Raw genomic sequence first — 52,132 nt, forward strand, 5'->3', positions numbered from 1 at the left:
GATGAGACTGCGTGCACCTCGGAGCGGCTGGGGGTCCGGGGGTTATCCCCCGGGAAGGCACAGCAACGTGCGGCGGCTGAGGCGGGAGGTGCGGCGATGAGACTGCGTGCACCTCGGAGTGGCTGGGGGTCCGGGGGTTATCCCCCGGGAAGGCACAGCAACGTGCGGCGGCTGAGGCGGGAGGTGCGGCGATGAGACTGCGTGCACCTCGGAGCGGCTGGGGGTCCGGGGGTTATCCCCCGGGAAGGCACAGCAACGTGCGGCGGCTGAGGCGGGAGGTGCGGCGGTGAGCGCGAAGATCGTCGAGCGGCTGGGCGGCGGGCTGGTCCGGGTGTTCCTGATCCTGGTCGGCCTGTTCTGGCTGGTGCCGACCATCGGTCTGCTGATCTCCTCGCTGCGCGCACCGGAGGACATGAGCGCGAGCGGCTGGTGGACGGTGTTCTCCAAGCCGTCCCAGCTGACCTTCGACAGCTACCGGAAGCTGCTGGAGAACGGCGACATCACGCACTCCCTGCTGAACACGGTGCTGATCACGGTCCCGGCGACGCTGCTGGTCGTGGTGATCGGCTCGCTGGCCGGGTACGCGTTCGCGTGGATGGAGTTCCCGGGCCGCGACTGGTGGTTCCTCGGTGTGGTGAGCCTGCTGGTGGTGCCGGTGCAGGTGGCGCTGATCCCGATCGCCGAACTCTTCGGGAAGATCGGCCTGTTCGGCACGATCCTCGGTGTGGTGCTGTTCCACACCGGCTTCGGTCTGCCGTTCGCGGTGTTCCTGCTGCGGAACTTCTTCGCGGAGATCCCGCGCGAACTGCTGGAGGCGGCCCGTCTCGACGGCGCCGGTGAACTGCGGCTGTTCACCCGGGTGGTGATGCCGCTCGGCGGGCCGGCGATCGCGAGCCTCGCCATCTTCCAGTTCCTGTGGGTGTGGAACGACATGCTGGTGGCGCTGGTGTTCACCAAGTCGGGCACCCAGCCGATCACGGTGGCACTCCAGACGCAGGTACGGCAGTTCGGCAACAACATCGACGTGCTGGCACCCGGCGCGTTCATCTCCATGGTGATCCCGCTGGCCGTTTTCTTCGCGTTCCAGCGGCAGTTCGTGTCGGGGGTGATGGCGGGCGCCGTCAAGTAGGCGGGGCGGTGCGGGGTAGCCCGTACGCGGTACGGCCCGTAGCCCGGATGCCCTACGGGCCGTAACCGATTCACTCCATCGGCCGTTGCCGGTCAGAACCCCGCGCCGACCGACGACCCATGGATGTCCCTTGCCCAGGTTCAGTGTCATTGTGCCCGCGTACCAGGTCCAGGCGTATCTGGCCGAGTGTCTGGACTCGGTGCTGTCGCAGTCGTATCCCGATCTGGAGCTGATCGCGGTGGACGACTGCTCGCCGGACGCCTGTGGTGCGCTCATCGACGAGTACGCGGCCCGGGACGCGCGGGTGAAGCCGGTGCATCTGGCCGAGAACCAGGGGCTCGGCGGGGCGCGGAACGCGGGGATGGCCGAGGCGAGCGGCGACTATCTGCTCTTCCTGGACAGTGACGACACGCTGGCCCCGGGCGCGCTGCGGGCGGTCGCGGACCGGATCAAGGAGACCGGCGACCCGGACGTGCTGGTCTTCGACTACGCGCGCACGTACTGGGACGGCCGCGAGGTGCGCAACCAGCTGTCCGGGCAGCTCACCGAGCAGGGCCCGGCGCCGTTCCGGCTGGAGGACCGGCCGGGGCTGCTGCGGGTGCTGATGGTGGCCTGGAACAAGGCCTGCCGACGGGACTTCGTCGAGCGGCACGGCTTCGCGTTCCCTCCGGGCTACTACGAGGACACCCCGTGGACCTTCCCGGTGCTGATGACGGCCGGGTCGATCGCCACCCTGGACCGGGTGTGCGTGCACTACCGGCAGCGCCGGCAGGGCAACATCCTCTCCACCACCAGCGACCGGCACTTCGATCTGTTCGAGCAGTACGACCGGGTGTTCGCGTATGTCGCCGGCCATCCGGAACTGGCCCGCTGGCGACCGGAGTTGTTCCGCCGGATGATCGACCACTTCGCGGTGGTGTTCAGCCGCCGGGGCCGGCTGCCGCGGGGCAGCCACGCCGAGTTCCTGCGCCGGGCCCGGGACCGCTGCCGCCGTCACCACGCCCCCGGCGCCCGGCTCCGGCTGCGGCACACCCTGGTCCGCTTCGGGCTGCACCGCACGTTCCGGGCGCTGCGGCTGGCCTCGGCCGTGCTCCGGCGCGCGGGGAAGGCGGCGGTGAAGCTCGCCCGCGCCGTGCGTGCCGGTGTGCTGCGGCTGCACTACCGGGTCCAGCTGCGGCTGCCGCTCCGCGCCGACCGGGCGGTCTTCGCCGACCCCTCCGGGCAGGGCGACCCGGGCGCGCTGGAGGAGGCCTTCCACGCGCACGCCCCGCACATCCGGACCGCGTGGCTTCCCGCGCACCGCGGCACCGCCGCCTACTGGACGGCGCTGGCCCGCTCCAAGTACCTGGTGGCCGGCGGGGTCCTGGAGCGGGACCTGCGCAAGCGGCGCGGGCAGGTCGTCGTACGGACCCCGCACGGCACCCCGCTGGGGCGGCTCGGCCTGGACCTCCAGGACCGCCCGGCGGCGGCCCGGGACACCGACTTCGCGGAGCTGCTGCGAGAGGTCGACCGCTGGGACCACGTGCTGTCCGGCAACCGGCACTCCACGCTGATCGGCGAGCGGGTCTTCCCCGGCCGGTACACCACACTGGAGTACGGCTCGCCGCGCTCCGACGTCTTCCAGCGGGCGACGTCGGCGGACGTGCGGCGGCTGCGCGAGTCGCTGGGCGTCCCGGAGGGCTCGGTGGCGATCCTGTACGTGCCGGCGCACCGCGACCATCTGCGGGTGCAGCGCCCGCTGCTGGACCTGGAGCGGATCGCGCGCCGGCTCGGTCCGCGCTTCGTGATCCTGGCCCGGACCCCGCCGGAGTGCCCGCCGGAGGGCAGCCGGGTGATCGACGTCCGGGACCACCCGAGCCTGCCGGAGCTGTGCCTCGCCTCGGACGCGCTGCTCACCGACTACTCCTCCCTGATGTTCGACTACGCGGGCCTGGACCGGCCGATCGTCGTGCACACCGCGGACTGGGAGGCGTTCGCGGCGGCCCGCGGCGTCTACTTCGACCTGCGGCTGCTGCCGCCGGGCGCGGTCGCGCGCAGCGAGGACGAGCTGATCGACATCTTCGCCACCGGGCACTGGTGCGGCTCGCGCTCGGCGCAGCTGCGCGCGGTGTTCCGGGAGCGGTTCTGCCCGTACGACGACGGTCGCGCCGCCGAGCGGGTGGTACGGCATGTGGTGCTGGGCGAGACGGAGCTGCCGCCGGTGCGGCCGCCCGCGGACCGCACGCCGGTTCCGGCGGCGTGCGCGCGTTCCCCGCTGGCCACCGTTCCGCAACCTTCCGGTGTTCGTACCGTCACCGAGAGCCACTGAACACCGTTGGTTCTACCGGGAGTTCCCATGCCCCTCGGCTCGACGCGGCCCACCCCGAGCCGGCCGTCCACCTGGCGCCCGGCGGGACGGCCCGGCCGCGTCCGCATGACAACAGAAAGAACAGAATGCCCCGCTTCAGCATTATCGTCCCGTCCCACGGGGTCGCCGGCAGACTGTCCCAGGCGCTGGACTCGGTCCTCGGCCAGTCCTTCGGCGACCTCCAGCTGATCCCGGTCTGCGACGCTCCCGACTCCCCCGCGGCCGAGGTCGCCGCCGGGTACGCCGAGCGGGACTCCCGGGTGACCCCGGTCCACTCACCGCCGTCCGCCGGTCTGAGCGGGGCCCGCAACACCGGCCTCACCGCGGCGACCGGCGCCTATGTGCTGTTCCTCGACGGCGACGACCTGCTGCTGCCGGGTGCGCTCGGCGCGCTGGACGCCCGGCTGGCCGAGACCGCCGGGGTGGATGTGCTGTACGCCGAGCACGAGCGCGCCCCCTGGTGGGAAGGCGAGCCGACGAACCCGGCGGCCCCGCTGCTCGCCAAGGCCCCGGGCGGCGCCTTCGCCCCGGCCGAGCTGCCCGCGCTGACCGGGGTCCAGCTGCCGGCCTGGAGCGCCGCCTACCGCCGCGGCTTCCTCACCGAGCACGGACTCGCCTTCCCCGACAGCCACTTCACCGACCTCGGCTGGGGCGGGCTGACCACGCTCGCCGCCGAGCGGATCGCGGTGCTGCGCCGGGTCGTCGTACGGCACCGGCTGCGCCGCCAGGGCAGCCGGCTGAATCTGCCCGGGGACCACCAGCAGTCCCTGCTGGACCAGGTGGACCTGGTGCTCACCCGGGCGGCCGAGCGCGCCCTGCCCGTCGAGCGCACCGGCCCGCTGTTCGAGCAGCTCTTCTCGTACGTGCTGAAGACGGCGTCCCGGCCGGAGCGGCTGCCCGCCGGGCGGCGGGCGTTCTTCCGCCGCGCGGGCCATCTCTACCGGCGCCACCGGCCGGCCGGCTACCGGGCGCCGGGCGGCAGCCTGGGGGTGCAGCACCGGCTGCTGGCGACGGGCGCGTACAGCGCGTTCCGGGCGCTGCGCGGAGTCAACCGGACGGCGTCGAGGGCGGCCGAGCGACTGCCGCGCCCGCCCATGCTGCGCACCCGGCTGCGCTACGCCCGCGATCTGCACCGCCCCCTCGATCCCGGCCTCGCGGTGTTCTGCGCCTACTGGGGCCGCGGCTACGCCTGCAACCCGGCGGCGATCCACGCCAAGGCCCGGGAACTGGCCCCGCACATCCGCTCGGTGTTCCTGGTCGAGGCGGACCAGGCGCACGCGATGCCGAAGGACGTCGAGTACGCGGTGATCGGCTCGCGCCGCTACTGGGAGGTGCTGGCCCGCGCCACCTACCTGGTCAACAACGCCAACTTCGCCGAGGGGATCGTCAAGCGGCCGGGCAGTGTGCACCTCCAGACGCAGCACGGCACCCCGCTGAAGACGATGGGCGTGGACCAGTCGACGTACCCGGTGGTGGCCGCGCAGTCCGGCAGCTTCACCCGGCTGCTGGGCCGGGTGGACCGCTGGGACTTCAACCTGTCCTCCAACCGGCACTCCACCCAGATGTGGGAGCGGGCCTTCCCGGGCTCCTGGGAGGCGCTGGAGTACGGCTATCCGCGCAACGACGTCTACTACACGGCGACCGCCGAGGACGTGGCCCGTATCCGCCGGGAGCTGGGCGTGCCGGAGGGCAGCACGGCCGTGCTGTACGCGCCGACCCACCGCGACCACCACTCCGGCTTCGCACCGGGCCTGGACCTGGAGGCCTTCTGCGCGGCGGCCGGCGAGGACGTCGTCGTGCTGCTGCGCGCCCACTACTTCTACGACCGGGGCCCCGCACAGAGTTCCGGCCGGATCATCGACGTCACCGCGCACCGCTCCGCCGAGGACGTCTGCCTGGCCGCGGACGCGCTGGTCACCGACTACTCGTCGATCATGTTCGACTACGCCAACCTGGACCGGCCGATCGTCGTGTACGCCGACGACTGGGACGTCTACCGGGAGACCCGGGGCGTCTACTTCGACCTGATGGCCGAGCCGCCGGGCCCGGTCGCGCACACCCCCGAGGAGCTGGCGGCGATCTTCCGCGACGGCTCCTACGCGGGCCCGGAGGCCAGGGCGCTGCGGGCCGCGTTCCGGCAGCGGTTCTGCGAGTTCGACGACGGCCGCGCCGCCGAGCGGGTGGTGCGGCGGGTGCTGCTCGGCGAGCCGCCCGAGGCGATCCCGGCCGTGGTCCCGCTCGCGGAACGCATCCCCGCCCCCGCCGCCGCCCTCGCAAGGAGCTGATCCGCCGTGCCCCGCTTCAGTCTCATCGTGCCCTGTTTCAAGGTGCAGGGCTTTCTGCGCGAGTGTCTGGACTCGGTGCTGACGCAGTCCTTCGGCGACTTCGAGCTGATCGCCGTGGACGACTGCTCCCCGGACGGCTGCGGCGCGATCCTGGACGAGTACGCCGAGCGTGATCCACGGGTGCGGGTGCTGCACCTGCCGGAGAACGTGGGCCTCGGCCGCGCACGCAACGCCGGGATGCCGCACGCCACCGGGGACTACCTGTTCTTCCTCGACAGCGACGACACCCTCACCCCGGGTGCGCTGCGGGCGATGGCGGACCGGCTGGCGGAGACCGGCGACCCGGACGTGCTGGTCTTCGACTACGCCCGCACCTACTGGTGGGGCGGGACGCGCCGCAACGTACTCGCCGAGGTCCTGACGGAGGCCGGTTCCGGCACCTTCACGGCCGCCGAGCACCCGCGGATCCTGGATCTGCTGATGGTGGTGTGGAACAAGGTCTACCGGCGGGAGTTCGTCGCGTCGGAGGGGTTCGAGTTCCCGCCCGGCTACTACGAGGACACCCCCTGGACCTTCCCGGTGATGCTGAGCGCCGGGCGGATCGCCGCGCTGGACCGGATCTGCCTGTACTACCGGCAGCGCCGGCAGGGCAACATCCTGTCCACCACCAGCCGCAAGCACTTCGACATCCACGACCAGTACGAGCGGGTCTTCGCCTTCGTCGACCGGCGCCCGGAGCTGGCGGTGTGGCGACCGTACCTGCACCGCAAGATGGGCGAGCACTGCCTGGACATCCTCGCCAAGCCGGACCGGCTGCCGCCCGGCGACAAGGCCGAGTTCTTCCGGCGGACGCGGGAGCTGTTCCGGCGGCACCGGCCGGAGGGCGCCCTGCCGGGCGGGGAGGTCGCGGTCCTGGACGGCTCCTGGCCGGCGTACCGGGTCAGGCGGCAGGCGGCGCGGGCCGGGCGGGAGGCGGCCCGGCGGGCGGAGCTGGCCCGCCGGGCGGTGGCCGGGCGGGCGCGCGGCGGCTGGGCGTGGCTGCACGCCCGCCGTCCGCTGGACCCGAACCTGGTGGTCTACTCGGCTTCCTCGCACCGGGGCATGCTCGGCGACCCGGCCGCCGTCTACGCCAAGGCCCGGGAGATCGCCCCGCGGCTGCGCGGGGTGTGGGTGGTCAGGGACGCGGAGACCGCCGCGGGGCTGCCGGCGGACGTCGAGCGGGTGGTCGTCGGTTCCCGGCGCTATCTGGAGGTCACCGCGCGCGCGAAGTTCTTCGTCAACGACGTCAACTGGCCCGGCACCCTGGCCAAGCGCCCCGGCAGCGTGCACATCCACACCCACCAGGGCACCCCGCTGAAGTACATGGGCGCCGATCTGCTGGACAAGCCCGGCGCCCGGCTCGGCTTCGACGTGCCGCAGATGCTGCGCCGGGCCGACCGCTGGGACCACAGCCTGGTCGCCAACCGCCACTCCGAGCGGGTGTGGGAGCGGGCCTACCCGTGCCACTTCGCCTCGGCGCGCACCGGCAGCCCGCGCAACGACGTGCTGGTGGCGGGCGGTGCCAGCGACTTCCGGCGGCGGCACGGCATCCCGGAGTCGGACACGGTGGTGCTGTACGCGCCGACCCGCCGGGACTACCGGCGCGGCGGGCATGTGGACCGGATCGACCTGGCCCGGTTCGCGGCCGACCTGGGCGAGGGGCACACGCTGGTCGTCCGGCTGCATCCCTCGCTGGCGACCGGTCCGGCGCGCGGGCTGGGCCTGGCGGAGCTGGCCCGGCGCGGGGTGGTGGTCGACGCGACCGACGAGCCGCGGGTCGAGGATGTGCTGCTCGCGGCGGACGTGCTGGTCACCGACTACTCGGCCGTGATGTTCGACTACGCCAACCTGGACCGGCCGATCGTGGTGCACGCCGACGACTGGGCCGCGTACGCGGCGAGCCGGGGCACCTATCTCGACATCACCGCAGAGCCTCCGGGCCATGTCTCGCGCTCCTACCGGGAGCTGGCGTGGCTGTTCGCCTCGGGCTCCTGGCGGGACGAGGAGTCGGCGCGGCTGCGGGCGGAGTTCCGGGCGCGCTACTGCGAGTACGACGACGGGCGGGCCGCCGAACGGGTCGTGCGCACCCTGCTGCTGGGCGAGCCGATGCCGGACGCGGAGCCGCTGCGGATCCCGGGGCAGGCGACGGCCCGGTCCGCGCTGACGTCGGCATAGCACCGACGGGGGTGCCGGCCGCCGCTCAGGGCCGGCACCCCCGTCGGTGGTCTCGGTGGTGGTCCGTACCGACTACTCGATCACTCGATGACGAGGTCGACGTCGATGTTGCCGCGGGTGGCGTTGGAATAGGGGCAGACCTGGTGGGCGGTCTCGACCAGCTTGCGGCCGGTGGCCTCGTCCACGGTGTCGGGCAGCTCCACGCGGAGGGTGACCTTCAGGCCGAAGCCCTCGCCCTGCTTGCCTATGCCCACCTCGGCGGTCACCGCGGCGTCGCTGACGTCCACCTTCGCCTGGCGGCCGACGAGACCGAGGGCGCTGCCGAAGCAGGCGGCGTACCCGGCGGCGAAGAGCTGCTCGGGGTTGGTGCCCTGCCCGTTGCCGCCCAGCTCCACCGGCATGGCCAGGGCGAGGTCGATCGTGCCGTCGGAGGAGACGGCGCGGCCCTCGCGGCCGTGGGTGGCGGTGGCGACGGCGGTGTAGAGCGCGTCCATGGAAGACCATCCCTCTCTCGATGTGCGACGCGGTGTGCGCCTCTGCCCTCAAGTAGAGCACACAACTAAATTGTGCACAACTAAATGGACCGCTAGAGCTACCCTGGAGGCATGACCGACACCGAGTGGCTCCACCTGGACCGCCAGATCTGCTTCTCGCTGCACGCGGCGTCCCGCGCCTTCAACGGCGTCTACCGCGTGCTCCTCAAGGACCTCGGGCTGACCTACCCGCAGTACCTGGTGATGCTCGTGCTGTGGGAGCAGGGCGACCTGCCCGTCAAGAAGCTCGGCGAACAGCTGCGACTCGACTCCGGCACGCTGTCCCCGCTGGTCAAGCGACTGGAGGGGGCGGGGCTGGTACGGCGTGAGCGCAGCACCGAGGACGAGCGGTCGGTATGGGTACGGCTCACCGACGAGGGCACGGCCCTGCGCGAGCGCGCCGCGGAGGTACCGCGCCGCATCGTCTCGGCCACCGGCTTCGACCCCGCCGAGATCTCCACCCTCCGCACCCGCCTCGACCAACTCACCACCGCCCTGGACGCGGCAGCGGAGTCGGAGGCACGGGCGGCTGCTGCCGGTTAGTGGGGGGCGTTACGTCAGTGAGGCCGGGGCAGGTGGGGTCGGCGGGTGTAGAGGCGGACCACTGCTCCGTCGCGGGTGGTGTTCCGGCTGACGGTGAAGTCGGCGTCCAGGATGGCGAGTTTGGTGCGTTCCGTGCGGCTGGTCGGGGTCCAGTCGCCGGCCAGCAGTTCCTGGTCGGCCACGACCCAGACCCGGTCCAGCCGGGCGAGTCGGCGCCGTAGCTCACCGGGGCGGGCCTCACGGCCGTACAGGGTCCCGGAGCGGGCCGCGCCCTGGAGGAGTGCCACGTCCCGTGTGCCCCGGAAGGCCCCCGGATAGGTGAGGGCCGTGTTCCGTGTGGACGCCGGGAGGAACAGCACGGGGTCTCCCGCCCTGATCTCCCGCCCGGCCACCCGGGCAACGGCGCCGAGGTCGTCGGGCCGTGTTTCCGGGTCCCGGTCCGCGCGGAGGAGGGGGAGCTGGTGGAGGAGGGAGAGGGTGATGGCGAAGACCCCGAGGGCGGTGACGAGGGGGCCGGCAGGGCGGAGGCGGCCGGCCGCGCGCGCCACCCGGTCCGCCCCCGCGGCCACCAGCAACGGCGCCCCGCCGAGGGCGTACAGCACGTACCGGTCGACATACAGCGGCGAGAACTGCGATACCGCCATAAGAGTGAACGGCGGGATCACGGTCAACGGCAGAGCCACACCCGGAAGGGTGATTCCGCGGGCCTGGCCGAGGAGCCCGCCCGCCCCCACCAGGGCCAGTGCGAGACACACCGCGCACACCATCCACGTCGGACCCAGGAACGCCCGCAGCAGCTCCTCCGCCGTCGCCGCCGTAGGCCTGCGCAGCCATGCCACCTGCGCCGCCTGCCCGTGCGACACCAGCACCATCGGCAGCAACACAAGGACCACCGCGCCCGCGGCGCACCCCCACCTCCGCCACACCCGCGCCCCGGCCCGCCCGAGCGCCAGCGACACCGCGTGGGCGGGCAGCAGCAGCACCGCGAACTCGTGCAGCCAGCAGGTCAGTCCGAGCAGCGCGCCGTACGCCCACCAGGAGCCGGCGGAGCCGCCGCGCACCGCGCGGACGAACAGCAGCGTCGCCCCCGTGGCACCGGCCGCGACCAGGGCGTACGAGCGGCCCTCCTGCGCGTAGTGCCCGGCCATCGGCGTGACGGCGTACAGCAGCCCCGCCCACAGTCCCACGCGCGGCCGGGCCAGCCGGACGCCGAGGGCGGCCACCAGCCCGGCCGTCGCCGCCGCCGCGCACACCGACGGCAGCCGCAGCACGACCTCGCCGGGGTGGACGGTGAGGACGGCGTGCATGAGCAGGTAGTACAGGCCGTGCACCGCGTCGACGCCGTGCAGCAACCGCCAGATCTGCGGCACCGTACGGCGCCCGACCTGGAAGGTGACGGCCTCGTCGCGCCACATCCCGTCCCGGTCCAGGCCCCACAGCCCGAGCGCGAGCATCACCAGCACGGGCACGCCCACGGCGACGGCCCGGCGAACGCGCGCCGGTAGCCGAGGCGGCCGGTGCGTCGTTGTACCGGACGCACCGGTCATGCGGGTCGCACCGGCCGGGTGGCTGGTACCGGCCGACCGCGGTTGCACAGGAAGCACGTCGTTGAGCCCGATGTTCACCACTGCCCGATCTCTTACGATGAGACACTTTTCGAGTCATTGACGGCGTATCGCGAGGGATAACACCATCCGCGAGGCTTAGGCTCCCATGCGATGAACCGTCTCCGTGTCACTTCCGGCCCGGTCCTCGCCCTCATCGCCCTGTGGCTCGCCACCCGCGCCCTGATGCTCTGGCTGCTCGCGCACGAGAGCCCGGCGGTGCTCGGCGGCGGCGCGGTGGCCCGCGAGGTGTGGCAGCTCTACGCGCACTGGGACGGCGTCCTCGCGCACGGCACCTTCCCGGCGCACGACACCCTGTGGCAGTACCCGCCCGGCGCGGGCCCGGTGTTGCTGGCGCCCGGAGCGCTGCCGGGACTGACGTACTTCCAGGCGTTCGTGGCGCTGACCCTGGGCGTGGACGCGCTGATCGCGGCGGTGCTGGTCCGCGCGGGCGGCCGGACCGGGCGGAGCCTGCTCGGCGCGGCGCTGTGGACCGGCGGTCTGCCGCTGCTGCTGCATCTGCCGCTCGCCCGGTACGACGTGGTGGCCACCGCCCTGGCCGTGCTCTCCCTGCTGGTCCTGGCCCGCTCCCCGCGCCGCTGCGGGGTGTGGGCGGCGCTGGGCGCGCTGGTGAAGGTGTGGCCGGCGCTGGCGCTGCTGGGCACTCCCCGCGGCCGGGCGACCCGCACGGCGTGGGGCTGGGCGACGGCCACCGCGGTCGGGGGCCTCGGCCTGCTGGCGGCCTGCTTCGCCCACCCGCTGTCCTTCCTGCGCCAGCAGAGCGGCCGCGGCGTGCAGGTCGAGTCGCTGGGCGGTACGGCGCTCGGCCTCGCCCGGCACGCCGGCTGGTCCGGCCGCGCCCACTACCAGTACGGCGCGGTGGAACTGGTCGGTCCGCATGTGCGCGCCGTCGCCACCGCCTCGCTCGCCCTCACGGCCGTCGCCTTCGGGCTGCTGGTGCTGTGGCGGCTGCGGGCGCGGCGCTGGAGCGAGGCCACGCCGTACGACGCGGCGCTGTGCGCGGTGCTGCTGTTCACGGTCACCAGCCGGGTCATCAGCCCGCAGTACCTGGTCTGGCTGCTCGGGCTGGCCGCGGTCTGCCTGACCTCGCGCCACACGGGCCAGCGCCCGGTGGCCGTGCTGGTGCTGGCGGCGTCCGCGCTGAGCACGGTGGTGTTCCCGATGTGCTACCACGACGTGGTCGCCGGGACCTGGACCGGCTGCCTGCTGCTGCTGGCGCGCAACGGCGTGCTGACCGCCGCCGCGCTGCTGTCCGTCGCCCGCCTCTGGCGCGATTCCCGCCCGCTCCCCGCAAAGAGCGGGAAAAAGACGGAACCCGGCCCCGGTTCCGATCGTCTTCCGGAACGGGCACTGAGCCCCTCTTAACGGGGTATTACCGAAAAAACCTAAGCTCCGGCCCGTGGACTCCATGCACCCAGATCCGCCAGTGACCACAGAACGAGCGGCCGCACCGCAGGTCGGTGTCGTCGTCATCGGCTACAACGACGTCGCCCACATGGGCGCGGCCGTGCGCTCGGCGCTCGCCCAGGGGCCGAGCGTCGCCGAGGTGGTCGCCGTGGACGACTGCTCCACCGACGGCACCGCGGAGCTGCTGGAGCGGCTGGCCGCCGACGAGCCCCGGCTGCGAGTGGTGCGCCGGGAGGTGAACAGCGGCGGCTGCGGCAGTCCGCGCAACACCGGCATCGACGCGGTGACGGCGCCGTACGTGATGTTCCTGGACAGCGACGACGTGCTGCCGCCCGGTGCGGTGGACGCGCTGCTGGCGGCGGCCACGGAGGCGCACGCCGAGGTGGCGAGCGGACTGTGCGTGCGCCGGGAGCTGCCCTCGGGGCGTGAGCAGGCCTGGCAGGAGTCCGTCTACACGGCGCGCACCACCCTCGCGCGCCCCGCCGAGCACCTCCGGCTGGTCCACGACACGCTGTGCGTCAACAAGCTGTACCGCACGGACTTCCTGCGCGAGAACGGCATCCGCTTCCCGGAGGGCCGGTTCCGCTACGAGGACATCGTCTTCACCGCGCGCGTGCTGGCGGCCGGGCCGCGCCTCGTGCTGATCCCGGACCGGGTGTACGTCTGGCATGTGCGCCGGTCGGCCGAACGGCTGTCGATCTCCCTGGACCGGGCGCACGTCGACAACTGGAAGGCGCGCACGGAGGCGTGCGCGCTGGCGTACGACATTCTGCTGAGCGCCGGGCAGAAGGAACTGGCGCGGGCCGCGCGGGCCAAGTTCCTCGACCACGAGCTGCGGATGTACCTGCGCGAGCTGGGGTTGCGCGACGCGGACTACCGGCGCGCATGGTGGACGCACACCCGTGAGTACCTCACGCGCTACGACGCGGCCGACTGGGAGACGGACCCGACCGCGCCCGGCCCGCTGCTCGCCCGGGTCGTGCTGGAGTCCCCCGAGCCGCGCGACCTGCCCCGGATGCGCGAGCTGGCCGGCCGCCCGGCGCGGCTGCTGCCGCCGTACGCCCGTACCGACGACGGCGTGCCGGTCTGGTCCGCCGACCTCCCCCAGGTCACCCTGACCCCCTTCCTGACCCGCCCGGTGCACTCCCTGCCCCTCGCGGTCGGCGCGGAACTGCGCCCGCGCGCGCGTGCGGCGCGGCTGCGTCTGCGGCTGGACGAGATGTACGGCAGGATCGCCGAGGCCGGCGGCCCGGTCGGGGCGGACCTGGAATGGCGCTCCCGGGACGACGACCGCGTCCGCGGCCACGCCCGGCTCGACTTCCGGCCCGCGGGCACCGTCGGCTGGTCGGCCGAGGCGTCCGTGGACCTGTCGGAGCTCGGCGCGGGCACCTGGGACCCGCACCTGACCCTGCACTTCGCGGACGGCACCCGGCGCGAGGTGACGGCGCACGCCCTGACGGGCGCGGGCCGGCTGCGCCGGCGCGCCGTGCCGAGCGTCCGGCACGGCGTGCTGCTGGTCCAGCCGTACGCCACGCACTCCGGCGCGCTGGCCGTGCGCGTGGCGACCGGAGCGGGCGGAGCGCTGCGGATCCTGCGCGGCCGCCTGCGCCGCCTGTTTCACTGAGTGATGCCCGTGCCCCGTGGAGGGGGCCGGGCCGACTGACGAGGAGACGCCCGCACATGACCTGGCTGATCACCGGCGGTGCCGGATACATCGGGGCCCATGTCGTCCGCGCGATGACGGAGGCGGGCGAGCGCGCGGTCGTCTACGACGACCTGTCCACGGGCATCGCCGAGCGGGTACCGGCGGAGGTGCCGCTGGTGCGCGGCTCCACCCTGGACGGCGCCCTGGTCGTCCGCACGCTCGCCGAGCACCGGATCACCGGTGTCGTACACCTGGCGGCGAAGAAGCAGGTGGGCGAGTCGGTGGAGCGCCCGCTGCACTACTACCACGAGAACGTGGAGGGCCTGCGGGTCCTGCTCCAGGCGGTCACGGACGCGGGCGTCCCGTCCTTCCTGTTCTCCTCCTCCGCGGCGGTCTACGGCATGCCGGACGTGGACCTGGTGACGGAGGAGACCCCGTGCCGGCCGATGTCCCCCTACGGCGAGACGAAGCTCGCCGGCGAGTGGCTGGTCCGCGCCGCGGGGAAGGCCACCGGCCTCGCCACCGCCTGCCTCCGCTACTTCAACGTGGCCGGCGCGGCGGCTCCGGAGCTGGCCGACACGGGCGTCTTCAACCTCGTCCCGATGGTCTTCGAGAAGCTGACGGAGGGCGCGGCGCCGCGGATCTTCGGCGACGACTACCCGACCCCCGACGGCACCTGCATCCGCGACTACATCCACGTCGTCGACCTGGCCGAGGCGCATGTGGCCGCCGCCCGCGCCCTCGCCGCCGCCCCCGGCACCGACCTCACCCTCAACATCGGCCGGGGCGAGGGGGTCTCCGTACGCGAGATGATCGACCTCATCAACGCGGTCACCGGCTACGACCGCGCCCCCACCGTCACCTCGCGCCGCCCCGGCGACCCCGCCCGGGTGGTCGCCTCGGCCGACCGCATCAGCACGGAACTGTCCTGGAAGGCCCGGCACGACGTCCAGGACATGATCACCTCCGCCTGGCAGGGCTGGCTCCGCCTCCACCCCGAGGCCTCCCGAGGCTGACGGAAGGCCCTACGCCGTCGTCACCACCCCCGGGACACGGCGGCCGAGCCGGCCGGCTCGGTCCCCGCCCGGGGCCGGCGGATTACAGCGCCTTGAGCGCTCCCGCCGTGGCCCGGGCCAGCTGGGCCAGGTACCCCTTCGGCGGCTTCGGGGAGCGGATGACCACCGCGCGCCAGTACAGCGGGCCGGAGATCAGGTCGAGGGTGAGGTCCGCGTCGAGGTCCGCCCGCAGCTCGCCCCGCGCCTGCGCCGCCGCCACGATCTTGCTGGCCACCCCCTCCTGGCCGTCCCGCAGCGCTCTCTGGAAGGCCTCCGCGATGTCGGGGTTGCGGGCCGCCTCGGCCTGGAGGTCGGGGATGATCTGGGAGGCGACCGGATGGCGCAGCGCACGGGACGTGACCTCGTAGAGCAGCCGCAGGTCGGCCTCCAGCGAGCCGGTGTCGGGGACCGGCAGGCCGAGCACCGCCATGGCCGAGACCACGTCCAGCACCAGGTGCAGCTTCGACCGCCAGCGCCGGTACACCGCCGTCTTGCCGACGCCCGCCCGCCGCGCGATGCCCTCGATGCTCATGCGCGCGTACCCGACCGCGGCCAGCTCCTCGAAGACCGCCCCCCGGATGGCCTCGGTCACGTCCTCGCGGAGCACCGCCGCACCGGCCGGGGCCCGGCGGCGCGGACGGGGTGTCGGCGGGGTGGCGGACTCGCCGGCGTTCGTCGTCATACGAACAGCATAGGGCGTGACGACGAAACGGTTGCGTTCCGACGTCGATTGGTTCTACTCTCGCGTTGCGACGATACGGTCCCGTCCCGACGTAAGAGAACGTGAAGAGAAGCGTAAGGAAACTCCGGACGCCGGACCGGCCGGCTGCGGCCCCGCCAGAGTCGGACGCAGCTCCCCCCTCCCCCGAGCGAAAGCAGCGGATGTGAGCCAGGTCCTCCACACACCGCCCCCCACCCAGGCCCCGGCAGACGACGATCTGGCGGCGCTGGCCGCCCGCCACGGCCTGACGGTCAGCGGCGCCCGCCCCACCCTGCGCGAGTACATCGGCCAGCTGTGGGCCCGGCGCCACTTCATCACCGCGTTCGCCACCGCCAAGCTCACCGCCCAGTACAGCGAGGCCAAGCTCGGCCAGGTCTGGCAGGTCATGACCCCGCTGCTGAACGCGGCGGTCTACTACTTCATCTTCGGCGTGCTGCTCGGCACCAAGAAGGGCGTGCCGGACTACGTCCCGTTCCTGGTCACCGGCGTGTTCGTGTGGACGTTCACGCAGAGTTCGATCCAGGTCGGCACCCGCGCGATCTCCGGCAACCTCGGCCTGGTGCGCGCCCTGCACTTCCCGCGCGCCGCGCTGCCGATCTCCTTCTGCATCCAGCAGCTCCAGCAGCTGCTGTTCTCGATGGCCGCGCTGGTGGTCATCCTGCTCGGCTTCGGCCTGCCGGTCACCCCCGGCTGGCTGCTGGTGATCCCCGCACTGTTCCTCCAGTTCCTGTTCAACGCGGGCATGGCGATGATCATGGCGCGGATGGGTGCGAAGACCCCGGACATCGCCCAGCTGATGCCGTTCGTGCTGCGCACCTGGATGTACGTGTCCGGCGTGATGTGGAGCATCAGCAAGCTCGTCAAGAAGGACCACCTGCCGCACATCGTCACGGTCCTGCTGGAGAACAACCCGGCCGCGGTCTACATCGACCTCATGCGCTACGCGCTGATCAAGAGCTTCCACGCCAAGCAGCTGCCGCCGCACGTGTGGGCGACGGCCACCGGCTGGGCCCTGCTCGCCGGCGTCGGCGGATTCATCTACTTCTGGAAGGCTGAGGAGAAGTACGGCCGTGGCTGAGCACACCGAAACAAGGGTCCCCACCGTCGTCGCCGACGGCGTCGACATCGTCTACCGGGTCAACGGCACCGGCTCCGGCCGCGGCTCCGCCACCGCCGCCCTCAACCGCATTCTGCGCCGCAAGCAGGCCGAGAAGGCGGCCGGCGTACGCCGGGTGCACGCGGTGAAGAACGTCTCGTTCGTCGCCTACAAGGGCGAGGCGATCGGGCTCATCGGCACCAACGGCTCCGGCAAGTCGACGCTGCTCAAGGCGGTCGCCGGGCTGCTCCCCGTGGAGAACGGCCATATCTACACCAACGGCCAGCCCTCCCTCCTCGGCGTCAACGCCGCCCTGATGAACGACCTCACCGGCGAGCGCAACGTCCACCTGGGCGGTCTCGCCATGGGCATGTCCCGGGAGCAGGTCAGGGAGCGCTACGACGACATCGTCGAGTTCTCCGGCATCAACGAGAAGGGCGACTTCATCACCCTTCCGATGCGCACCTACTCCTCCGGCATGGCCGCCCGGCTGCGCTTCTCCATCGCCGCCGCCAAGGACCACGACGTGCTCCTGATCGACGAGGCGCTGGCCACCGGCGACCGCAAGTTCCAGATGCGTTCGGAGGAACGCATCCGCGAGCTGCGCGAGAAGGCGGGCACGGTCTTCCTGGTCAGCCACAACAACAAGTCCATCCGCGACACCTGCGAGCGGGTGCTGTGGCTGGAGCGCGGCGAGCTGCGCATGGACGGGCCGACCGAGGACGTCATGAAGGAGTACGAGGCCTTCACCGGCGACAAGAAGGCCGCGTGAGGGTGAAAAAGGGCGCCTTCGGCGGCGCGGAGCGTATGAACGGCGTATGAATGCCGCCCGGAGGGCAACCCAGGGCCCGGGAAACACGTCTTCCCTTCCGGGCCCCGCCCCACTCTCTTACCCAGAGCGCCGTTATCCCTTTCATCCTCCTAGTGACAGTATGTTATGAAAGGTGCGCCCTGAGACGCACGGAGACGACAAGCCCAAGGAGTCCTTCACGATGCCCCACCTCAGCGTCATCGTCCACGGACCGAACGCACAGGGGCATCTGACCGAGCTGCTCGGTTCACTCGAGGCACGGCCCCTGCCCGACGTCGAGGTGATCGTCGCCGCCGTCGGCGCCTGGGCGCGCGAGACGGCCGAGGCGCACGCCCCCGAGACCATCGCCGTACCCCTCCCGGAGGGCACCGGCGACGCGGCGGCCCGCGCGGCCGGTGCCGCCCGCGCCTCCGGCCGCTGGCTGCACTTCGTGCACGCCAAGGACGGGCTGCCGGCCGGCGCCACCCGAATGGTCGCCGAGCGCGTCGCCGAACTGGACGACACCGTCGACGTCCTCCTCTTCGACCATGTCACCACCACCTGGCAGTCCGCCGCCCGGCCCTCCCGCGACGGCCGCTTCCTCGCCGCCGTCGGCCGCGAGCCGCTCCCCCTGGACGAGGCCGCCGACCTGCTGCGCCTCACCCCGCTGCTCGGCAACCGCGCCGTGCGCGCCGACTTCTGGCGGGCGCACGAGCAGCGGCTCAGCACCGACGACGAGGCGCACGCGGCGTACGAGACCCTGCTGCGGGCCCGCCGGATCGCCTGCCTGAACCAGGCGGCGTACGAGAACCGCGAACTGCGCCCCGAGAGCCTGCCGCCGCTCGCCCCCGAGGACCGCCTCGCGCTCATCGACCGCTACGAGTCGCTGCTCCCGCTCACCCAGGACCGCCGCGCCGCCCGCACCACGCTCTACGACCTGATGGTGCGCGACCTGGTGCGCACCTTCGCCGGCGAGAACCTGCCCGACCCGGTGGCCCGCGAGTTCTTCCGCCGCGCCTCCCTCGCGGCCGTCCGCTGGCGCCCCGAGCGCCACGAGCGCCCCGCGGGCCTGGAAGGCGTACGGCACGCGCTGCTGGAGGAGGGCGCCTACACCAAGTACCGCGCCTTCCAGGCCGCCAACCGGGCCCGCCGCACCGCCAAGAAGGCCGTACGGACCCGTAAGCGCGAGCTGGGCACCAAGGTCCGCGACCTCCAGTACCGGCGCGCCCTGAGCCGTCCGGTCGACCCGAACCTGGCCGTGTTCGCGGCCTACTGGGAGCGCGGGGTGGCCTGCAACCCGGCTGCCATCGCCGCCAAGCTGCGCGAACTCGCCCCGCACATCCACCCGGTGTGGGTCGTGTCCAAGGACAACGAGGCCCTGCTGCCGCCCGGCACCGACCACATCGTGCCCGGCACCCGCCGCTACTGGGAGACCCTGGCCACCGCCAAGTACCTCGTCAACAACGTCAACTTCCCCAACGCGGTGGTCAAACGCCCCGACGCGATCCACCTCCAGACCCACCACGGCACCCCGCTCAAGCGGATGGGCCTGGACCAGATGGAGCACCCGGCCGCCGCCAAGGGCCTGGACTTCAACGCCCTGCTGGCCCGCATCGACAAGTGGGACTACAGCGTCAGCGCCAACAGCCACTCCACCCGGATGTGGGAACGCGCCTACCCGGCCCGCTTCACCTCCCTCGACCACGGCTATCCGCGCAACGACGTCTTCTACACGGCCGACGCCGGCGCGGTCCGCGCGGCCCGCGAACGCCTCGGCATCCCGCCCGGCAAGACGGCCGTCCTGTACGCCCCCACCCACCGCGACTACGAGGCCGGCTTCACCCCGCGCCTGGACCTGGCCGCCCTCGCCGACCGGCTCGGCGAGAACACCGTCCTGCTGGTCCGCGCCCACTACTTCTACGGCGGCGCGGCCTCCCCGCTCACCGGTCTGCGCCGCACCGGCCGGCTCATCGACGTCTCCTCCTACGACCCCGTCGAGGAGCTGTGCCTGGCCGCCGACGCACTGGTCACGGACTACTCGTCGATCATGTTCGACTACGCCAACCTGGACCGGCCGATCGTCGTCTACGCCGACGACTGGGAGACCTACCGCACCACCCGGGGCGTCTACTTCGACCTGATGACGGACCACCCCGGCCAGGTCGCCACCACCCAGGAGGAACTCACCGAGATCTTCCTCTCCGGCGCCTGGCGCGACGAGAGCGCGGCCAAGGCGCGGGCCGCGTTCCGCCGCCGGTTCTGCGAGTACGACGACGGCCGCGCCGCCGAGCGGGTCGTACGCCGGGTGTTCCTCGGCGAGCCGGAAGAAGCGCTGCCGCCGGTGCTCCCGCTCGAAGAACGCACCCCCGCCCCGACCCCCGAGGAGGCCACCGCATGACCACCCCCGACGTCACGGTCACGGTCATCGTCTTCAACGACGCGGCCCGCCTCCCCCGCGCGGTCGCCTCGCTGCGCGCGCAGACGCACGCCAACATCGAGATCATCATCAGCGACGACCACTCGACCGACGACACCCCCGAGGTGGCCCGGCGGCTGGCGGCGCAGGACGAGCGCATCCGCTATCTGCGGCTGCCGGAGAACAGCGGCGGATGCAGCGCGCCGCGCAACCGGGCCGTCGAGATCGCCCGCGCGCCGTACCTGATGTTCCTCGACAGCGACGACGAACTGACGCCGCGCGCGGTCGAGTTGCTGCTCGCCGCGCACCGCGAGCGCGCGGTCGACTTCACCATGGGCGCGGTACGGCGGGTACGGGTGGACAACGGCCGCCGCTCCACCTGGATGCCGCACCTGGTCGCCGAGCACCGCACGGTGGAGGGCATCGAGGCGGACCCGCGACTGCTGTTCGAGCACCTCTCCACCAGCAAGATGTACGCCCGCTCCTTCCTGGACCGGCACGAACTGAGCTTCCCCGAGGGCATCCACTACGAGGACCAGCTGTTCTCGGCCCAGGCGTACTGCCTGGCCAAGGCGTTCACGATCATCCCGGACCCGGTGTACGTCTGGTACATCGACCCGTACGCGGCGGCGGCCTCGGCGTCCATCTCCAACCAGCGGCACAAGGTCAGCAACGTCCGCGACCGGGTCCATGTCCAGCGGCTGATCGACGACTTCCTGGTGGAGAGCGGGCACGCGGGGCTGCGCGAGGACAAGGACTACAAGTTCCTCAAGCACGACTTCCGGATGTACGCCGGCGACCTGCCCTACCGCGACGAGGAGTGGCTGCGGGCGTTCGCCGACATCGTGAACCCCTACCTGGAGACCCTCTCCCCCGGCGCGTACGCCCGCCTGCCCCGCCCCGAGCGGGTGATCCTCCAGCTGGTCCGCGACGGCCGTCTCGCCGACGCGCAAGCGGCGGCGCGCGGCCTCGGCCACGGAGTCGCTCCGCGCCGGATCACCACCGACGCGGACGGCACCCCCTACTGGGGCGACAGCGTCCCCGCCTCCGAGCAGTCCCGCCGCGAACTGGACCTGTCCGACCTGGAGCTGGACACCCGGCCCTTCACCACCGCGCAGTTCCGGCACGAGATCACCGAGCTGACGGCCGGTTCCGGGGCCTCACTGAACCTGCGGATCCGTACGTACGACCCCGGGCTGCGGCTTCCCGTGGGCCCCCAGCGGGCCGGCCTCGTCCTCGCCCCCGGGCGCCGGATGACGGTCCCGTTCCGCCTGGACCCGGTCCGCCCGGGCATCTTCGAGGGCACGGTCCACCTCGACCTGGCCGCCGCGCCGCTCCCTCTCCAGGGCTTCGACGGCGTACGGCACCCGGTGGTCCGGCTGTCCCAGCAGGGCCTCTCCCACTCGGGCGTGCTGCTGGCCCCGCTGGACTTCCCGGTCCGCACGGCCCGCGTCGACTACCGCTCCGGCGCGACCCCGCACGAGGTCACCGTCGAACCGGAGGGGCGCAACCCCGGCCGCCTCCAGCTCCGCTGGCGCCCCACGGGCATCACGGCCCAGCTCATCCGCCCTGCCTTCCACACCCTGGCCCGCCCCAAGGTCCGCAAGGCGGCCCGCCTGCTGGCCAGCGTCCTGAGGTAGGGGGCGTTTCAGGTTCGGGTGCGGGGGTGCCGTAGCTGCGGGCAGGCGTGCCGCTGGGGCGATGGGGGTCCCCCCTGCTCGAGCGAAGCCGAGAGCTTGGGGGAGGGTGGGCGCAGGCGACACCCGGCAAGCGCCGGTGAGCGAAACACCACCCGGCCGACCGCAGCACCGGGCACCCCCAGCTCTCCCGGGCCTCACCCCACCACCCGATACAGCACCTGACCCCCCGGCCCCCCAGCCACCCGCTCCAACCCCGCCCCCGCAATCCCCCGCGGCCCCACAACCCAGCGCACCCCGTACTCCCGCGCAATCCCCCTCCGCACCTCACCGGAGGTCCCCGCGTCGAAGTACCGCCGCACCGCCGCCTCCCTGCGCCCCGCATCCGGCAGAAACACATCCGGATACCCCGGCGCCACGGTGTAGGGACCGTACGCGGGGATCTGCCGGGCCGGCATCGTCCGCGCCATCACCACATCCCCGTACCGCACCCACGGCGTGATCCACCGGTACCCCGCCCACGGCGTCCGGTACTTCTCGGCGACCACCGAGGGCAGCGCACTCCGGCCCGTCACATAGCCGAGCGTCCCCGCCTGCCCCCACGCCCCCACCAGCAGCGCCGCACCCAGCGCGCACGCCCACCAGGCCCGCACCGCCCGCCGGCAGCAGGACACGACCTCCAGCGCGGCCGCCAGCTGCGCCGGGATCAGCGCGGCGGGCAGCGCACGGCCCCAGGAGTAGTGCCCGGTCAGCCCGCCCGCCACGAACACCAGCGCGCCGAGGGCGAAGAACAGCACCAGCGGGTCCCAGCGGTCCCGGCGCAGCCGCAGGGCCAGCGCGGCCACCCCCAGCAGCACCAGCCCGAACCGCTCGGCCAGGTGCGTGTACAGCGGCTTGTGGATGGCCTCCAGGTCCGCGCCCGCGGAGAACAGCGCGAAGAAGTCGTAGTACGGCCAGAGCCACAGCAGCAGCGCCCCGAGGGCCAGCCCGGCGCCGAGGCGCAGCCAGACCTCGCGGCCCGGGCGCGCGGCGATCACCGTGGCCAGCGCGCCGATCGTCGCCACCACCCCGGTGAACTGGTGGCAGAGCAGGATCAGCGCCCAGAACAGGCCGAGCCCCGACCACCTGCCCCAGCCCCACACCGGCTCCGCCCGCACCGCCCGGGTCAGCCACGCCCAGAAGTGGAAGGCGAGGCCGAGCGCGAGAACACTCGGGTACGACACGGTCAGCGCGAGCGAGTTCAGCCCGACGAAGCCGCTCCAGTTGAGGACGGCCGGGCCCCAGAGGAAGACCAGGCTGAGCAGGGCCAGGGCCGGGGCCGCGCGATGGGCGGTGTAGGTGCGGACGTACCGCCACACGCCCGTGACCAGCAGCCCGAGCCCGGTGAGCGCGCCGAGCCGGAGCACCACGAACACCGACAGCCCGGTCGCCTTGGCGACCGCGCCCAGCACCAGCATCCACGGCGAGTAGTACGGGCTCGGCGTGTCCGCGTCGACCAGCGGGTTGCCGGGATGCAGCAGGTCGTGCCGGAGGCGCTGGATGGTGGCCGCGTGCATGCCGAGGTCGCCCATCCACGGCAGGCGGACGATCACCGCCAGCATCAGCAGCAGCACGAGCGCCGCGGCCGTCTGCGGCAGCACGCGGCCCGCCCGCGCGGTGCCGTCGGACGGCACGCGGCGGATCACCTGTTCTTCGAGCTCAGACGGCGCGGCGCGCATCCTGCTGGAACACCCACGTGCGGTAGACGACGAAACGGAATGCGGAGGCGAGCACGATCGACAGCGCCTTCGCCAGGTTCGACCCGGCCACGCTGTGCAGACCGAAGCCGTGGTAGCCGACCCAGAACAGGCCGATCTCCATCAGCACGCCCAGCCCGCTGAAGACGAAGAACAAGACGATCTGGCTGCGGCTGCGCGAGGACCGGTCGCGATAGGTGAAATAGCGGAAGCCCAGGTAATTCGTCGCCATCGCGATAACGCTGGCCAGGACCGTGGCGGTCATCGCCTGCCAACCCAGCCCGTGCAGCAGCAGGTTGAAGATCAGGAAATTGACGAGGACACCGCTGCCGCCGACAATCCCGAATTTCACGACCTCCAGCACGACACGCGTGACGGGCCGGGCCGGTGCCGGCGCGGGGGGCGCGACCGGGCGGATCTCGGTGAGGTTCACAGTCACACGGCAGACCCTATCCGAAAGGCACCGATGAGCAGGAAACGGTAAATTCACCGATCATTTTTGGCTAAGGCTTCGCAAGAAACGGAACGCCCCGGGCCGATGTCCCGTCAGCCCGGGGCGTTCTCCGTCTCGTACGACGACGAGGTCGACTACGAGGTCGACTACGAGTCTCGTACGGCTACGAGTGCGTGCGCAGCAGCGTCCGCATCGTACGCATCGCCACCGACAGGTTGGCGAGGTCGAAGGAGTCCGAGCCGCGGATCTCCTCCAGGGTGGTGCGCGCCCGGCTCAGAATGGGCGCGTTCTTCTGCTCCCATGCCTTGAACCGCTGCTCCGGCGTCGAGGTGCCGTTGCCCACCGCGAGGACGTCCGCGGTGAGCGCCGCGTGCGCCGCGTACAGGTCCTCGCGGATGGAGGCGCGGGCCATGGACTGCCAGCGGTCGTTGCGCGGCAGCTCGATGATGCGGTCCATCAGCTGGGTGATGCTGAGCCGGTCGGCGAGGTCGTAGTACACCTCGGCGACGTCCAGCGGCTCCTTGCCCATGCGGTCGGCGACCGACACGATGTCGAGCGTCGGGAAGGCGGAGGAGAACCCGGCCACACGGGTGGCCAGCTCGTCCGGGACCCCGGCCGAGGACAGCTCGTCGTACACGTGCTGGTACCACTCCAGGTCCGCGCCGCGCAGCAGCTTCGGCAGCTCCTGCCAGACCCGCTCGACCCGCTCCGCGAAGAACTCGACGGTCTCGGCGAGCTGGAGCGGCTGCGGCCGGTTGTTGAGCAGCCAGCGCGTGCCGCGCTCGACCAGGCGGCGCGAGTGCAGCCGGATGCGGGTCTGCACGGCCGCGTCGACCCGGTTGTCCAGCGCCTCGACCGCGTCCCACACCGGTGCCGAGGAGAAGATCGCACGGGCCGCGGTCTGGGCGCGGACGATCTCCTCCAGCGAGGCTCCGGTCTCCTCGCGCATCCGGTGCAGATACGTCGTACCGCCCGTGTTGACCGTGTCGTTGACCAGCACGGTCGTGGTGATCTCACGGCGCAGCGGGTGGTTGTCGACCGCCTCGGCGAAGCGCTCGCGCAGCGCCGTCGGGAAGTACGCGTGCAGCAGGCTGCGCAGGTACGGGTCGTCCGGCAGCGAGGTGTGCAGCAGCTCCTCGGCGACCGTGATCTTCGTGTACGCCAGCACGACGGCCGTCTCCGGCCCGGTCAGGCCGTGCCCCTGGGCGAGCCGCTCGCGGATCTGCCGGTCGGCCGGCAGGAACTCCAGCGCCCGGTCCAGATGGCCCTCGCGCACCAGGTGGCGCAGGAAGCGCTGCTGGGCGTGGAGCATGTCCTTGGCCTGGAAGAGCGCGTTGGCGAGCGCGGTGTTCTGTGCGTAGTTGTTGCGCAGGACCAGCGCGCCGACCTCGTCGGTCATCTCGGCGAGCAGCTTGTTGCGCTGCTTGACGGTCATGTCGCCGTCCGCGACCAGGCCGTTCAGCAGGATCTTGATGTTCACCTCGTGGTCGGAGGTGTCCACGCCGGCGCTGTTGTCGATGGCGTCGGTGTTGATCTTGCCGCCGCTCATGGCGAACTCGATCCGGCCGAGCTGGGTCAGGCCCAGGTTGCCGCCCTCGCCGACGACCTTGACTCGCAGGTCCTTGCCGTCGACGCGGATGGCGTCGTTGGCCTTGTCGCCGACGTCGGCGTGGGTCTCGGCGGACGACTTCACGTACGTGCCGATGCCGCCGTTCCACAGCAGGTCCACCGGGGCCTGGAGGATGGCCTTCATCAGGTCGGCCGGGGTCATCTTGGTGACCTTGTCGGGGATCCCGAGGGCCTCGCGGATGTGGGCGTTGAGCTGGATCGACTTGGCGCTGCGCGGGAAGATCCCGCCGCCCGCCGACAGCAGCTCGGTGTTGTAGTCGGCCCAGCTGGAGCGGGGCAGCTCGAACAGGCGGCGGCGCTCGGCGTAGGAGGTGGCCGCGTCCGGGTTCGGGTCGATGAAGATGTGCCGGTGGTCGAAGGCGGCGACCAGGCGGATGTGCTCGGAGAGCAGCATGCCGTTGCCGAACACGTCACCGGACATGTCACCGATGCCGACGACCGTGAAGTCCTCGCTCTGCGTGTCCACGCCCAGCTCGCGGAAGTGCCGCTTGACGGACTCCCAGGCGCCGCGCGCGGTGATGCCCATGCCCTTGTGGTCGTAGCCCGCGCTGCCGCCGGAGGCGAAGGCGTCACCGAGCCAGAAGTTGTACTTCTCGGCGACGCCGTTGGCGATGTCCGAGAAGGTCGCGGTGCCCTTGTCGGCCGCGACGACCAGGTAGGTGTCGTCGCCGTCGTGCCGGACGACGTCCTGCGGGGGCACGACCTCGCCGGCCACCATGTTGTCGGTGATGTCGAGCAGCGCCGAGATGAACGTCTTGTAGCTGGCGATGCCCTCGGCCAGCCACGCGTCCCGGTCCACGCCCGGGTCCGGCAGCTGCTTGGCGACGAAGCCGCCCTTGGCGCCCACCGGCACGATGACGGTGTTCTTCACCATCTGCGCCTTGACCAGGCCGAGGATCTCGGTGCGGAAGTCCTCGCGCCGGTCGGACCAGCGCAGGCCTCCGCGCGCGACCTTGCCGAAGCGCAGGTGCACACCCTCGACGCGCGGCGAGTACACCCAGATCTCGTACGCCGGGCGCGGCGCGGGCAGGTCCGGGATGGCCTGCGGGTCGAACTTCATGGAGACGTACGCGTGCGGCTTGCCGCCCTCCGCCTCCTGGAAGAAGTTGGTGCGCAGGGTCGCCTTGATGACGGTCAGGAAGGACCGCAGGATCCGGTCCTCGTCCAGCGAGGCCACCTGGTCGAGGGCCGCGTCGACCTCTTCGAGCAGCGCGTCGATCAGCTCGAGCCCGGCCTTCTGCCGGTCCGGGGACATCCGCGCCTCGAACAGCGACACCAGCAGCCGGGTGGTGTGCACGTTGTTGCGGAGGGTGTCCTCCATGTAGTCCTGCGAGAAGGTCGAACCGGCCTGCCGCAGGTACTTCGCGTAGGCGCGCAGCACCATCGCCTGCCGCCAGCTCAGTCCGGCGCTCAGCACCAGCGCGTTGAAGCCGTCGTTCTCCGCCTGGCCGGTCCAGGTCGCGGCGAACGCCTCCTGGAAGCGCTCACGGGCGTCGTCGCCGAGGTACTCGCCGCCGTGGCCCAGCGCCTTGGGCATGCGCAGACCGAAGTCGTAGATCCAGGCGGTCGTACGGTCCGCGCAGCGCAGTTCGTACGGCCGCTCGTCGGTGACCTCGACGCCGAGCCGGCTGAGGACCGGCAGCACCTTGGAGAGGGAGACCGAGCCGCCCTTCTGGTAGATCTTGAAGCGGCGCTCCTCCGGCGCGGCCCCGACCGGCTCGTACAGGCTCAGCGAGAAGATCTTGTCCTCGCTCAGCTGCTCCAGGTGGACGAGGTCGGCGACCGCCGCGCGCGGGGTGTGGTCGGCCTTGTAGCCCTCGGGGAAGGCGTTGTTGTAGCTGCGCAGCACCTCGGCCGCGCGCTCCTCGCCCAGCTCCGCGGTGAGCGCCTCGGCGAACGCGTCGGCCCAGGACCGGGCGGCCTCGACCAGCCGGGCCTCGATCCGCTCCTTGTCGGCGTCCGACAGCTCGGGCAGCTCGGTGCCCGGGGGGACGCGGACGACGAAGTGCAGCCGGGACAGGATCGACTCGGTGTTCCAGGCGGTGAAGTCGACGCTGACACCGCCCAGCTCCTCCTTCAGGATGTCGATGATCCTGAGCCGGACGCCGGTGGTGTAGCGGTCGCGCGGGAGGTAGACGAGCGCCGAGTAGTAGCGGCCGTACTCGTCCTGGCGCAGGTAGAGGCGCAGCCGGCGCCGCTCCTGGAGGTAGAGCACGCTGGTCACGATGGCCTGGAGCTCGCCGGCCGGGGTCTGGAACAGCTCGTCGCGCGGGTAGGTCTCCAGGATCTGGAGCAGGTCGCGGCCGTCGTGGCTGTTGGGCGAGAACCCGGCCAGCTCCAGCACCTCGTCCACCTTGCGGCGGATCACCGGGACCCGGCGCACCGACTCGGTGTAGGCGGCGGAGGAGAACAGACCGAGGAAGCGCCGCTCGCCGACGACGTTCCCGTCCGCGTCGAACTTCTTGACGCCGATGTAGTCCAGGTACGACGGCCGGTGCACGGTGGCCCGGCTGTTCGCCTTGGTCAGCACGAGCAGCTTGTGCTCGCGGGCCTTGGCGCGGGCGTCGGCCGGCAGCCGCTCGAAGGAGGGGCTGACCGGGTGCTGGTCGTCCTCGGCGTGGTGCGGGTCGGAGCGCAGGATGCCGAGCCCGGTGCCGGGCACGGCGGCGAGCGTGTCGTCGTCCCGCAGCTGGTACTCGCGGTAGCCGAGGAAGGTGAAGTGGTCGGTGGCGAGCCAGCGCAGCAGCTCGCGGGCCTCCTCGGCCTCCGGTGCGGGCAGGTCGGCGGGGAGCGGCTCGCTCTCCAGGCCGTCGGCGAGCCGGGCCGCCGCGTCCCGCATCTTCTCCCAGTCCTCGACGGCCTCGCGCACGTCGGACAGGACGCGCAGCAGGTCGGCGGAGATCTGCTTCAGATCGGCGCGGTCGGTCTCCCGGTCGATCTCGACATGGATCCAGGACTCGACGTGCGCGTCGTGCGGCAGCTCGCCGGTGGGCGGCGTCGGCAGCACCTCGAGGAGCTTGCCGGTCAGATCGCGCCGGACGACGAACTGCGGGTGGATGACGACATGGATGCCGCGCCCCTGCCGGGTCAGCTCATTGGTGACGGAGTCGACCAGGAACGGCATGTCGTCGGTGACGACCTCCACCACCGTGTGGCTGCACGTCCAGCCGTTCTCCTCCACGGTCGGGGTGTGCACGCGCACGTTCGCGGTGCCCTGCGGGCGGTTCTCCGCGAGACGGTAGTGCGACACCGCGGCGCCGAACACGTCGACCGGGTCGCGGCCGGCCAGGTCTTCCGGCGCGGTGTGCAGGTAGTAGCGCTGGAGGAACGCGAGGACTGATTCGCTGTCGGTGACGGCGGAGACGCCCGGGGTGTCCGGGGTGCCCTCGTCCGTCGTCCCGGTCGGTAGGTGCCCCCCGACCGGGCTGTTCTCAGCTACCCGGGCAGCCCTCTCGAGCAGCTCGGCCTTGGCTTCGTCCAGCTTGGTCTGCATTGTCCTCTGGCTCCTGTCGCGCGCCGTTGCGTGACGTAGAAGGAAAAACGGTCTCTTCCCCTCCGGTACAACGCCACGACCCGGGATCTCCGGTCCGTTCAGACGCTATGCCGCGAGGTGAGATGAGCGGGGGGTATTCGGCCATTCTGGGCGCACCCGTGGTGGCTGACGCTGCCCTCGGCACCGTCGTGTCCGGGGTCGTCCTCGGCGTCCGGGGAGCGTCCGCGCTCCCGTCCCGCCCGCGAAGACCAGCGACCGCCGCCCGGTCACGGAGGTGCTCCGTGCAACCCGGGCGCAGGGCAGGGACGGCGTCGTCCCCGCGAACTATCGCGCTGATCACGCCACAAGGCTATCGCCACTTACCCCGGGCCCGTCATGAGCCGTATGTGTACAAAACCGGGGGGTGAACTTTGACGTTCTGCACAGCGCCCCGGTGGGCACAGGTGACGTAACCGGTCCTGCCCAGACCGGTCCTGCCCCAAGGAGCTGACATCCGACATGGCCCCGAAGATCCTCATCGCCACCGGCGACGCAGCGGAGTCCCTCGAAGTCCTCTACCCCTACCAGCGCCTGCGCGAGGAAGGATACGAGGTCCACATCGCGGCCCCCACCCGCAAGACCCTCCGTTTCGTCGTCCATGACTTCGAGCCCGGCTACGACACCTACACCGAGAAGCCCGGCTACACCTGGCCCGCCGACCTCGCCTTCGGGGAGGTCGACCCGGACGCCTATGTCGCCCTGGTCATCCCCGGCGGCCGTGCCCCGGAGTATCTGCGCAACGACCCCGGACTGCGCAATATCGTCAAGGCCTTCCTCGACTCCGACCGGCCCGTCGCCCAGATCTGCCACGGTCCGCTGCTCACCGCCGCGATCGACGGCCTGCGCGGCCGCCGGGTCACGGCGTACCCCGCGCTGGAATGCGACATGCAGGCGGCCGGAGCGCGCTTCCAGGACACCGAGACGGTGGTCGACGGTCCTCTGGTCTCGGCGCGGGCCTGGCCGGACCATCCGGCGTGGATGCGGGAGTTCCTGAAGGTCCTCAGGAAGACCGCGCCGGCCGACTGAGACCGCCGCTGGTCGCGGATGCGCCGGGGGGCTGCACCGCCGGCGGAGTCGGCTAGGCCGCTATGCGCAGCGCCACCTCGACCGCCTCCGCCAAGGTGTCCACGACCGGCGCCCCGGCCTCCTCGAGGCTGTCCCGGCTGTGCGAGCCCCCGCTGTAGAGCACCGCACCGGCCCCCACCCGCCGAGCCGCGAGCGCGTCGTCCGCCGCATCGCCGATCACGACGGTCCGCGCGGGCTCCACCACCTCGCCCAGCGCCTCGAGGTGGCGCACCATGTGCTCGGCCTTGCTGCCCCCGGAGGGCCCGGTCCGCCCGTCGACGCGTATGAAGTGCGCCTCGATCCCGAACCCCCGCACCAGGGGCACCAGTTCCTCGTGCCCGTACATGCTCAGCAGCGACTGGCTGTGCCCCGCGGACCGCCACTCCGCCAGCAGCTCCGCCGCCCCCTCGGTCAGTCCGCACCGTATGCGGTGCTCGGCGTAGTGCCGGTGGAAGACCCCGTCCATTAGCTCCCACTCGGCGTCGGTCGGCAGCCGGCCGAGCAGCCGCTCGTAGAACCTCGGCACCGGCACGCAGTACAGCGACCGGTACTGCTCCAGCGTGATCGGCGCGAGCCCCAGCTCCGCGAAGGCCGCGTTCGTCGCCCCGATGATCGCGTCGTTGTCGTGGAACAGCGTGCCGTTCCAGTCCCAGACGATGTGCGCCCTTGCGTTCCCCATGCGAAAACCGTACCGGCCGCCACTGACAACGCCCCCGGCCGACCGCATGACCGCAGGTCGGCCGGGACGCGGGAGGGGACGGGTCAGGCGCGCCCGACCAGCTGGGGGATCTCCTGCGTGGCGTACCACAGCAGCTCGTGGTCGTCGGCGCCGTCCACGACGAACTGGGCGTCGTCGTCCCCGCCGTCCGCCGCCTGGAGCGCCTCCGCCGCCGCGGCCACATCCGCCCGGGCGTCGTCGGCGTCGACATGGACCGCCGCCGCCTTGGCCAGCGGCACCGTCACCCGCACGGTCACCTCGCCCAGCGCGGACGGGTCCAGCCCCCGGTCGGGGTCGACGCTCGCCGCGCCCTCGGGCACATCCACGGCGACCACGACCCGGCGCCGCTCCGCGTCCGGATCGGCGGCGAGCTGCCGCAGGGAGGCCAGCGCGGCGCGGCTGAGCGCCGCGTACTCCAGCTCCTCGATGTCGTCGGAGACGTACCACTCACGCAGCGCGGGGGTGACGGCGTACGCGACGAAGGGGCCGCTCCCCAGCTCCCCCGTCTGGTGCGCCGTGGCGAGACCGGGGAGGGTCAGGGGGACGTAGACGCGCATGCTGGCCGCTCTTTCCTGGTCAAAGGCTCCGCTGGAGGTCTCGGGGAGAGCGGCGGGCGCAGCTCCCGGAGGGCCTTCAGGATACGTGCGGCTGTCCCCTTTCGAGCCCCTGCCCGGGCCCCGGCCGGCGTCCACCCGGTCACGCCCAACTCACCCCCTCCGCCCGCTTCCCCCTGGGCTCCGCACCGCCCTCCGTCGCCTGGATGAGTGAATTCGTCCGCCCCTTCCGCTCCGCCCCCGCCACCCTTGTCACCCGGTTTCCCCGGCCCGTACAAGATCCCCACCAGCGAGTTACCGCCCGGTAGATCCGGGCCCGGCGGACGGGGATCCCCATGAACAAGGTCATGAGCCGCACGATCAAGGGCACGAGCCGCGTCGGCAACGACATGAGCCGGCCCCAGCCCCGCCCGCGCCACCGCCCGCCGACCCGCCACGACACGCGCCGCCCCGGCGGCGCCCCACCCCGGACGCCGAGCAGGACCACCCGCCCCCAGCCACCGCACACGGCGGCCGAGGCAGCCGAACGGACCCGTACGGCGCCTCAGACAGCCGAACCGGCCCGCGGGACGCCTCTCCCCGGGACGCCCCGCACGGCGCCCCAGACGGCCGTCACGCCCCCGCTGCCGGCCGTACCGCGGCCGCGTCCCCGCCCTCGCCCCACCGACCTCTTCGCCGACCGCCTGCTGGCCGTGCTGAGCGGCCAGCGGCCCGTGCACTGGATGCTCCGCCACACCGCGGGCCGCGCCTACGACGACCTGGCCCGGCTCGCCGCACGCGGCCCGCTGCGCGCCCGCGGCACACGCCCCGTCGTCCACGACATCGGCTACTACGTCGCCGCCGAGGGCGCCATCGAGGCCTTCGCCCGGATCTCCGCCGGCGACCAGCTGCGCGCCCTGGCCTTCCGCCTCGAACTGGGCGCCGACCTCCGCTGGCGCTGTACGGCGGTGGAGACGGCCGGCCCCGGGTCGCGCCCGCGCTCGGACGGCTGACCCCGGCGCGAGACCGGCGCGAGACCGACTGACCCCGGGTCGCGCCCGCGCTCGGACGGCTGACCCCGACGCGTCCCGGGGCGAGACCGACTGACCCCCGTGCCCCCGGCGCGGAACGCAAGCGGGCCGGATTCCCGAAGGAACCCGGCCCTGCCCGACTCTCAGCTCTCGAGGAGCCGCACGATGCCGCTACTTCTTACGGCGACGCCCGCCCTTGGCCTGCTTGCGCCGCTCGGCGCGGGTGAGGCCGTCGGCCTCGGAGCGCACCGGCTCGTCCTCCTCCAGGTCCCGCTCCACGATGCCGCCCTCGCCGTCCACCGTCGGCGCCGAGAAGTGCAGATCACGCCGCTGGGGCACATCGAGGCCCTTGGCGCGGATCTCCGGGCGGGCACCGGCCTGCGCCGGCACCGTGTCCTGGACGCCCTCACCGACCGGCTCGGCCTCCTCGACCGGCACCTCCTCGACCTGCTGCTCGACCTGGACCTCCAGGTTGAACAGGTAGCCGACGGACTCCTCCTTGATGCCGTCCATCATCGCGGTGAACATGTCGAAGCCCTCGCGCTGGTACTCGATCAGCGGGTCCTTCTGGGCCATCGCGCGCAGGCCGATGCCCTCCTGGAGGTAGTCCATCTCGTAGAGGTGCTCACGCCACTTGCGGTCGAGGACCGACAGCACGACCCGCCGCTCCAGCTCACGCATGATCTCGGAGCCGAGCTGCGCCTCGCGCGCCTCGTACTGCTCGTGGATGTCGTCCTTGATGGACTCGGAGATGAACTCGGCGGTCAGGCCGGCGCGGTCACCGGCGGCCTCCTCCAGCTCCTCGATGGTGACCTTCACCGGGTACAGCTGCTTGAAGGCACCCCACAGCCGGTCGAGGTCCCAGTCCTCCGGGAAGCCCTCGGCGGTCTCGGCCTGGACGTAGGCGTCGATCGTGTCGTCCATGAAGTGCTGCACCTGCTCGTGCAGGTCCTCGCCCTCCAGGACGCGGCGCCGCTCGCCGTAGATGACCTCGCGCTGCCGGTTGAGGACCTCGTCGTACTTCAGGACGTTCTTACGCGTCTCGAAGTTCTGCTGCTCGACCTGCGACTGCGCGGACGCGATCGCGCGGGTGACCATCTTGTTCTCGATCGGCACGTCGTCCGGCACGTTCGCCATGGACATCACGCGCTCGACCATCTGGGCCTTGAACAGGCGCATCAGGTCGTCGCCGAGGGACAGGTAGAAGCGGGACTCGCCCGGGTCGCCCTGACGGCCGGAGCGACCGCGCAGCTGGTTGTCGATGCGCCGCGACTCGTGCCGCTCGGTGCCGAGGACGTAGAGGCCGCCGAGGCTCTCGACCTCTTCCTTCTCGGCCTTGACGGCCGCCTCGGCCCGCTCCAGCGCGGCCGGCAGCGCCGCGGCCCACTCCTCGATGTGCTCCTCGGGGTCGAGGCCGCGCTGGCGCAGCTCCGCCTCGGCGAGGTCCTCGGGGTTGCCGCCGAGCTTGATGTCCGTACCACGGCCGGCCATGTTGGTGGCCACGGTGACCGCGCCCTTGCGACCGGCCTGGGCGACGATCGACGCCTCGCGCTCGTGGTGCTTGGCGTTCAGCACCTCGTGCTGGATGCCGCGCTTGCTGAGCTGCTGCGAGAGGTACTCCGACTTCTCGACGGAGGTGGTGCCGACGAGGATCGGCTGGCCCTTCTCGTGCTTCTCCGCGATGTCGTCGACGACCGCCTCGAACTTGGCGACCTCGGTGCGGTAGATCAGGTCCGACTGGTCCAGGCGGACCATCGGCCGGTTGGTCGGGATGGGGACCACGCCGAGCTTGTAGATCTGGTGGAACTCGGCGGCCTCGGTCATCGCCGTACCGGTCATGCCGGAGAGCTTGGAGTAGAGGCGGAAGAAGTTCTGGAGGGTGATCGTGGCGAGGGTCTGGTTCTCGTCCTTGATGTCCACCCCTTCCTTCGCCTCGATCGCCTGGTGCATGCCCTCGTTGTAGCGGCGGCCGGCGAGGATACGGCCGGTGTGCTCGTCGACGATCATGACCTCGCCGTCGATGACGACGTAGTCCTTGTCCTTCTTGAAGAGTTCCTTGGCCTTGATGGCGTTGTTCAGGTAACCCACCAGCGGCGTGTTCACCGACTCGTAGAGGTTGTCGATGCCCAGCCAGTCCTCGACCTTGCTGACACCGGACTCGTGGATGGCGACCGTGCGCTTCTTCTCGTCGACGTCGTAGTCGCCGGTCTCCTCGATGCCCTTGAGCGGGTTGCCCGCCTCGCCCTTCTTCAGCCGCGTGACCAGCTTGGCGAAGTCGCCGTACCACTTGGTGGCCTGGTCGGCCGGGCCGGAGATGATCAGCGGCGTACGGGCCTCGTCGATGAGGATGGAGTCGACCTCGTCGACAATGGCGAAGTTGTGGCCGCGCTGCACCAGCTCGTCCTTCGACCACGCCATGTTGTCGCGCAGGTAGTCGAAGCCGAACTCGTTGTTCGTGCCGTAGGTGATGTCGCACGCGTACTGCTCGCGGCGCTGGGCCGGCGTCATGTTGGCGAGAATGCAGCCGACGCTCAGGCCCAGGAACTTGTGGACGCGGCCCATCATCTCGGAGTCGCGCTCGGCCAGGTAGTCGTTGACCGTGATGAGGTGGACGCCGTCGCCGGACAGGGCGTTCAGATACGCGGGCAGCGTGCCGACGAGGGTCTTGCCCTCACCGGTCTTCATCTCGGCCACGTACCCCAGGTGGAGCGCGGCGCCGCCCATCAGCTGCACGTCGTAATGGCGCTGGCCGAGGACGCGCTTGGCCGCCTCACGGACCGTGGCGAACGCCTCGGGGAGCAGGTCGTCAAGGCTCTCACCGTCGGCGTAGCGCTGCTTGTACTCCTCGGTGAGGGCCCGCAGCTCGGCGTCGGAGAGGTTCACGAAGTCCTCTTCGATGGAGTTGACCTGGTCCGCGATGCGGTGCAGCTTGCGCAGGATCTTGCCTTCGCCTGCACGCATGATCTTCGAGAGGACGGACACGGGGGCTGGTCTCCTTGCCGGTCGGGCCTGGGACGGTCGGTTTTCCATGTGACGTACTGAGCAACGGCCATCGTATGCGAGGACCGCGCCGTGCCGGGAGGCCTGGCGCCCGACGGCTGCTTCACCCAGGACAACGGACGGCGCATCCGGATAGTGCCGCATCGGCGCGAGGAATTGTGCGAAATGTGATCACGTGCTCACGGATCGCTGAATCGAATGGCCCGCGCGCGGGTGGGTCGCGCAGAATCGGCCGATGGAACCCGTCACGCTCACCACGGACCGGCTGCGCCTGCGCACCGTCGGCCCGGCCGACACCGACGCCGTCTTCGCGGCCGTACAGGACCCGGACATCCAGCGCTGGACCACGGTCCCGTCGCCCTACCTGCCGGAACACGCCCTGAGCTTCACCGAGCAGCTGGTTCCCGACGGCTGGTCGCAGGGCTCGATGTTCACCTTCGGCGTCTTCCTGCCCGGCGGCGACCTGACCGGCATGCTCGCCCTCACCATGCGCACCCTGGGCACGGCCGAGATCGGTTTCTGGGCCGCCAAGGAGCACCGCGGCCGCGGCTACACCACCGAGGCCGCGCTCACCGCCTGCCGGTGGATCTTCACCGAGGTGGGCGTCGACCGTGTGGAGTGGCGCGCCGAGGTCGGCAACACCGCCTCCCGCGCGGTGGCCGAACGGGCCGGTTTCACCATCGAGGGCATCCTGCGCTCGGCCGTCAACAACAAGGGCGTACGCCGGGACTGCTGGGTCGGTTCCCTGCTCCCCTCGGACCTGGGCCTGCCTTCCACCGCGCCGTACCTGCCCGCGCGCGAGCGGTGAAACAGCAGCTCACGCGGGATTGTCAGTGGCTCCCTCTATCGTCCGGCACATGACGACCCTTCCGCGCCCGACCATCACGCTCACCGCGGACGACGCCCGCCGTATCGCCCTGCGGGCCCAGGGCTTCCTCGGCGCGCCCGACCGGCGGGCCGGTGTCCGCGGGGTGCTGCGCCATCTCGGCGCGGTGCAGCTCGACACCATCTCCGTCCTCGCCCGCTCCCATGAACTCGTGCCGTACGCCCGCCTGGGAGCGGTCGGCCGCAAGACGGTCGAGGCCGCGTACTGGAAGGACACGCACGCCTTCGAGTACTGGTCGCACGCGGCCTGCCTGCTGCCCATCGAGGAGTGGCCGTACTTCGCCTTCCGCCGCCGCGCGTACCGCTCCCGCCCGCACTGGCACCACGCGCTGCCCGACGGCGCCTACGACCAGGTCATCGAGCAGCTGCGCGCCGAGGGCCCGCTCACCGCGACGGAGCTGGGCGGCGCCAAGAGGACCAGCGAGTGGTGGGACTGGTCCGGCACCAAGGTCGCCGTGGAGCGCGCGCTGATGTACGGCGAGGTGGTGTGCGTGGAGCGGCGCGGCTGGAAGCGGGTGTACGACCTCGCCGAGCGCGCGGTCCCGCAGTCGCTGCTGCACGACGGGCTGGACGACGCCGAGTGCCTGCGCCGTCTGGTCCGGCTGGCCGGTGAGTCCCTCGGCGTCGGCACCCGCGCGGACATCGCCGACTATCACCGGCTCAAGGGCGAGCAGGTGGACGCGGTGATCGCCGACTCGGGTCTGGTCCCGGTGGAGGTGGAGGGCTGGGGGCGTCCGGCGTGGGCGGATCCCGCGGCGCTGGCGACCCCGCCGCGCGGCCGCCACCGCACCACCCTGCTGTCACCGTTCGACTCACTGATCTGGGAGCGGGCGCGGACGGAGCGGATCTTCGGCTTCACCCATCGCCTGGAGGCGTACGTCCCCCGGCAGAAGCGGGTGCACGGCTACTTCGCGATGCCGGTGCTGGCGGGCGGCCGGCTGGTCGGGCGTGTCGACCCGGCCCGCGAGGGCAGCACGCTGGTGGCGAAACAGGTCACCCTGGAGAACGCGAAGGCGGTCCCGGCGGTCGCCCAGGCCCTGGTCGAGGCGGCGAGCTGGGTGAACTGCACGGACGTCCGGGTCGAACTGGTCGGCGACCCCGCGCTGCGCGCCCCGCTGACCCGGGAACTGGCCCGCGCCCTCGGCTGAGAAACCGGACTACCGGATCTCCAGGATCTTCTCCCGCATCGCGTAGACCACGGCCTCCATCCTGGAGTGCAGCTGAAGCTTCTCCAGGATGTTGCGGACGTGGTTCTTCACGGTGTTCTCGGAGATGAACAGCTCCTTGGCGATGTCCCGGTTGTTCATCCCGGTGGCGACGAGCTTGAGCACCTCCAGCTCACGGTCCGTCAGCCGGGGCGCCGGGACCAGCCGCCGCTCGTCGGTGCGCTGGATCATCGACTTGAACTCGGTGAGCAGTTTCGACGCCATCGACGGGCTGATCTGCGACTGTCCGTCGGCCACCGCGCGAATCGCGGTCGCCACCTCGTCGGTCGAGATCTCCTTGAGGAGATATCCGGTCGCTCCGGCCTTGATCGCGTCGTAGAGGTCGGCCTCCTCGTCGCTGATCGTCAGCATGATGATCTTCGCGCTGGGGGCGACCTCCTTGATGGAGGTGCAGGCCTCGATCCCGCCGCGCTTGGGCATGCGGACGTCCATCAGCACGATGTCGGGCAGCAGATCGGCGGCCTTGTCGACGGCCTCGGCCCCGTCGCCCGCCTCGCCGACGACCTGGATGTCCTCCTCGGCGGCGAGCACGATCTCCAGGCCGCGCCGGAAGAGGGCGTGGTCGTCCACGACCAGGACTCTGATCGGCTCCTTGCGTACGGAGCCCGCATCGGAGCCCATGCCGATGACATCGTCGTCGGCGTCCTCGTCCCGCATCGGTCCGAAGGTGTCCGCCATCGTTCCTCCCCCTGAAGGCTGTGGCCTGTGGTTCTGTGCCATCGCCAATCCAAGGCAGTGGCCCACCCGTTGGGCCGTGCGGCCATGATTCCATGCCCGGGCGACACGGAGGTGACATGCCGGGCGCGAAGTGGTCGCACACCGGTGCCCCTGGGGGCGCACACGCGCTCCAGGGGCACCGGATCGGCGTCGGCCGGGCGGATCAGCCGCCCAGCGTGCCCCCCGCCGCCGGGGCCTGCGCCTCGGCGACCATCTCGTCCGTGTTCAGGTGGATCACGCCGTAGTCGTAGGCGTGGCGCCGGTAGACGACGCTCGGCTGCTTGGTCTCGGAGTCGACGAACAGATAGAAGTCGTGGCCGACCAGTTCCATCTCGTAGAGCGCCTGGTCGAGGCTCATCGGGGCGGCGACGTGGGTCTTCTCGCGCACGACGAGCGGGCCCTCACCGGTGACCTCGAGCGAGCCGATCTTCTTGGTCGGCACCCCCTCGGTCTCCTCGTCATGGGCGGGCAGGCCATTGCCGTTGAGGGTGGCCGCGCCGGGGACGTGGTCGGGGACCTCGGCCGCCGAGATCCGCTGCGCGCCGCGTCGCGAGAAGCGCTTGTCGTGCTGCTTGCGCAGCCGGGCGTCCAGCTTCTCCGCCGCCAGATCGAGTGCCGCGTACGGATCGCTGGCCGCTGCCTCCGCCCTGATCACCGGGCCGCGGGAGCGGAGCGTGATCTCCACTCGGTCACAGCGGTCGGCCTGACGGGGGTTGGGCTCTTTGGACACCTCGACGTCGAGGCTGATCACCTTGGCATCGAGCCTCTGGATCTTCTCCAGCTTCAGCTTCTCGGCCACGTGCTTGCGGAACCGCTCGGGCACCTCGGTCTTGCGGCCTTTGACGACGATGTCCACGCAGAACTCCGTTCCCGGATCGCTCCGCCGCTCGGCGGAGCATCTCCCTTTTGCACCAGGCCCGGTGAGCACCGGGCCTCGGACTCGGTGACTTACACCTCCTCCTCCCCCAGGGGCGAGATCTGCACCCCACCGGTGCGGGTGATTGCGGAAAGCCCGCAGCACGGCATTCCGATATGCGAGGTGTGGCCTGCGCCTTTCCTCACAACCGAACATATCTCGCCCGGACGGATGTCGTCACCCTCTACCGCTACGTACCTCCGTTCAGGTGAATTGCCCCTCTCACTACCTGCAACGATGCAGGTCCACGGTCAGTTCCTGTTTATTTCGAAAGAATCCCGAGGAGCGGCGATCACCGCCGCACGGAGATCCGTCCGGAGGGCGTTCACCACCGCCTTTTCCGGTGCAGCCTGCACCCACTTACCTCGCTCCGTCCGGACGCCGATCCGTCGTTCCCCCCTTCCTTCCCGAGTTACGGCGGCGTACACGACCGTGTTCATCCCACTTCCCCCCGAGTTCCCCCCCGTACCGCCCTCACCGGGCGGAATGACGCCGGACCGGCCGAGCGCCTCGCGCACGGCACGGGCCGCCTCGGCGAGCGTGGCACCGGTCGTGATCAGGTCGTCGACGAGCACCACCCGGCCCGCGGCGAGGAGCCGGGCACCGCCCGCCGTCACCTCCAGCGCCCCCGCCAGGTTCTCCAGACGCCGCCGGGCGTCCAGCTCCGCCTGGTCCGCCACGGCGCGCCGCTGGCGCAGCACGCCGACCACCCGCGCCGGTGTACCACCGCGCCGCAGCTCCCCCGCGGCCGCCAGCGCCATCCGGCGTACCGGATCGTGCCCCCGCGCCCGCACGGCCCGCCGGGCGGAGGGGACGGGGACGAGCAGCACCGGACGGGCATCCGGCACCCCGCCGCCGAGCCCTGCCCGCACGGCGCCCGCCAGCGCCGTGCCCAGCGCTCCCACGAGCGCCAGCGCGCCCCGCTCCTTGTGAGCGAGCAGAGCCGCCCGCACGTCCGCCGCGTACGGCGCCGCCGCGTGCACCACCGGCAGCCAGGCCGGCTCCGGCTCCGGCCGCACCCGCCGCGGCACGCTCCCGTGCAGTGCGGTCCGGCACCGCGCGCACAGGACCGTACGAGGTGCGCCGCACCCCGCGCAGTCGGTCGGCAGCACCAGGTCGGTGAGGTCCTGCCACCACCTCCGCATGCCCACCACTGTGCCGAGGCCCGAGCCGGCCCGCCACCCCTGTGGACAACGCCCTGTGGACAACTCGGCGTCCCCGAGGCCGTCCCTCACTCGCACGGGGGACGGGCGGGGATGCACGGGGACGGGCGGGGACATGCAGTGCCCCCGACCGACCGCCGTCAGCCCGGATAGACCGGCGCCGTCCCGTCCTTGTCCACCTTCTGCCACTGCGCACCCGAGGGCAGCCGGACGATGCCGTCCTCCGAGTAGGCCACCAGCGGCACCCGGTCGTCCTCGGACGCGGCGACCGCCTTGACGCCGGTGAGCGCACCGGGCGCCGGCCCGTCCAGCGTGGAGCCGTCCACCTGGACGTACCGCATCTGCTGCACTCCGCCCGACTCCCGGCCGACGACCAGCAGCCTGCTGTCGCCCGCCCAGGTCATCGCGCTGACCTGCTCCAGGTCGGGAGCGGCCGAGCGCAGTTCGACCACCGAGGTGCCCTGCCCGGTCCCGTCGTCCCGCTGGATACGGCCGATGAGCAGGTACTGCTTGTCGCCCCTCGCCACGACCAGGGCGATCCGGGCCCCGTCCGCGGCCACCCGGGCGTCCCTGATCGCACCGGACAGATCCGGGACGGCGACCTCCTCCGCCTTGGTGGCCCCCTGCGGCACGACCAGCAGCCGCTTGCGCTGCGGATCGCGGTCGGCGACCCACAGATCGCCGCGGGCGTCCCAGCTCGGGGTGGTCAGCCGGTCGGCCGGGTCCGCGCCGTTGCTGGTCACCACCGCGTCCCCGAGCGAACCGCCCGACGCCAGCGAGGTCACGTACAGCGACCTGCCGTCGCCCGCGATGCCGGCCGCGCTGTGCTCGTCCCGCGACACGGCCACCGACTGGAGCCCCTTGACGTCGCCCACGCCGAACGGTCCCGGCACCGCGGCCGGTTCGACCGTGCCCGTGCTCCCGGTCGGCATCCGCACCAGCCGGTGTCTGCCGTCGAGGTAGTACAGATACTCGGGGCGCTTGCTGGAACCGTGCCAGGCGGCGGCCTCGGCGCGCTCCTCGGACAGGTCGCACATCCGCCGGCCGTCGGCCCCGTCGAGTTCGACGGACTCCAGGGTCGGCGTGAGGTTCCGCAGGGTGAACAGGATCTGGGTCGCCATCTCGGTGCACTTGGCCGTGCCGATCCGGGACGCCTTGAGGTTCAGCGGCACCGTCAGCCTGTTCTGGTCGTCCGGCGTCAGTCCCGACACGTCCTTCTGCAACGCCGTACCGGTCGGGAAGCTGGACCTGACCACCGGACGCAGCCAGCTGGTGGGCCCGCGGAGCAGCGAGCGGACCATCTGCGTCATCGGGTCCACCTTGCTGCGCACGAACACCGGGTCGGCGACGGCCACCGGCTCCCCGGTCGCCCCGACCACCGTGTCGGAGGCGAAGTAGTACTTGTCGACCGGCGTGTAGTTGCGCTGGAAGTCCGACTTGCCCATGACGACGCCGTCCGGCAGCCGGTCGATGCGCCACTGCCCGGTCTTGGCGTCCTTCGCCAAGTGCAGGAACTTGCGGTACGAACCGCCGGCGGGCTGGTACGCCTGCCGCGCGTCGACGGTGGCGACCTTGCTGCCGGCCAGCACACAGGTCTCGCTGCCCGCGTCCTGCCGGTCGTCCGGGCGGCACTCGGTCTCGATGCTCGGGCCGTTCGCGAGCACCGTGGTCGAGCGCTCCGGCCGCCAGGTGCGCGCCGCGGCGTCCGTCAGGTACTTGCGGGCCGTGTCGTACGACGGATCATCGCTGGTCAGGGCCTCCAGGAAGCCCTGCATGATCTCCCCGGGGCCGGCGCCGTCGGCGGGCGGCATGGCGAACACGCGGACGCCGGTGTCCTGCTGCGGCGTGGACTCCACGTCCCGCAGATCCCCGCTGTCGGGCATCGAGGCGCATCCGGCCAGCAGTACGCCCCCCAGGGCGGCGTACGCCACCGCGCGCCACGGCTTCCGCCGGGCGCCCCCCTCGCGGTCAGCGCCCACGAAATGCCTCCCCTGGCTCGGTCGAGTCCTCGGCCCGGGCCGCCTCCGGCCCGGCCGCACGGGCACCGTCGTCGGCCGGCCCGTCGGCACGCCGCTCCTCCGGGCGCCGGACGCCACCGGCGGGCCGGGGCACCACGCGCGTGCCATTGCCCTGAGCGGGCATCGCGGTCGGGTCCACGGCGGGGGTGCCGGCCGCCAGCCGCGGCGCGATCGAGGAGCGCGGCGGCAGCGCGGGGCCCTGAGCGCACCCCTGCTGCACCGGAACCGTCGCCCGCTTCTCCTCCCCGCCCCGGCGCGCACCGGAGTCGTCGATGCCGCGGTTACGGCGCGAGTCCTTGGGCTCCAGCGGTATCGGAGAGCCCCGCAGCGGCTCGTCCGCCGTCCTGGGCAGGGTCAGCCGGAACTGCGAGCCTCCGCCCGGCTCGCCCCAGGCCTGGAGCCAGCCGCCGTGCAGCCGGGCGTCCTCCAGGGCGATCGACAGCCCGAGGCCCGTGCCACCGGTGGTACGCGCGCGTGCCGGATCCGCCCGCCAGAAGCGGCTGAACACCCGGGTCGCCTCGCCCGGCTTGAGCCCTACGCCGTAGTCGCGCACCGCGACGGCGACCGCGCCACCGGCGGCGGCCAGCTTGACGACAACGTCCTTGCCCTCGCCGTGCTCGACGGCGTTCACGACCAGGTTGCGCAGCACGCGCTCCACGCGCCGGGCGTCGGCCTCGGCGACGACGGGCTGCTGATCCCCGAGCACGCGTATCCGGGTGCCCTTGCGCTCTGCGAGCGGCTCGGCGCCGCTGACCACCCGCCGGACGACCTCCCTGAGGTCGATCGGCTCGGCCTCCAGGGCCGCCGCGCCCGCGTCGAACCGGCTGATCTCCAGCAGGTCCGCGAGCAGCGACTCGAAGCGGTCCAGCTGGTCGGCGAGCAGCTCCGCGGACCGCGCGGTCACCGGGTCGAAGTCCTCCCGTGCCTCGTGGATGACATCGGCCGCCATCCGCACGGTCGTCAGCGGCGTCCGCAGCTCGTGCGAGACGTCGGAGACGAACCGGCGCTGCATCCGCGACAGGTCCTCCAGCTGGTTGATCTTCACCTGGAGGTTCTGCGCCATCTTGTTGAAGGCCTCGCCCAGGCGCGCGATGTCGTCCTCGCCGGTGACCTTCATCCGTTCCTGGAGCCGCCCGGCGGACAGCCGCTCCGCGATCCCGGCCGCCATCCGCACCGGCGTCACGACCTGCCGCACCACCAGCCAGGCGATCGCGCCCAGCAGGACGACGACGAACAGCCCGGCCGTCGCGAGGGTCCCCTTGACCAGGCTCAGGGACTTCTCCTCCTGCGTGAGCGGGAAGAGGTAGTACAGCTCGTACGGGCGCCCGTTCGGGTCGTTGACCTGCTTGCCGATGACCAGCGCCGGCTGCGACTCCTTGCCGTTGGAGTAGATGATCCGGGTGTAGCTCTGCGCGGCCGTCATGCCGTTGTTGACCCGCTCGCGCAGGGCGGCGGGAATGCTGGAGGTCGGGTTGACGTAACCCGAACCGCGCGGGCTGCGCCCGCCACCGCTGTCGTCGCCGACGGGCAGCGTCACCACGTCGAAGGCACCGGCGCCGCCGCTGGACAGCGAGTCCACGAGGTCGCTCATCCACGGAATGACGCTCTGCGACTGCCGCCCGTCCGTGCTGGGGGTGTCGTCACCCGTGGCGGTCCCCGCGGCCGTGCCGGCCGCGGTTCCGCCGGCCGCCTCGTCGGCCTTCTGCCGGGCCACCGCGAACCCGCCCGTGGCCTGGCTCTGCGAGGCCTTCACCTTGGCGTCCAGCAGGCCGTTGCGCACCTGCCCGATCACCACGAAGCCGAGCAGCAGTACGACACCCAGCGACATCAGCAGCGTCGTCGCCACGACCCTGAGCTGGATGTTGCGCCGCCACAGCCGCATCACCGGCAGCAGCGGTCGGTGCACCCAGCGCAGGAAGAGCCGCAGGACCGGGCTGCCCTGGAACCCGCCCTGGAGCAGTCCGCCCTCGAAGAGACGCCTGAAACGCGCAACCACCGCCGCCGGGCCGACAGGCCGCCCCGGACGGGCCCCGGACCTGCCGGGGGCCGAAGCGGCACTGTCCCCGGACATGTCAGCTCGGTCCGGCCTTGTAACCGACACCACGGACGGTCACCACGATCTCCGGCCGCTCCGGGTCCCTCTCGACCTTGGACCGCAGCCGCTGCACATGAACGTTCACCAGGCGGGTGTCGGCGGCATGCCGGTAGCCCCACACCTGCTCCAGCAGCACCTCACGCGTGAACACCTGCCACGGCTTGCGCGCGAGCGCCACCAGCAGGTCGAACTCCAGCGGGGTCAGCGCGATCGACTGCCCGTCCCGCTTCACCGAGTGCCCGGCCACATCGATGACCAGGTCCCCGATGGTGAGCTGCTCCGGCGCCGGCTCCTCGGACCTGCGCAGCCGCGCCCGGATCCGCGCCACCAGCTCCTTCGGCTTGAACGGCTTGACGATGTAGTCGTCGGCACCGGACTCCAGGCCCACGACCACATCCACGGTGTCGCTCTTGGCCGTGAGCATCACGATCGGCACGCCGGACTCGGCGCGGATCAGCCGGCAGACCTCGATACCGTCCCGGCCCGGCAGCATCAGGTCGAGCAGCACCAGGTCGGGCTTGGTCTCACGGAAAGCAGCCAGCGCCTTGTCGCCGTCGGCTACGAAAGACGGCTCAAAACCCTCACCACGCAGCACGATCCCGAGCATCTCGGCCAGTGCGGTGTCGTCGTCGACGACAAGGACTCGTCCCTTCATAAACGACATCATCCCATTCTCGTAACAGTGACAGAGGCGCTGGTGAGCGAGGTCACTGGCCCGTGACGATAGTCGTAGGGAACCGTCACTGTCTGCCCCGCCCCTCCCACCCGGCCCCACGGCGGCCGCGCACACCGCGGGACCGGCACCGCCGCCACCGCCGCGTCAGCCCACCGGCGCCCTCCTGGAGCCCGCCGCGCACAGCTCCGCCAGGGCCCCGGCCGTCACCGGCGAGACGACCCCCGCCTCCGTGACGATGGCCGTCACCAGCTCGGGCGGCGTCACATCGAACGCCGGGTTGTACGCCTGGGTCCCCAGCGGCGCCACCGGCACCCCGCTGCCCGCCCCCGTCACCGGCACCTGCGGCGCCACCAGCTCCGTCACCTCGAAACCGGCCCGCTGCTCGACCTCGATGGACGCCCCGTCGGGGGTCTCCAGGTCGACCGTCGTCAGCGGCGCCACCACGATGAACGGCACATGGTGATAGCGCGCGAGCACGGCGAGCGGATAGCTCCCCACCTTGTTCGCCACCGACCCGTCGGCCGCGATCCGGTCCGCCCCGACCAGCACCGCGTCCACCTCCCCCGCCGCGAACAGCGAACCCGCCGCGTTGTCGGTGAGCAGGGTGTACGCCATACCGCTGCCGGCCGCCTCGTACGCCGTCAGCCGAGCCCCCTGCAGCAGGGGACGCGTCTCATCCACCCACAGCCGCCGCAGCCGCCCCTGCCGATGCGCCGCGAGCGCCACCGCGAAGGCCGTGCCCTCCCCGCCGGACACCAGCCGCCCCGTGTTGCAGTGGGTGAGGATCCGGTGCCCGCCGCCCGACAGCAGCTCGTCCAGCAGCGCCAGACCGTGGGCGCCCATCCGGGCACTGGCCTCCGCGTCCTGCCGGTGCAGCTCCTGCGCCGCGGCCAGCGCCGCCGCGGCCGCCGCCGTGGGATCACCGCTGCGGACCAGCTCGGCCTGGTGCGCGGCCTGGGCCCGGCGCACGCCGACGGACAGGTTCACCGCGGTCGGCCGTGCACTCTCGAGCGCCGTGCCCGCCTCGGCCACGTCGAAGCCGCGCGCGGCGGCGAGCGCGACGCCGTACGCCCCCGCGATCCCGAGCAGCGGCGCACCGCGCACCGCCAGCGAACGGATCGCCTCCACCAGGGCCGACGCATCCGTGCACACCAGCTCGACCTCTTCCGCCGGGAGCCGCGTCTGGTCGAGAAGGACCACGACCGGCCCCTCGGGTGGTTCCTCCCATCGGATCGCCGGTATCTCGCTCGGCTTGTTGTCCCCACCGGTTCGCGCCTGCTGATCAGCCATGCGGTCAGTCTTCCCCGGATACGGCGCACCATGGAAGGCATCCGGCCCCTACCGCGGCCGGTCCCTAGATCACCACCCCATGGCACGATGGCTGCCAACCTGCCACCGCGACCGCGGACGGGCACCGAGAAGGAGCTTCGATGACAGACACTCCGGGCTGGGCCTCGCCCGGATCCGCCCCGTCGTCCGAGGGGCGGGAACCCGGCGCGCCCGGCCCTGCCGAGCCCGCCGACCGTCCCGGCCCCGCCGAGCCCGCGCCGCAGCCGGGCGCACACCCGCAGGGCCCAGGCGTGAAGTGGTCCAAGGACCAGCCGCCGGCCGGCCAGTGGTCCGCGCCCACCGGCGCCCCCGGCCCGGGACAGGCCCCACCGCCCCCGCCTCCCGGCCCCGGCTGGGGCGGCGGCCCCGGCGGCACCGGCCCCGGCGGATACGGCGGAGGCCCCGGCGGCTACGGCGGGGGGTACGGCACCCCCGGCGGCCATGGAGCCTGGGGCGGCGGCTGGGGCGGCCCCCCGCCCGCGGCCAAGCCCGGAGTGATCCCGCTGCGCCCGCTCGGAGTCGGCGAGATCCTCGACGGCGCCGTGTCGACCATGCGCACCTACTGGCGCACGGTCCTCGGAATCTCCCTCACCGTCGCGCTCATCGCCCGCACCGGCACGGTGCTGGTCCAGGGCCTGGTCCTGAACAGCGCCCTCGGCCCCCAGGCCATCAAGCCCGACAGCACCCCCGGCGACGTCTTCCGCGTCATGCGGGACGCCTTCATCAGCTCCGGCGTCATCAGCCTGATCACCGTCGTCGGCACGATCATCGCCACCGCCATGCTGACCACCGTCACCAGCCGGGCCGTCCTCGGCAAACCGGTCAGCGCCGGCGAGGCCTGGCGCGACGCCCGCCCCCAGCTGCTGCGGCTGTTCGGCCTGCTGATCCTGCTCGGCCTCATCGCCATCGGCGTCTTCCTCGTCTGCACCCTGCCCGGCATCCTCGTGCTGGCCGCCGGCAGCATCGGCGGTGGCGGCGCCCTGCTCGTCCTGGGCCTGCTCGCCGCGTCCGCCGTGCTGCTCTGGCTGATGATCCGCTTCTGCCTGGCCTCCCCCGCCCTGATGCTCGAACGCCAGGGCATCCTGAAGTCGATGGCGCGCTCGGCGAAGCTCGTCCGCGGCTCCTGGTGGCGCGTCCTCGGCATCCAGCTGCTCGCCGGACTCATCGCCAGCATCGTCTCGGCGCTCGTCGGGCTGCCCTTCGTCTTCCTCGGGGCGGCCGTGGGCGGCGGCGGCATCAGCGGGCTGCTCGGCACCACCACCGGACACATCGGCTGGACCTTCCTGATCATCAGCGGCATCGGCTCGATGATCGGCGCCATGCTCACCCTGCCGATCAACGCCGGCGTCACCGTGCTCCTCTACATCGACCTGCGCATCCGCCGCGAGGCCCTCGACCTCGAACTGGCCCGCGCCGCTGGTGTCCAGGGCTACGGCGGCGGCGCACCCGGCACCGTCCCGGGGAGCTGATGCGGTGAGCCTCACGGGGGGAGTGCTGCCGACGCCGGTCCCGCCCGGCGCCGGCGCCACGGCCGTACACATCCTGCTCGGTGCGGCGGGCCGGGCCGTCCTGGCGGCCGGCGGCTCGGGAGACGAGCCGCCCGTCACCATCCCGCGCGACCCCGCGCGGGAGGCGGCCCGCCGCGAGCTGTCCAAGCGGATGTACCACCAGAACGACCCGGGCCTGCTCGAACGCGCCTGGAACGCGTTCTGGGCATGGCTGGACCGGCTGCTCGCCCACGCCGCCTCGGCCACCCCGGGAGGCACCGTCGGACTGGTCGTCGTGATCGCGTTCGTCGTCGCCGTCCTCGCCGCCCTGTGGTGGCGCCTGGGCACCCCCCACCGCCGGCCCGTCTCCGCCTCCGTCCTGTTCGACGACCGCCCCCGCAGCGCCGCCGAACATCGCGCCGCGAGCGAGGCGCACGCGGCCCAGGGCCACTGGAACCAGGCCGTCCAGGAACGCATGCGGGCCATCGTCCGCTCCCTGGAGGAACGCGCCCTGCTCGACGCCCGCCCCGGCCGCACCGCCGACGAAGCCGCCGCCGAGGCCGCCCGCCCGCTCCCCGGCCACGCCGACCGGCTGCGCGCCGCCGCCCGCACCTTCGACGACGTGACATACGGCGGACGCAGTACGAACGAGCAGTCGTACCGCCACCTCGCCGAACTCGACCGCGACCTCGAACGCACCAAGCCCGACCTCGCCGCCGGCACCGCCCAGGCCGCCCTCACCGACAGTGCCACCAGCACGGCCCACAGCACCGGCCGGGGGGCCGCCCAGTGACCGTCCAGACCGCACCGCCGACCACCTCCACCGCGCCCACCGCCAAAGCGATGTGGACCCGCACCCGCGGCCTCGCACTCGCCCTGGTCCTGATCCTGGCCGCCGCCATCGCCATGGCCGCCATACGCTCCACCACCCGGCACGGCGAACTCGACCCGCGCTCCGTCGACTCCTACGGCAGCCACGCCGTCGCCCAACTCCTCGCGGAGCGGGGCGTCTCCACCCGCGTGGTCACCACACTCAGCGCCGCCCGCGCCGCCGCCGGACCCGACACCACTCTCCTGGTCGCCGACCCCGACCTGCTGACCCGCCGTCAGCAGACCCAGCTGCACCGCACCACCGCGGCCTCCGGAGGGCGCACCGTGCTCGTCGCGGCCGGCAGCTGGTCCATCGAGCGGCTCGCCCCCGGGGTCACCGCGGACCCCGCCAACAGCCTCCACACCGCCCTTGCACCGCGCTGCACCCTGCCCGAGGCCCGGCGCGCAGGCACCGCCGAAACCGGCGGAGTCCGCTACACCACCACCCACCTCGACGCCGACTCCTGCTACCCCAGCGAGCGCCTCGCCACCCTGCTGCGCATCCCCGCGGCCTCCGGGAGCGGCGACACCGTCGTGCTCGGCGCGCCCGACATCCTGTTCAACAACCGCCTCGACAAGCAGGGCAACGCCTCGCTCGCCCTCCAACTCCTCGGCTCCCGCCCCCATCTGGTCTGGTACCTCCCCTCGCTGTCCGACGCCTCGGCCACCGACACCGGCGACCAGAAGGACTTCTTCGACCTGCTCCCCTCCGGCTGGCTCTGGGCGACCCTGCAACTCCTCATCGCCGCAGCCTTCGCCGCCTTCTGGCGCGCACGCCGCTTCGGCCCGCTCGTGCCCGAGAAACTCCCCGTCGCGATCCGCGCCTCCGAGACCGCCGAAGGCCGCGCCCGCCTCTACCGCCAGGCCAACGCCCGCGACCGGGCAGCCTCCGCACTGCGCTCCGCCACCCGCGGTCGCCTCGCGCCGCTCGTCGGCATCCCCCACGCCCAGGCACACACGCCCGAGGCCTTGCTCCCCGCCCTGTCCGCCCACCTCTCCGGTGACGGCCAGGCCCTGCACTCCCTCCTCTTCGGACCGCCGCCCGGCGACGACGCGGCCCTCATCGCACTGACCGACCAACTCGACGCCCTCGAAAGAGAGGTACGCCGTTCATGATGGACCCGACCACTGACAACGCCGGGCAGAGCGGAGACGCGGGCACCGCCCGGGCCGCCCTGGAAGCCCTGCGCGCCGAGATCGCCAAAGCCGTGGTCGGCCAGGACCCCGCCGTCACCGGTCTCGTCGTCGCCCTCCTCTGCCGCGGACACGTCCTACTTGAAGGAGTCCCCGGAGTCGCCAAAACGTTGCTCGTCCGCGCCCTCGCATCCGCGCTGGAACTCGACACCAAGCGTGTCCAGTTCACCCCGGACCTGATGCCGAGCGACGTCACCGGCTCCCTCGTCTACGACACCCGCACGGCCGAGTTCTCCTTCCAGGAAGGGCCGGTCTTCACCAACCTCCTCCTCGCGGACGAGATCAACCGCACCCCGCCCAAGACCCAGTCCTCCCTCCTGGAAGCCATGGAGGAACGCCAGGTCACGGTCGACGGCACCCCACGGCCGCTCCCCGACCCGTTCCTGGTCGCCGCGACCCAGAACCCGGTCGAGTACGAGGGCACCTACCCCCTCCCCGAAGCCCAACTCGACCGCTTCCTGCTCAAACTGACGGTCCCTCTGCCCTCCCGGCAGGACGAGATCGACGTCCTCACCCGGCACGCCTCCGGCTTCGACCCCCGCGACCTGCGGGCGGCCGGAGTACGCCCCGTCGCCGGCCCCGCCGACCTGGAAGCGGCCCGTGCGGCGGTCGCCAAGACGACCGTCTCCCCCGAGATCACCGCCTACGTCGTCGACATCTGCCGCGCCACCCGCGAATCGCCGTCCCTCACCCTCGGCGTCTCCCCGCGCGGCGCGACCGCCCTCCTCGCCACCGCCCGCGCCTGGGCCTGGCTGACCGGCCGCGACTACGTCATCCCCGACGACGTCAAGGCCCTCGCCCTGCCCACCCTGCGCCACCGCGTCCAGCTGCGGCCCGAGGCCGAAATGGAAGGCGTGACGGCGGACTCCGTCATCAACGCGATCCTCTCGCACGTCCCGGTCCCCCGCTGATGGCACTCACCGGACGCGCCGCCCTGCTCGCGGCCCTCGGTTCCCTCCCGGTCGGCCTCCTGGAGCCCGGCTGGGCGGGCATCCTCGCCGTCAACGGCCCGCTGGCCCTCGCCTGCGCCTGCGACTACGCGCTCGCCGCCCCCGTACGACACCTCGTCCTCACCCGCTCCGGCGACACCTCCGCTCGTCTCGGCGACACCGCCGACGTCACCCTCACGGTCACCAACCCGTCCCGCCGGCCCCTGCGAGCACAGCTGCGGGACGCCTGGCCGCCCAGCAGCTGGCAGCCCGGCAGCGAGGTCGAGGCATCCCGCCACCGGCTGACCGTGCCCCCCGGCGAACGCCGACGGGTGACGACCCGGCTGCGCCCCACCCGCCGCGGCGACCGTCAGGCCGACCGCGTCACCATCCGCTCCTACGGTCCCCTCGGTCTGTTCTCCCGCCAGGGCGCCCACAAAGTGCCCTGGTCTGTACGGGTTCTGCCCCCGTTCACCAGCCGCAAGCACCTGCCGTCGAAACTCGCCCGATTGCGTGAACTCGACGGCCGGACCAGCGTTCTGACACGCGGTGAGGGCACGGAGTTCGACAGCCTGCGCGAGTACGTCCCCGGAGACGACACCCGCTCGATCGACTGGCGAGCCACCGCCCGGCAGTCCACGGTCGCCGTCCGCACCTGGCGGCCGGAACGCGACCGCCACATCCTTCTCGTCCTCGACACCGGCCGCACCTCGGCCGGCCGCGTGGACGACGTTCCACGCCTCGACGCCTCCCTGGACGCGGCACTGCTCCTCGCGGCGCTCGCCTCCCGGGCCGGCGACCACGTGGGCCTTCTCGCCTACGACCGCCGGGTACGCGCCACGGTGCAGAGCCGTTCCACGAAAGATCTGCTGCCGTCCCTGGTCGACGCGATGGCCACGCTCGAGCCCGAGCTGGTGGAGACGGACGCCCGTGGCCTCACCGCCACAGCGCTGCGTACGGCACCGCGCCGCTCGCTCGTCGTCCTGTTCACCACGCTCGACGCAGCGCCGGTCGAACAGGGTCTGCTTCCGGTCCTGCCACAGCTCACGCAGCGCCACACGGTGCTGCTCGCCTCAGTGGCCGATCCGCATATCGCCCGTATGGCCAAGGGGCGGGGCGACGTCGACGCGGTGTACGAGGCGGCGGCCGCGGCCCGGGCACAGAGTGAGCGCCAGCGGACGGCGGAAAAGCTCCGTCGCCACGCAGTGACGGTGGTGGACGCGACGCCGGCCGACCTGGCTCCGGCGCTGGCGGATGCCTATCTGGCTCTCAAGGCGGCGGGCCGGCTCTGAAACAGCTCCGGATTCGCCGCCTCCCTTCGGGGAGTCGCGGAGAAAATGCCCTGAAATGCAGAAAACCCCCGCACCGAAGGTGCGGGGGTTTTCCCAATGATTGTTCGGCGGTGTCCTACTCTCCCACAGGGTCCCCCCTGCAGTACCATCGGCGCTGTGAGGCTTAGCTTCCGGGTTCGGAATGTAACCGGGCG

At 72.2% G+C, this 52,132-nt stretch carries 37 protein-coding genes and 1 rRNA gene; 21 read left to right on the forward strand and 17 right to left on the reverse strand.

Translation table 11 applies throughout. The annotated features are described in order from the left end of the window. The first annotated feature begins 286 nt into the window (after positions 1-286). The 4 genes from ACZ5CZ_RS35825 (at position 287) to ACZ5CZ_RS35840 (ending at position 7,975) form a co-directional block, all read left to right on the forward strand. Positions 287-1,129, forward strand: a complete 843-nt coding sequence (locus ACZ5CZ_RS35825; RefSeq protein ID WP_385847351.1) for a carbohydrate ABC transporter permease — start codon at positions 287-289, stop codon at positions 1,127-1,129. Positions 1,130-1,259: 130 nt separating this feature from the next. Continuing rightward, positions 1,260-3,437: a bifunctional glycosyltransferase/CDP-glycerol:glycerophosphate glycerophosphotransferase gene (locus tag ACZ5CZ_RS35830; protein WP_468948901.1), complete on the forward strand. Its 2,178-nt coding sequence runs from the start codon at positions 1,260-1,262 to the stop codon at positions 3,435-3,437. A gap of 125 nt (positions 3,438-3,562) precedes the next feature. After that, entirely contained in the window at positions 3,563-5,761 is a 2,199-nt protein-coding gene (locus ACZ5CZ_RS35835; protein ID WP_468948903.1) for a bifunctional glycosyltransferase/CDP-glycerol:glycerophosphate glycerophosphotransferase, read from the forward strand. A 6-nt stretch (positions 5,762-5,767) separates the two neighbouring features. After that, the gene (locus tag ACZ5CZ_RS35840; RefSeq protein ID WP_468948905.1) at positions 5,768-7,975 is read left to right on the forward strand and encodes a bifunctional glycosyltransferase/CDP-glycerol:glycerophosphate glycerophosphotransferase; all 2,208 of its coding nucleotides are present in this window, start codon (positions 5,768-5,770) and stop codon (positions 7,973-7,975) included. An 80-nt stretch (positions 7,976-8,055) separates the two neighbouring features. On the opposite strand, the gene ACZ5CZ_RS35845 is transcribed toward ACZ5CZ_RS35840, so the two are convergent. Then, complete coding sequence (locus ACZ5CZ_RS35845; RefSeq protein ID WP_385847346.1) at positions 8,056-8,469, reverse strand: organic hydroperoxide resistance protein; 414 nt, start codon at positions 8,467-8,469, stop codon at positions 8,056-8,058. Between the two features lie 111 nt (positions 8,470-8,580). Here ACZ5CZ_RS35845 and ACZ5CZ_RS35850 point away from each other — a divergent pair, with 111 nt between their 5' ends. Further along, positions 8,581-9,051: a MarR family winged helix-turn-helix transcriptional regulator gene (locus ACZ5CZ_RS35850; protein ID WP_468948908.1), complete on the forward strand. Its 471-nt coding sequence runs from the start codon at positions 8,581-8,583 to the stop codon at positions 9,049-9,051. A 14-nt stretch (positions 9,052-9,065) separates the two neighbouring features. Here ACZ5CZ_RS35850 and ACZ5CZ_RS35855 read toward each other — a convergent pair whose 3' ends face one another. Further along, positions 9,066-10,520 carry a glycosyltransferase family 39 protein gene (locus ACZ5CZ_RS35855; protein ID WP_468948909.1) on the reverse strand — a complete coding sequence of 485 codons (1,455 nt, stop codon included), beginning with the start codon at positions 10,518-10,520 and terminating at the stop codon, positions 9,066-9,068. A gap of 249 nt (positions 10,521-10,769) precedes the next feature. On the opposite strand from ACZ5CZ_RS35855, the gene ACZ5CZ_RS35860 reads away from it, so the two are divergent. The 3 genes from ACZ5CZ_RS35860 to galE are packed head-to-tail and all read left to right on the forward strand — an operon-like array spanning position 10,770 to position 14,744. Continuing rightward, complete coding sequence (locus ACZ5CZ_RS35860; RefSeq protein WP_468948911.1) at positions 10,770-12,041, forward strand: glycosyltransferase 87 family protein; 1,272 nt, start codon at positions 10,770-10,772, stop codon at positions 12,039-12,041. Between the two features lie 43 nt (positions 12,042-12,084). Further along, positions 12,085-13,707 (forward strand): glycosyltransferase family 2 protein, encoded by a 1,623-nt coding sequence (locus ACZ5CZ_RS35865; protein WP_468948939.1) that lies wholly within the window; start codon positions 12,085-12,087, stop codon positions 13,705-13,707. Positions 13,708-13,763: 56 nt separating this feature from the next. Continuing rightward, entirely contained in the window at positions 13,764-14,744 is a 981-nt protein-coding gene (galE, locus tag ACZ5CZ_RS35870; RefSeq protein ID WP_468948913.1) for a UDP-glucose 4-epimerase GalE, read from the forward strand. 82 nt (positions 14,745-14,826) lie between these two features. On the opposite strand, the gene ACZ5CZ_RS35875 is transcribed toward galE, so the two are convergent. After that, a complete protein-coding gene (locus ACZ5CZ_RS35875) occupies positions 14,827-15,465 on the reverse strand; it encodes a TetR/AcrR family transcriptional regulator (protein ID WP_385847340.1) in 639 nt (212 codons plus the stop codon). 202 nt (positions 15,466-15,667) lie between these two features. Here ACZ5CZ_RS35875 and ACZ5CZ_RS35880 point away from each other — a divergent pair, with 202 nt between their 5' ends. The 4 genes from ACZ5CZ_RS35880 to ACZ5CZ_RS35895 all read left to right on the forward strand — a co-directional run bounded on the left by ACZ5CZ_RS35880 (position 15,668) and on the right by ACZ5CZ_RS35895 (position 21,446). Continuing rightward, positions 15,668-16,582, forward strand: coding sequence for an ABC transporter permease (locus ACZ5CZ_RS35880; RefSeq protein WP_385847339.1), 915 nt, complete (start codon positions 15,668-15,670; stop codon positions 16,580-16,582). Then, entirely contained in the window at positions 16,575-17,372 is a 798-nt protein-coding gene (locus ACZ5CZ_RS35885; RefSeq protein WP_385847338.1) for an ABC transporter ATP-binding protein, read from the forward strand. The genes ACZ5CZ_RS35880 and ACZ5CZ_RS35885 overlap by 8 nt, the downstream gene beginning before the upstream one ends. 220 nt (positions 17,373-17,592) lie before the next feature. Further along, complete coding sequence (locus ACZ5CZ_RS35890; protein WP_450792575.1) at positions 17,593-19,788, forward strand: CDP-glycerol glycerophosphotransferase family protein; 2,196 nt, start codon at positions 17,593-17,595, stop codon at positions 19,786-19,788. After that, positions 19,785-21,446 (forward strand): glycosyltransferase family 2 protein, encoded by a 1,662-nt coding sequence (locus tag ACZ5CZ_RS35895; RefSeq protein WP_385847337.1) that lies wholly within the window; start codon positions 19,785-19,787, stop codon positions 21,444-21,446. The genes ACZ5CZ_RS35890 and ACZ5CZ_RS35895 overlap by 4 nt, the downstream gene beginning before the upstream one ends. 194 nt (positions 21,447-21,640) lie before the next feature. On the opposite strand, the gene ACZ5CZ_RS35900 is transcribed toward ACZ5CZ_RS35895, so the two are convergent. From ACZ5CZ_RS35900 to ACZ5CZ_RS35910, 3 genes are all read right to left on the reverse strand, one after another. Continuing rightward, positions 21,641-23,044 carry a hypothetical protein gene (locus ACZ5CZ_RS35900; RefSeq protein WP_468948942.1) on the reverse strand — a complete coding sequence of 468 codons (1,404 nt, stop codon included), beginning with the start codon at positions 23,042-23,044 and terminating at the stop codon, positions 21,641-21,643. Between the two features lie 97 nt (positions 23,045-23,141). Beyond that, positions 23,142-23,618, reverse strand: coding sequence for a GtrA family protein (locus tag ACZ5CZ_RS35905; RefSeq protein ID WP_385847336.1), 477 nt, complete (start codon positions 23,616-23,618; stop codon positions 23,142-23,144). Between the two features lie 178 nt (positions 23,619-23,796). Beyond that, a complete protein-coding gene (locus ACZ5CZ_RS35910) occupies positions 23,797-28,755 on the reverse strand; it encodes an NAD-glutamate dehydrogenase (protein ID WP_468948917.1) in 4,959 nt (1,652 codons plus the stop codon). A 498-nt stretch (positions 28,756-29,253) separates the two neighbouring features. Between ACZ5CZ_RS35910 and ACZ5CZ_RS35915 the strand changes: the two genes are divergently transcribed. After that, complete coding sequence (locus ACZ5CZ_RS35915; RefSeq protein ID WP_385847334.1) at positions 29,254-29,820, forward strand: DJ-1/PfpI family protein; 567 nt, start codon at positions 29,254-29,256, stop codon at positions 29,818-29,820. 52 nt (positions 29,821-29,872) lie between these two features. Here the strand turns inward: ACZ5CZ_RS35915 and ACZ5CZ_RS35920 are convergent, their stop codons facing one another. Beyond that, on the reverse strand, positions 29,873-30,538 hold the full coding sequence (locus ACZ5CZ_RS35920; RefSeq protein ID WP_468948920.1) for an HAD family hydrolase: 666 nt from the start codon (positions 30,536-30,538) through the stop codon (positions 29,873-29,875). An 83-nt stretch (positions 30,539-30,621) separates the two neighbouring features. Further along, complete coding sequence (locus tag ACZ5CZ_RS35925; RefSeq protein ID WP_385847332.1) at positions 30,622-31,134, reverse strand: DUF6912 family protein; 513 nt, start codon at positions 31,132-31,134, stop codon at positions 30,622-30,624. 344 nt (positions 31,135-31,478) lie between these two features. Here ACZ5CZ_RS35925 and ACZ5CZ_RS35930 point away from each other — a divergent pair, with 344 nt between their 5' ends. Further along, a complete protein-coding gene (locus tag ACZ5CZ_RS35930; RefSeq protein WP_468948922.1) occupies positions 31,479-32,123 on the forward strand; it encodes an Rv3235 family protein in 645 nt (214 codons plus the stop codon). 189 nt (positions 32,124-32,312) lie between these two features. Here the strand turns inward: ACZ5CZ_RS35930 and secA are convergent, their stop codons facing one another. Beyond that, a complete protein-coding gene (gene secA / locus ACZ5CZ_RS35935; RefSeq protein ID WP_385847329.1) occupies positions 32,313-35,123 on the reverse strand; it encodes a preprotein translocase subunit SecA in 2,811 nt (936 codons plus the stop codon). Positions 35,124-35,376: 253 nt separating this feature from the next. Here secA and ACZ5CZ_RS35940 point away from each other — a divergent pair, with 253 nt between their 5' ends. Both ACZ5CZ_RS35940 and ACZ5CZ_RS35945 read left to right on the forward strand, forming a co-directional pair. Further along, on the forward strand, positions 35,377-35,949 hold the full coding sequence (locus ACZ5CZ_RS35940) for a GNAT family N-acetyltransferase (RefSeq protein ID WP_385847328.1): 573 nt from the start codon (positions 35,377-35,379) through the stop codon (positions 35,947-35,949). A gap of 49 nt (positions 35,950-35,998) precedes the next feature. Beyond that, a complete protein-coding gene (locus tag ACZ5CZ_RS35945) occupies positions 35,999-37,174 on the forward strand; it encodes a winged helix-turn-helix domain-containing protein (protein ID WP_385847327.1) in 1,176 nt (391 codons plus the stop codon). 9 nt (positions 37,175-37,183) lie between these two features. Here ACZ5CZ_RS35945 and ACZ5CZ_RS35950 read toward each other — a convergent pair whose 3' ends face one another. The 7 genes from ACZ5CZ_RS35950 to mtnA form a co-directional block, all read right to left on the reverse strand. Continuing rightward, positions 37,184-37,930, reverse strand: a complete 747-nt coding sequence (locus ACZ5CZ_RS35950) for a response regulator (protein WP_385847326.1) — start codon at positions 37,928-37,930, stop codon at positions 37,184-37,186. Positions 37,931-38,132: 202 nt separating this feature from the next. Further along, a complete protein-coding gene (gene hpf / locus ACZ5CZ_RS35955) occupies positions 38,133-38,825 on the reverse strand; it encodes a ribosome hibernation-promoting factor, HPF/YfiA family (RefSeq protein WP_385847324.1) in 693 nt (230 codons plus the stop codon). 311 nt (positions 38,826-39,136) lie between these two features. Then, positions 39,137-40,030: a ComF family protein gene (locus ACZ5CZ_RS35960; protein WP_468948926.1), complete on the reverse strand. Its 894-nt coding sequence runs from the start codon at positions 40,028-40,030 to the stop codon at positions 39,137-39,139. 158 nt (positions 40,031-40,188) lie between these two features. Then, positions 40,189-42,027, reverse strand: coding sequence for an LpqB family beta-propeller domain-containing protein (locus tag ACZ5CZ_RS35965; RefSeq protein ID WP_385847321.1), 1,839 nt, complete (start codon positions 42,025-42,027; stop codon positions 40,189-40,191). Further along, entirely contained in the window at positions 42,017-44,137 is a 2,121-nt protein-coding gene (gene mtrB, locus ACZ5CZ_RS35970; protein WP_468948928.1) for an MtrAB system histidine kinase MtrB, read from the reverse strand. Before mtrB ends, ACZ5CZ_RS35965 begins: the two co-directional genes overlap by 11 nt. A gap of 1 nt (position 44,138) precedes the next feature. Then, positions 44,139-44,828, reverse strand: a complete 690-nt coding sequence (gene mtrA, locus ACZ5CZ_RS35975) for a two-component system response regulator MtrA (RefSeq protein WP_385847319.1) — start codon at positions 44,826-44,828, stop codon at positions 44,139-44,141. A 153-nt stretch (positions 44,829-44,981) separates the two neighbouring features. Further along, positions 44,982-46,127, reverse strand: a complete 1,146-nt coding sequence (mtnA, locus tag ACZ5CZ_RS35980; protein WP_468948933.1) for an S-methyl-5-thioribose-1-phosphate isomerase — start codon at positions 46,125-46,127, stop codon at positions 44,982-44,984. A 140-nt stretch (positions 46,128-46,267) separates the two neighbouring features. Here mtnA and ACZ5CZ_RS35985 point away from each other — a divergent pair, with 140 nt between their 5' ends. Genes ACZ5CZ_RS35985 through ACZ5CZ_RS36005 form a run of 5 tightly spaced genes read left to right on the forward strand, consistent with a single transcriptional unit; the run spans position 46,268 to position 51,938 of the window. Then, positions 46,268-47,635, forward strand: coding sequence for a DUF7847 domain-containing protein (locus ACZ5CZ_RS35985; protein ID WP_385847315.1), 1,368 nt, complete (start codon positions 46,268-46,270; stop codon positions 47,633-47,635). A gap of 4 nt (positions 47,636-47,639) precedes the next feature. After that, on the forward strand, positions 47,640-48,446 hold the full coding sequence (locus ACZ5CZ_RS35990) for a DUF4129 domain-containing protein (RefSeq protein WP_468948935.1): 807 nt from the start codon (positions 47,640-47,642) through the stop codon (positions 48,444-48,446). 50 nt (positions 48,447-48,496) lie between these two features. Further along, positions 48,497-49,639 carry a DUF4350 domain-containing protein gene (locus tag ACZ5CZ_RS35995; RefSeq protein WP_468948944.1) on the forward strand — a complete coding sequence of 381 codons (1,143 nt, stop codon included), beginning with the start codon at positions 48,497-48,499 and terminating at the stop codon, positions 49,637-49,639. After that, positions 49,639-50,628, forward strand: a complete 990-nt coding sequence (locus tag ACZ5CZ_RS36000; protein WP_385847374.1) for an AAA family ATPase — start codon at positions 49,639-49,641, stop codon at positions 50,626-50,628. Before ACZ5CZ_RS35995 ends, ACZ5CZ_RS36000 begins: the two co-directional genes overlap by 1 nt. Next, the gene (locus ACZ5CZ_RS36005) at positions 50,628-51,938 is read left to right on the forward strand and encodes a DUF58 domain-containing protein (RefSeq protein WP_468948937.1); all 1,311 of its coding nucleotides are present in this window, start codon (positions 50,628-50,630) and stop codon (positions 51,936-51,938) included. Before ACZ5CZ_RS36000 ends, ACZ5CZ_RS36005 begins: the two co-directional genes overlap by 1 nt. 102 nt (positions 51,939-52,040) lie before the next feature. Here ACZ5CZ_RS36005 and rrf read toward each other — a convergent pair. Then, positions 52,041-52,132 (reverse strand): 5S ribosomal RNA (gene rrf / locus ACZ5CZ_RS36010); the annotation flags it as partial.

Source organism: Streptomyces sp. NPDC031418, assembly GCF_055581605.1.

Excerpts from the sequence above, each read along its gene's own strand:
- ACZ5CZ_RS35835 (WP_468948903.1), top strand. The coding sequence starts at position 3,563 with ATGCCCCGCTTCAGCATTATCGTCCCGTCCCACGGGGTCGCCGGCAGA.
- ACZ5CZ_RS35845 (WP_385847346.1), bottom strand. The coding sequence starts at position 8,469 with ATGGACGCGCTCTACACCGCCGTCGCCACCGCCACCCACGGCCGCGAG.
- ACZ5CZ_RS35850 (WP_468948908.1), top strand. The coding sequence starts at position 8,581 with ATGACCGACACCGAGTGGCTCCACCTGGACCGCCAGATCTGCTTCTCG.
- ACZ5CZ_RS35860 (WP_468948911.1), top strand. The coding sequence starts at position 10,770 with ATGAACCGTCTCCGTGTCACTTCCGGCCCGGTCCTCGCCCTCATCGCC.
- ACZ5CZ_RS35865 (WP_468948939.1), top strand. The coding sequence starts at position 12,085 with ATGCACCCAGATCCGCCAGTGACCACAGAACGAGCGGCCGCACCGCAG.
- galE (WP_468948913.1), top strand. The coding sequence starts at position 13,764 with ATGACCTGGCTGATCACCGGCGGTGCCGGATACATCGGGGCCCATGTC.
- ACZ5CZ_RS35875 (WP_385847340.1), bottom strand. The coding sequence starts at position 15,465 with ATGACGACGAACGCCGGCGAGTCCGCCACCCCGCCGACACCCCGTCCG.
- ACZ5CZ_RS35890 (WP_450792575.1), top strand. The coding sequence starts at position 17,593 with ATGCCCCACCTCAGCGTCATCGTCCACGGACCGAACGCACAGGGGCAT.
- ACZ5CZ_RS35895 (WP_385847337.1), top strand. The coding sequence starts at position 19,785 with ATGACCACCCCCGACGTCACGGTCACGGTCATCGTCTTCAACGACGCG.
- ACZ5CZ_RS35900 (WP_468948942.1), bottom strand. The coding sequence starts at position 23,044 with ATGCTGGCGGTGATCGTCCGCCTGCCGTGGATGGGCGACCTCGGCATG.
- ACZ5CZ_RS35910 (WP_468948917.1), bottom strand. The coding sequence starts at position 28,755 with ATGCAGACCAAGCTGGACGAAGCCAAGGCCGAGCTGCTCGAGAGGGCT.
- ACZ5CZ_RS35915 (WP_385847334.1), top strand. The coding sequence starts at position 29,254 with ATGGCCCCGAAGATCCTCATCGCCACCGGCGACGCAGCGGAGTCCCTC.
- ACZ5CZ_RS35920 (WP_468948920.1), bottom strand. The coding sequence starts at position 30,538 with ATGGGGAACGCAAGGGCGCACATCGTCTGGGACTGGAACGGCACGCTG.
- ACZ5CZ_RS35925 (WP_385847332.1), bottom strand. The coding sequence starts at position 31,134 with ATGCGCGTCTACGTCCCCCTGACCCTCCCCGGTCTCGCCACGGCGCAC.
- ACZ5CZ_RS35930 (WP_468948922.1), top strand. The coding sequence starts at position 31,479 with ATGAGCCGCACGATCAAGGGCACGAGCCGCGTCGGCAACGACATGAGC.
- ACZ5CZ_RS35940 (WP_385847328.1), top strand. The coding sequence starts at position 35,377 with ATGGAACCCGTCACGCTCACCACGGACCGGCTGCGCCTGCGCACCGTC.
- ACZ5CZ_RS35945 (WP_385847327.1), top strand. The coding sequence starts at position 35,999 with ATGACGACCCTTCCGCGCCCGACCATCACGCTCACCGCGGACGACGCC.
- ACZ5CZ_RS35950 (WP_385847326.1), bottom strand. The coding sequence starts at position 37,930 with ATGGCGGACACCTTCGGACCGATGCGGGACGAGGACGCCGACGACGAT.
- ACZ5CZ_RS35960 (WP_468948926.1), bottom strand. The coding sequence starts at position 40,030 with ATGCGGAGGTGGTGGCAGGACCTCACCGACCTGGTGCTGCCGACCGAC.
- mtrB (WP_468948928.1), bottom strand. The coding sequence starts at position 44,137 with ATGTCCGGGGACAGTGCCGCTTCGGCCCCCGGCAGGTCCGGGGCCCGT.
- mtrA (WP_385847319.1), bottom strand. The coding sequence starts at position 44,828 with ATGATGTCGTTTATGAAGGGACGAGTCCTTGTCGTCGACGACGACACC.
- mtnA (WP_468948933.1), bottom strand. The coding sequence starts at position 46,127 with ATGGCTGATCAGCAGGCGCGAACCGGTGGGGACAACAAGCCGAGCGAG.
- ACZ5CZ_RS35985 (WP_385847315.1), top strand. The coding sequence starts at position 46,268 with ATGACAGACACTCCGGGCTGGGCCTCGCCCGGATCCGCCCCGTCGTCC.
- ACZ5CZ_RS35995 (WP_468948944.1), top strand. The coding sequence starts at position 48,497 with ATGTGGACCCGCACCCGCGGCCTCGCACTCGCCCTGGTCCTGATCCTG.
- ACZ5CZ_RS36000 (WP_385847374.1), top strand. The coding sequence starts at position 49,639 with ATGGACCCGACCACTGACAACGCCGGGCAGAGCGGAGACGCGGGCACC.
- ACZ5CZ_RS36005 (WP_468948937.1), top strand. The coding sequence starts at position 50,628 with ATGGCACTCACCGGACGCGCCGCCCTGCTCGCGGCCCTCGGTTCCCTC.